Origin of the sequence: Streptomyces sp. NPDC019937 (genome assembly GCF_040631655.1) — a bacterium.
Taxonomy (GTDB): Bacteria; Actinomycetota; Actinomycetes; order Streptomycetales; family Streptomycetaceae; genus Streptomyces.
In genome coordinates this window covers 1-56,796 of record NZ_JBEYAL010000032.1, presented here as the reverse complement: position 1 = coordinate 56,796, position 56,796 = coordinate 1, and the positions used below count along the sequence as shown (strand labels likewise).

Annotated in this window: 50 protein-coding genes and 1 tRNA gene (1 of these 51 only partly in view); 36 read left to right on the top strand and 15 right to left on the bottom strand. The window is 71.9% G+C overall.

Going from position 1 to position 56,796, the window contains the following annotated elements:
* The 14 genes in view from ABZ562_RS28800 to nuoN are tightly spaced (at most 32 nt apart) and all read left to right on the top strand, a layout consistent with a single transcriptional unit that may run on beyond the window.
* Positions 1-209, top strand: the 3' portion of a protein-coding gene (locus tag ABZ562_RS28800) for an NADH-quinone oxidoreductase subunit A (protein ID WP_055555973.1). The gene continues 151 nt to the left of window position 1, outside the view; the window shows 209 of its 360 coding nt (coding positions 152-360); its start codon lies off the left edge, out of view; the stop codon is at positions 207-209.
* Between the two features lie 32 nt (positions 210-241).
* Entirely contained in the window at positions 242-796 is a 555-nt protein-coding gene (locus tag ABZ562_RS28795; RefSeq protein WP_361485071.1) for an NADH-quinone oxidoreductase subunit B family protein, read from the top strand.
* On the top strand, positions 793-1,530 hold the full coding sequence (locus tag ABZ562_RS28790; protein WP_361485069.1) for an NADH-quinone oxidoreductase subunit C: 738 nt from the start codon (positions 793-795) through the stop codon (positions 1,528-1,530). Before ABZ562_RS28795 ends, ABZ562_RS28790 begins: the two co-directional genes overlap by 4 nt.
* Positions 1,530-2,864, top strand: a complete 1,335-nt coding sequence (locus ABZ562_RS28785; protein WP_361485067.1) for an NADH-quinone oxidoreductase subunit D — start codon at positions 1,530-1,532, stop codon at positions 2,862-2,864. Before ABZ562_RS28790 ends, ABZ562_RS28785 begins: the two co-directional genes overlap by 1 nt.
* Before the next feature lie 17 nt (positions 2,865-2,881).
* Complete coding sequence (gene nuoE, locus ABZ562_RS28780) at positions 2,882-3,691, top strand: NADH-quinone oxidoreductase subunit NuoE (protein WP_055556166.1); 810 nt, start codon at positions 2,882-2,884, stop codon at positions 3,689-3,691.
* The gene (gene nuoF, locus ABZ562_RS28775; RefSeq protein ID WP_361485065.1) at positions 3,691-5,070 is read left to right on the top strand and encodes an NADH-quinone oxidoreductase subunit NuoF; all 1,380 of its coding nucleotides are present in this window, start codon (positions 3,691-3,693) and stop codon (positions 5,068-5,070) included. Before nuoE ends, nuoF begins: the two co-directional genes overlap by 1 nt.
* A complete protein-coding gene (locus ABZ562_RS28770; protein ID WP_361485063.1) occupies positions 5,067-7,562 on the top strand; it encodes an NADH-quinone oxidoreductase subunit G in 2,496 nt (831 codons plus the stop codon). The genes nuoF and ABZ562_RS28770 overlap by 4 nt, the downstream gene beginning before the upstream one ends.
* Positions 7,559-8,923, top strand: a complete 1,365-nt coding sequence (gene nuoH, locus ABZ562_RS28765; RefSeq protein WP_361485061.1) for an NADH-quinone oxidoreductase subunit NuoH — start codon at positions 7,559-7,561, stop codon at positions 8,921-8,923. Before ABZ562_RS28770 ends, nuoH begins: the two co-directional genes overlap by 4 nt.
* Entirely contained in the window at positions 8,913-9,545 is a 633-nt protein-coding gene (gene nuoI / locus ABZ562_RS28760; protein ID WP_361485059.1) for an NADH-quinone oxidoreductase subunit NuoI, read from the top strand. Before nuoH ends, nuoI begins: the two co-directional genes overlap by 11 nt.
* The gene (locus tag ABZ562_RS28755; RefSeq protein WP_361485057.1) at positions 9,542-10,420 is read left to right on the top strand and encodes an NADH-quinone oxidoreductase subunit J; all 879 of its coding nucleotides are present in this window, start codon (positions 9,542-9,544) and stop codon (positions 10,418-10,420) included. The genes nuoI and ABZ562_RS28755 overlap by 4 nt, the downstream gene beginning before the upstream one ends.
* A complete protein-coding gene (gene nuoK, locus ABZ562_RS28750) occupies positions 10,417-10,716 on the top strand; it encodes an NADH-quinone oxidoreductase subunit NuoK (protein WP_009715954.1) in 300 nt (99 codons plus the stop codon). Before ABZ562_RS28755 ends, nuoK (ABZ562_RS28750) begins: the two co-directional genes overlap by 4 nt.
* A gap of 16 nt (positions 10,717-10,732) precedes the next feature.
* On the top strand, positions 10,733-12,673 hold the full coding sequence (gene nuoL, locus ABZ562_RS28745) for an NADH-quinone oxidoreductase subunit L (protein WP_361485055.1): 1,941 nt from the start codon (positions 10,733-10,735) through the stop codon (positions 12,671-12,673).
* 3 nt (positions 12,674-12,676) lie between these two features.
* A complete protein-coding gene (locus ABZ562_RS28740; RefSeq protein WP_361485053.1) occupies positions 12,677-14,341 on the top strand; it encodes an NADH-quinone oxidoreductase subunit M in 1,665 nt (554 codons plus the stop codon).
* On the top strand, positions 14,338-15,990 hold the full coding sequence (gene nuoN, locus ABZ562_RS28735) for an NADH-quinone oxidoreductase subunit NuoN (protein ID WP_361485051.1): 1,653 nt from the start codon (positions 14,338-14,340) through the stop codon (positions 15,988-15,990). Before ABZ562_RS28740 ends, nuoN begins: the two co-directional genes overlap by 4 nt.
* Positions 15,991-16,065: 75 nt before the next feature.
* Here nuoN and ABZ562_RS28730 read toward each other — a convergent pair whose 3' ends face one another.
* Both ABZ562_RS28730 and fahA read right to left on the bottom strand, forming a co-directional pair.
* Positions 16,066-16,569, bottom strand: a complete 504-nt coding sequence (locus ABZ562_RS28730; protein ID WP_361485049.1) for a hypothetical protein — start codon at positions 16,567-16,569, stop codon at positions 16,066-16,068.
* 76 nt (positions 16,570-16,645) lie between these two features.
* Entirely contained in the window at positions 16,646-17,911 is a 1,266-nt protein-coding gene (fahA, locus tag ABZ562_RS28725) for a fumarylacetoacetase (protein WP_361485047.1), read from the bottom strand.
* A 393-nt stretch (positions 17,912-18,304) separates the two neighbouring features.
* Between fahA and ABZ562_RS28720 the strand changes: the two genes are divergently transcribed.
* The 4 genes from ABZ562_RS28720 to ABZ562_RS28705 all read left to right on the top strand — a co-directional run bounded on the left by ABZ562_RS28720 (position 18,305) and on the right by ABZ562_RS28705 (position 22,757).
* A complete protein-coding gene (locus tag ABZ562_RS28720) occupies positions 18,305-19,312 on the top strand; it encodes a polyprenyl synthetase family protein (RefSeq protein WP_361485045.1) in 1,008 nt (335 codons plus the stop codon).
* Positions 19,313-19,550: 238 nt separating this feature from the next.
* A complete protein-coding gene (locus tag ABZ562_RS28715; protein ID WP_361485043.1) occupies positions 19,551-20,828 on the top strand; it encodes a DUF2092 domain-containing protein in 1,278 nt (425 codons plus the stop codon).
* Positions 20,829-20,869: 41 nt separating this feature from the next.
* The gene (locus ABZ562_RS28710; RefSeq protein WP_361485041.1) at positions 20,870-21,823 is read left to right on the top strand and encodes an ABC transporter ATP-binding protein; all 954 of its coding nucleotides are present in this window, start codon (positions 20,870-20,872) and stop codon (positions 21,821-21,823) included.
* The gene (locus ABZ562_RS28705; RefSeq protein ID WP_361485039.1) at positions 21,810-22,757 is read left to right on the top strand and encodes an ABC transporter permease; all 948 of its coding nucleotides are present in this window, start codon (positions 21,810-21,812) and stop codon (positions 22,755-22,757) included. The genes ABZ562_RS28710 and ABZ562_RS28705 overlap by 14 nt, the downstream gene beginning before the upstream one ends.
* Positions 22,758-22,806: 49 nt before the next feature.
* Here ABZ562_RS28705 and ABZ562_RS28700 read toward each other — a convergent pair whose 3' ends face one another.
* From ABZ562_RS28700 to ABZ562_RS28690, 3 genes are all read right to left on the bottom strand, one after another.
* Positions 22,807-23,820 (bottom strand): M28 family metallopeptidase, encoded by a 1,014-nt coding sequence (locus ABZ562_RS28700; RefSeq protein WP_361485037.1) that lies wholly within the window; start codon positions 23,818-23,820, stop codon positions 22,807-22,809.
* Positions 23,821-23,989: 169 nt separating this feature from the next.
* Positions 23,990-24,982 carry an EamA family transporter RarD gene (gene rarD, locus ABZ562_RS28695; RefSeq protein WP_361485035.1) on the bottom strand — a complete coding sequence of 331 codons (993 nt, stop codon included), beginning with the start codon at positions 24,980-24,982 and terminating at the stop codon, positions 23,990-23,992.
* A gap of 124 nt (positions 24,983-25,106) precedes the next feature.
* Positions 25,107-25,964 carry an SDR family oxidoreductase gene (locus tag ABZ562_RS28690; protein WP_361485033.1) on the bottom strand — a complete coding sequence of 286 codons (858 nt, stop codon included), beginning with the start codon at positions 25,962-25,964 and terminating at the stop codon, positions 25,107-25,109.
* 202 nt (positions 25,965-26,166) lie between these two features.
* Between ABZ562_RS28690 and ABZ562_RS28685 the strand changes: the two genes are divergently transcribed.
* Positions 26,167-26,478 (top strand): helix-turn-helix domain-containing protein, encoded by a 312-nt coding sequence (locus ABZ562_RS28685; protein WP_361485176.1) that lies wholly within the window; start codon positions 26,167-26,169, stop codon positions 26,476-26,478.
* A 42-nt stretch (positions 26,479-26,520) separates the two neighbouring features.
* Here the strand turns inward: ABZ562_RS28685 and ABZ562_RS28680 are convergent, their stop codons facing one another.
* From ABZ562_RS28680 to ABZ562_RS28660, 5 genes are all read right to left on the bottom strand, one after another.
* Complete coding sequence (locus tag ABZ562_RS28680) at positions 26,521-27,570, bottom strand: 2-oxoacid:ferredoxin oxidoreductase subunit beta (protein ID WP_361485174.1); 1,050 nt, start codon at positions 27,568-27,570, stop codon at positions 26,521-26,523.
* Positions 27,571-27,595: 25 nt separating this feature from the next.
* A complete protein-coding gene (locus tag ABZ562_RS28675) occupies positions 27,596-29,548 on the bottom strand; it encodes a 2-oxoacid:acceptor oxidoreductase subunit alpha (protein ID WP_361485031.1) in 1,953 nt (650 codons plus the stop codon).
* A gap of 234 nt (positions 29,549-29,782) precedes the next feature.
* Positions 29,783-30,454, bottom strand: a complete 672-nt coding sequence (locus tag ABZ562_RS28670) for a response regulator transcription factor (RefSeq protein ID WP_361485172.1) — start codon at positions 30,452-30,454, stop codon at positions 29,783-29,785.
* Positions 30,455-30,557: 103 nt separating this feature from the next.
* Complete coding sequence (locus ABZ562_RS28665; RefSeq protein ID WP_361485029.1) at positions 30,558-31,895, bottom strand: sensor domain-containing protein; 1,338 nt, start codon at positions 31,893-31,895, stop codon at positions 30,558-30,560.
* A 143-nt stretch (positions 31,896-32,038) separates the two neighbouring features.
* Complete coding sequence (locus ABZ562_RS28660) at positions 32,039-33,289, bottom strand: sensor histidine kinase (protein ID WP_361485027.1); 1,251 nt, start codon at positions 33,287-33,289, stop codon at positions 32,039-32,041.
* Positions 33,290-33,494: 205 nt separating this feature from the next.
* On the opposite strand from ABZ562_RS28660, the gene ABZ562_RS28655 reads away from it, so the two are divergent.
* The 12 genes from ABZ562_RS28655 to ABZ562_RS28600 all read left to right on the top strand — a co-directional run bounded on the left by ABZ562_RS28655 (position 33,495) and on the right by ABZ562_RS28600 (position 44,930).
* Positions 33,495-33,911 (top strand): NADH-quinone oxidoreductase subunit A, encoded by a 417-nt coding sequence (locus ABZ562_RS28655; RefSeq protein ID WP_361485025.1) that lies wholly within the window; start codon positions 33,495-33,497, stop codon positions 33,909-33,911.
* Entirely contained in the window at positions 33,902-34,507 is a 606-nt protein-coding gene (locus ABZ562_RS28650; protein WP_361485023.1) for an NADH-quinone oxidoreductase subunit B family protein, read from the top strand. The genes ABZ562_RS28655 and ABZ562_RS28650 overlap by 10 nt, the downstream gene beginning before the upstream one ends.
* Complete coding sequence (locus ABZ562_RS28645; protein WP_361485021.1) at positions 34,504-35,865, top strand: NADH-quinone oxidoreductase subunit C; 1,362 nt, start codon at positions 34,504-34,506, stop codon at positions 35,863-35,865. Before ABZ562_RS28650 ends, ABZ562_RS28645 begins: the two co-directional genes overlap by 4 nt.
* Positions 35,862-36,824, top strand: coding sequence for a complex I subunit 1 family protein (locus ABZ562_RS28640; RefSeq protein ID WP_055556015.1), 963 nt, complete (start codon positions 35,862-35,864; stop codon positions 36,822-36,824). The genes ABZ562_RS28645 and ABZ562_RS28640 overlap by 4 nt, the downstream gene beginning before the upstream one ends.
* Positions 36,824-37,411 carry an NADH-quinone oxidoreductase subunit I gene (locus tag ABZ562_RS28635; RefSeq protein ID WP_361485019.1) on the top strand — a complete coding sequence of 196 codons (588 nt, stop codon included), beginning with the start codon at positions 36,824-36,826 and terminating at the stop codon, positions 37,409-37,411. The genes ABZ562_RS28640 and ABZ562_RS28635 overlap by 1 nt, the downstream gene beginning before the upstream one ends.
* Complete coding sequence (locus ABZ562_RS28630) at positions 37,408-37,968, top strand: NADH-quinone oxidoreductase subunit J (RefSeq protein WP_361485017.1); 561 nt, start codon at positions 37,408-37,410, stop codon at positions 37,966-37,968. The genes ABZ562_RS28635 and ABZ562_RS28630 overlap by 4 nt, the downstream gene beginning before the upstream one ends.
* On the top strand, positions 37,968-38,396 hold the full coding sequence (gene nuoK / locus ABZ562_RS28625; protein ID WP_361485015.1) for an NADH-quinone oxidoreductase subunit NuoK: 429 nt from the start codon (positions 37,968-37,970) through the stop codon (positions 38,394-38,396). Before ABZ562_RS28630 ends, nuoK (ABZ562_RS28625) begins: the two co-directional genes overlap by 1 nt.
* The gene (locus tag ABZ562_RS28620; RefSeq protein WP_361485013.1) at positions 38,393-40,411 is read left to right on the top strand and encodes an NADH-quinone oxidoreductase subunit L; all 2,019 of its coding nucleotides are present in this window, start codon (positions 38,393-38,395) and stop codon (positions 40,409-40,411) included. The genes nuoK (ABZ562_RS28625) and ABZ562_RS28620 overlap by 4 nt, the downstream gene beginning before the upstream one ends.
* A 3-nt stretch (positions 40,412-40,414) precedes the next feature.
* Positions 40,415-42,001, top strand: coding sequence for an NADH-quinone oxidoreductase subunit M (locus tag ABZ562_RS28615; RefSeq protein ID WP_361485012.1), 1,587 nt, complete (start codon positions 40,415-40,417; stop codon positions 41,999-42,001).
* On the top strand, positions 42,001-43,542 hold the full coding sequence (locus tag ABZ562_RS28610) for an NADH-quinone oxidoreductase subunit N (protein ID WP_361485010.1): 1,542 nt from the start codon (positions 42,001-42,003) through the stop codon (positions 43,540-43,542). Before ABZ562_RS28615 ends, ABZ562_RS28610 begins: the two co-directional genes overlap by 1 nt.
* 135 nt (positions 43,543-43,677) lie before the next feature.
* Complete coding sequence (htpX, locus tag ABZ562_RS28605; protein WP_361485008.1) at positions 43,678-44,541, top strand: zinc metalloprotease HtpX; 864 nt, start codon at positions 43,678-43,680, stop codon at positions 44,539-44,541.
* Positions 44,538-44,930, top strand: a complete 393-nt coding sequence (locus ABZ562_RS28600; protein ID WP_361485006.1) for a YccF domain-containing protein — start codon at positions 44,538-44,540, stop codon at positions 44,928-44,930. The genes htpX and ABZ562_RS28600 overlap by 4 nt, the downstream gene beginning before the upstream one ends.
* A gap of 12 nt (positions 44,931-44,942) precedes the next feature.
* Here the strand turns inward: ABZ562_RS28600 and ABZ562_RS28595 are convergent, their stop codons facing one another.
* On the bottom strand, positions 44,943-46,079 hold the full coding sequence (locus ABZ562_RS28595) for a helix-turn-helix transcriptional regulator (protein ID WP_361485004.1): 1,137 nt from the start codon (positions 46,077-46,079) through the stop codon (positions 44,943-44,945).
* A gap of 118 nt (positions 46,080-46,197) precedes the next feature.
* Between ABZ562_RS28595 and ABZ562_RS28590 the strand changes: the two genes are divergently transcribed.
* Positions 46,198-46,539, top strand: coding sequence for a hypothetical protein (locus ABZ562_RS28590; RefSeq protein WP_361485002.1), 342 nt, complete (start codon positions 46,198-46,200; stop codon positions 46,537-46,539).
* A gap of 13 nt (positions 46,540-46,552) precedes the next feature.
* On the opposite strand, the gene ABZ562_RS28585 is transcribed toward ABZ562_RS28590, so the two are convergent.
* A complete protein-coding gene (locus ABZ562_RS28585; RefSeq protein ID WP_055556037.1) occupies positions 46,553-47,041 on the bottom strand; it encodes a YajQ family cyclic di-GMP-binding protein in 489 nt (162 codons plus the stop codon).
* Between the two features lie 196 nt (positions 47,042-47,237).
* On the opposite strand from ABZ562_RS28585, the gene ABZ562_RS28580 reads away from it, so the two are divergent.
* The 3 genes from ABZ562_RS28580 to ABZ562_RS28570 all read left to right on the top strand — a co-directional run bounded on the left by ABZ562_RS28580 (position 47,238) and on the right by ABZ562_RS28570 (position 48,757).
* Positions 47,238-47,319: transfer RNA gene (locus ABZ562_RS28580), tRNA-Tyr, on the top strand.
* Positions 47,320-47,384: 65 nt separating this feature from the next.
* Positions 47,385-47,996 (top strand): UTRA domain-containing protein, encoded by a 612-nt coding sequence (locus tag ABZ562_RS28575; protein WP_361485000.1) that lies wholly within the window; start codon positions 47,385-47,387, stop codon positions 47,994-47,996.
* 2 nt (positions 47,997-47,998) lie between these two features.
* Complete coding sequence (locus tag ABZ562_RS28570; protein ID WP_361484998.1) at positions 47,999-48,757, top strand: glycosyltransferase family A protein; 759 nt, start codon at positions 47,999-48,001, stop codon at positions 48,755-48,757.
* Between the two features lie 12 nt (positions 48,758-48,769).
* On the opposite strand, the gene ABZ562_RS28565 is transcribed toward ABZ562_RS28570, so the two are convergent.
* The 3 genes from ABZ562_RS28565 to ABZ562_RS28555 form a co-directional block, all read right to left on the bottom strand.
* Positions 48,770-49,690, bottom strand: a complete 921-nt coding sequence (locus ABZ562_RS28565) for an FkbM family methyltransferase (RefSeq protein ID WP_361484996.1) — start codon at positions 49,688-49,690, stop codon at positions 48,770-48,772.
* Positions 49,691-49,884: 194 nt separating this feature from the next.
* Positions 49,885-53,874, bottom strand: a complete 3,990-nt coding sequence (locus ABZ562_RS28560) for a hypothetical protein (RefSeq protein WP_361484994.1) — start codon at positions 53,872-53,874, stop codon at positions 49,885-49,887.
* 533 nt (positions 53,875-54,407) lie between these two features.
* On the bottom strand, positions 54,408-55,634 hold the full coding sequence (locus ABZ562_RS28555) for an amidohydrolase family protein (protein WP_361484992.1): 1,227 nt from the start codon (positions 55,632-55,634) through the stop codon (positions 54,408-54,410).
* A gap of 175 nt (positions 55,635-55,809) precedes the next feature.
* Between ABZ562_RS28555 and ABZ562_RS28550 the strand changes: the two genes are divergently transcribed.
* The gene (locus ABZ562_RS28550; RefSeq protein ID WP_361485170.1) at positions 55,810-56,616 is read left to right on the top strand and encodes a DUF1206 domain-containing protein; all 807 of its coding nucleotides are present in this window, start codon (positions 55,810-55,812) and stop codon (positions 56,614-56,616) included.
* Positions 56,617-56,796 lie beyond the last annotated feature (180 nt).

The following is a 56,796-nucleotide window of genomic DNA, read 5'->3' as shown; positions in this document are numbered from 1 at the left end:
CGGCCGGCGGTGGGCGCTTCCCCATCAAGTACTACCTGACGGCGATGCTCTTCATCGTCTTCGACATCGAGATCGTCTTCCTCTACCCCTGGGCCGTCACCTTCGACGCCCTCGGGTTGTTCGGGCTCGTGGAGATGCTCCTCTTCGTGCTCACCGTCTTCGTCGCCTACGCCTACGTGTGGCGGCGCGGCGGCCTGGAGTGGGACTAAAGGGGCTCAAGAGGAGATAGGGGAAACAGCGCATGGGTATCGAAGAGAAACTTCCGAGCGGGTTCCTGCTGACCACCGTCGAACAGGCCGCCGGGCTGGCCCGTAAGTCCTCCGTCTTCCCGGCCACCTTCGGCCTGGCCTGCTGCGCCATCGAAATGATGACGACGGGCGCCGGACGCTACGACCTCGCCCGCTTCGGCATGGAGGTCTTCCGCGGCTCGCCCCGGCAGGCCGATCTGATGATCGTCGCGGGGCGGGTCAGCCAGAAGATGGCCCCGGTGCTGCGCCAGGTCTACGACCAGATGCCGAACCCGAAATGGGTCATCTCGATGGGCGTGTGCGCCTCCAGCGGCGGCATGTTCAACAACTACGCGATCGTGCAGGGCGTCGATCACATCGTCCCCGTGGACATCTACCTGCCCGGCTGCCCGCCGCGGCCCGAGATGCTCTTGGACGCGATCCTCAAACTGCACCAGAAGATCCGCGAGGAGAAGCTCGGTGTGAACCGCGAGCGTGCGGCCCGTGAGGCGGAGGAAGCGGCGATGAAGGCGCTCCCGACGATCGAGATGAAGGGGCTGCTGAGGTGACAGCGAACGGTAACGGGGTCAATCCCGACAAGGACCTCAACGCCGAGAACCTTCCCGGCCGCCGCGGTGACCAGGGCGAGGCCATCCGCGTCCAGCGCGGCATGTTCGGCGCCAACAACGGCGGCGACACCACCGGCTACGGCGGTCTGGTGCGCCCCGTGCGGCTGCCGGGCCAGGCCACCCGCCCGTACGGGGGCTGGTTCGACGAGGTCGCCGACGAACTCGAGGGCGCGCTGGAGGAGCAGTCGCTGCTCCCGGACAACGCGATCGAGAAGACCGTCGTGGACCGCGACGAGCTGACCTTCCACATCGCCCGCGAGCACCTGCCGCGGGTCGCCCGGACCCTGCGCGACGACCCGGCGCTCCGCTTCGAGCTGTGCACGGGCGTCAGCGGGGTTCACTTCCCCGGCGACAAGGGCCGTGAGCTGCACGCCGTCTACCACCTGCGGTCGATCACCCATAACCGGGTGCTCCGGCTGGAGGTGAGCGCCCCGGACAGCGATCCGCACATCCCGTCGATCGTCGACGTCTATCCGACCAACGACTGGCACGAGCGGGAGACCTACGACTTCTTCGGCATCGTCTTCGACGGTCACCCCGCGCTCACGCGGATCATGATGCCGGACGACTGGCAGGGCTTCCCGCAGCGCAAGGACTACCCCCTCGGCGGCATCCCCGTCGAGTACAAGGGCGCCCAGATCCCGGCTCCGGACCAGCGGAGGTCGTACAGCTGATGTCTGCCACCCACGCAACCCCCTCCGCCTCCGCGCGCGAGACCACCGAGGGCACCGTCTACACCGTCACCGGCGGCGACTGGGACGAGGTCGTGGCCTCCGCGGCGAAGGCCGACGACGAGCGGATCATCGTCAACATGGGTCCGCAGCACCCCTCGACCCACGGGGTGCTCCGGCTGATCCTGGAGATCGACGGCGAGACGGTCACCGAGGCCCGCTGCGGAATCGGCTATCTGCACACCGGGATCGAGAAGAACCTCGAATTCCGGAACTGGACGCAGGGCACCACGTTCGTGACGCGCATGGACTATCTGACGCCCTTCTCCAACGAGGCGGCGTACTGCCTGGGCGTCGAGAAGCTGCTCGGCATCGAGGACCAGATCCCGGACCGCGCCACCGTCATCCGGGTGCTGATGATGGAGCTGAACCGGCTCTCCTCCCATCTGGTGTGCATCGCCACCGGCGGCATGGAGCTGGGCGCGACCACCGTCATGATCTACGGATTCCGGGACCGCGAGCTGATCCTGGACCTCTACGAGCTGATCACCGGCCTGCGGATGAACCACGCGTACATCCGGCCCGGCGGCCTCGCCCAGGATCTGCCGCCCGGCGCGGTCGACCAGATCCGCGCGTTCCTGAAGACGATGCGCAAGAACATGGTCGAGTACGACAAGCTCGCGACCGGGAACCCCATCTTCAAGGCCCGCCTCCAGGACGTCGGGTACCTCGACCTCGCGGGCTGCATGGCGCTCGGCGTGACCGGCCCGATACTGCGCTCGACCGGCCTGCCGCACGATCTGCGCAAGGCCCAGCCGTACTGCGGCTACGACACGTACGACTTCGAGGTGCCGACCGCCGACACCTGCGACGCGTACGGGCGCTTCCTGATCCGGCTGGAGGAGATGCGCCAGTCGCTGCGGATCGTCGAACAGTGCCTGGACCGGCTGGAGCCCGGACCGGTGATGGTCGCGGACAAGAAGATCGCCTGGCCCGCGCAGCTCGCGCTCGGGGCGGACGGGCTCGGCAACTCCCTCGACCACATCAAGAACATCATGGGCACCTCGATGGAGGCCCTGATCCACCACTTCAAGCTGGTGACCGAGGGATTCCGGGTCCCGCCCGGACAGACGTACGTGGCCGTCGAGTCGCCCAAGGGCGAACTGGGCGTGCACATGGCCAGCGACGGCGGCACCCGCCCGTACCGCGTCCACTTCCGCGATCCGTCGTTCACCAATCTCCAGGCCGTGGCGGCCATGTGCGAGGGCGGCCAGGTCGCCGACGTCATCGTCGCCGTCGCGTCCATCGACCCCGTGATGGGAGGCGTCGACCGGTGAGTGATGTGACGCTGGGGATGCCGCAGCTGCCGGCTCCCGACTACCCGGCCGAGGTGCGGTCCCGGCTCGAAGCGGACGCTGCGGAGGTGATCGCCCGCTACCCGGACAGCCGCAGCGCCCTGCTGCCGCTGCTGCACCTGGTGCAGTCCGAGGAGGGCCATGTCACCCGCACCGGCATGCGGTTCTGCGCCGAGATGCTGGACCTGACCACCGCCGAGGTCACCGCGGTCGCCACCTTCTACACCATGTACCGGCGCAAGGCCTCGGGCGACTACCAGGTCGGGGTGTGCACCAACACCCTGTGCGCGGTGATGGGCGGGGACGCGATCTTCGAGGAGCTGCAGCGCCATCTGGAGCTGGGCAACGGGGAGACCACCGAGGACGGCAAGGTCACCCTGGAGCACATCGAGTGCAACGCGGCCTGCGACTTCGCCCCTGTGGTGATGGTCAACTGGGAGTTCTTCGACAACCAGACCGTCGACTCCGCCAAGCGGCTGGTCGACGACCTCCGGGCGGGCCGCACCGTCACCCCGACCCGGGGCGCGCCGCTGTGCACGTTCAAGGAGACCGCGCGCATCCTCGCCGGTTTCCCCGACCCGCGCCCCGGAGCCGTCGAGGCCGGTGGCTCCGCCGGTCCCGCCTCGCTCACCGGGCTGCGGCTGGCCAAGGGGGAGGAGGCGCCCGGCCGGGTCGTCTCGCCGCGGCACGGGGGAGCCCCGCAGGACGAGACGCCGCCGGCGCATCCCAGTTCGCACGACGCGCCGCAGCGGACCTCGGCCTCCGATCCGCACCACCCGTCAGGTCCGGTCGCCGAGGAGGGGGAGTGATGACCGTGACGACCGAGCGATCCGAGCACAGCCCCGAGAAGCTGCTGGCTCCCGTGCTCTCCGCGCACTGGGACGAGGCGAAGTCCTGGACGCTGCGCGCCTATCTGCGGCACGAGGGCTACCAGGGCAGCGCCAAGGCGCTCGCCATGGACCCCGATGCCGTGATCGCGCTGGTGAAGGACGCCGGACTGCGCGGCCGCGGCGGCGCGGGCTTCCCCACCGGGATGAAGTGGCAGTTCATCCCGCAGGGCGACGGCAAGCCGCACTATCTCGTCGTCAACGCCGACGAGTCGGAACCCGGCACCTGCAAGGACATCCCCCTTCTCTACGCCAATCCGCACGCCCTCATCGAGGGCATGGTCATCGCCTGCCACGCCATCCGCTCCGAGCACGCCTTCATCTACCTGCGCGGCGAGACCGTGCCGGTGCTGCGGCGGCTGCACGAGGCCGTGCGCGAGGCATACGAGGCGGGCTACCTGGGCACGGCCGAGCGGCGCCGGCAGAAGCTCGGGGTGGACGGGCTCCCCGGCCTCGACATCACGGTGCACGCGGGCGCGGGCGCGTACATCTGCGGTGAGGAGACCGCACTGCTGGACTCGCTGGAGGGACGCCGCGGCCAGCCCCGGCTGCGGCCTCCCTTCCCCGCGGTGGCCGGTCTGTACGCGTGCCCCACTGTCGTCAACAACGTCGAATCCATCGCCTCGGTTCCCTCGATCCTGAACAAGGGCAAGGAATGGTTCCGTTCGATGGGCAGCGAGAAGTCCCCGGGCTTCACGCTCTACTCGCTGTCGGGCCATGTGGCCAACCCCGGCCAGTTCGAGGGCCCGCTCGGCATCACCCTGCGCCAGCTGCTCGACATGAGCGGCGGCATGCGCCCCGGCCACCGGCTGAAGTTCTGGACGCCCGGCGGCTCGTCCACCCCGCTGCTCACCGAGGAGCACCTCGACGTGCCGCTGGACTACGAGGGCGTGGGCGCTGCCGGGTCGATGCTGGGCACCAAGGCGCTCCAGTGCTTCGACGAGACCACCTGCGTGGTGCGGGCGGTGACCCGCTGGACCGAGTTCTACGCGCATGAATCCTGCGGCAAGTGCACACCCTGCCGCGAGGGCACGTACTGGCTGGTGCAGCTGCTGCGCGACCTGGAGGCCGGCAAGGGGCGCATGGCCGACCTCGACAAGCTGGCCGACATCGCCGACAACATCAACGGCAAGTCCTTCTGCGCGCTGGGCGACGGCGCCGCCAGCCCCATCTTCTCCTCGCTGAAGTACTTCCGGGCGGAGTACGAGCAGCACATCACCGGCGGAGGCTGTCCCTTCGACCCGGCCAAGTCCACCGTCTGGGCCGACGAGCCGCGCACCACTGTGGGGGTGACCGCATGACCGTGACCACCAACGCACCCTCGGGAGGCGGGGAGGCGGCGGTGCCGCGAGAGGATCTGGTCTCCGTCACCATCGACGGGATCGAGATCTCCGTCCCGAAGGGGACGCTGGTCATCCGCGCCGCCGAGCTCCTCGGGATCGAGATCCCGCGCTTCTGCGACCATCCGCTGCTCGACCCCGCGGGCGCCTGCCGCCAGTGCATCGTCGAGGTGGAGGGCCAGCGCAAGCCGATGGCCTCGTGCACCATCACCTGCACCGACGGCATGGTCGTGAAGACCCAGCTCACCTCGCCGGTCGCCGAGAAGGCGCAGCGCGGGGTGATGGAGCTGCTGCTGATCAACCATCCGCTGGACTGCCCGGTCTGCGACAAGGGCGGTGAATGCCCGCTGCAGAACCAGGCGATGAGCGCCGGACAGGCCGACAGCCGGTTCGAGGGCCAGAAGCGCACGTTCGCCAAGCCGGTCCCGATCTCGGCCCAGGTGCTGCTGGACCGCGAGCGCTGTGTGCTGTGCGCGCGCTGCACCCGCTTCTCCAACCAGATCGCGGGCGACCCGATGATCGAGCTGCTGGAGCGCGGCGCGCTGCAGCAGGTGGGCACCGGCGAGGGCGACCCGTTCGAGTCGTACTTCTCCGGCAACACCATCCAGATCTGCCCGGTGGGCGCGCTCACCTCGGCCGCGTACCGCTTCCGCTCCCGCCCCTTCGACCTGGTGTCCTCGCCCAGCGTGTGCGAGCACTGCGCGGGCGGCTGCGCGACCCGCACCGACCACCGGCGCGGCAAGGTCATGCGGCGCCTCGCGGCGGACGACCCCGAGGTCAACGAGGAGTGGATCTGCGACAAGGGCCGCTTCGGCTTCCGGTACGCCCAACTCCCGGACCGGCTCTCCACCCCGCTGGTGCGGAACGGCGAGTCGGGGAAGCTGGAGCCCGCGGGCTGGCCCGAGGCCCTGGCGGCGGCGGCCGAGGGGCTGGCCGCGGCGCGCGGCCGCACCGGGGTGCTGACCGGCGGCCGGCTGACGGTGGAGGACGCGTACGCGTACGCCAAGTTCGCGCGGACCGTCCTGGAGACCAACGACATCGACTTCCGGGCCCGGGCGCACAGCGACGAGGAGGCCGACTTCCTGGCCGCCCACATCGCGGGCCGCGGCCGTGACCTGGACGGCGGCGGACTGACGTACGCCGCGCTGGAGAAGGCGCCCGCGGTGCTGCTGGCCGGGCTCGAGGCCGAGGAGGAGGCGCCCGGGGTCTTCCTGCGGCTGCGCAAGGCCTACCGCAAGCACGGCCAGCGGACCTTCTCGCTCGCCACCCACGCCACCCGGGGCCTGACGAAGGCGGGCGGCACCCTGCTGCCCGCCGCGCCCGGCACCGAGACCGAGTGGCTGGACGCGATCGCGGGCCGTACGGGCCTGGACGAGGACGGTGAGCGGGCCGCCGAGGCGCTGCGCGAGGAGGGCGCGGTCATCGTCGTCGGCGAGCGGCTGGCGTCGGTGGTGGGCGGACTGACCGCCGCCGTACGGGCCGCGGCCGCCACCGGCGCCACGCTCGCGTGGATCCCGCGCCGGGCGGGCGAGCGGGGCGCGATCGAGGCGGGCGCGCTGCCCGGGCTGCTGCCCGGCGGCCGCCCGGCGCACGATCCGCGGGCCCGTGAGGAGACCGCCGCGGTGTGGGGGATCTCCGATCTGCCGCACCAGGTGGGCCGCGACACCGGCCAGATCGTGGAGGCCGCCGCGAGCGGCGGGCTCGGCGCGCTGCTGGTCGGCGGGGTCGAGCCGGCGGATCTGCCCGACCCGGAGCGGGCCCTGGCGGCCCTGGACGCGGCCGGGTTCGTGGTCAGCCTGGAGCAGCGGCCCTCGGAGGTCACCGAGCGGGCGGACGTGGTGCTCCCGGTCGCGGCGGTCGTCGAGAAGTCCGGCACGTTCCTCAACTGGGAGGGCCGGGCCCGGCCGTTCGAGGCCGCGCTCAAGCCGGACCAGATGACCCGCCGTCACACCCTCCCGGACGCCCGGGTGCTGCACATGCTGGCCGACGCCCTCGATACGGACCTGGGCCTGCCGGACGTGGCGGCCGCCCGCGCCGAGCTGACCCGGCTCGGCACCTGGCAGGGGCTGCGCGCCACCGCCCCGCTGGAGACCGGGGGCCCGCTGCCCCGGCCCGCCGAGGGCGAGGCGGTGCTCGCCGGTCACCGGCTGCTGCTCGACCAGGGGCGGCTCCAGGAGGGCGATCCGGCGCTGACGGCGACCCGGCACGCCGCGGTGGCCCGGCTCTCGGCGGCGACCGCCGAGGAGGCGGGGGTGCGCGACGGCCAGCCGCTGCGGGTCACCGGCCCGGCCGGTTCCGTCCAGCTGCCCCTGTGCGTGACGCCGATGCCCGACCGGGTCGTCTGGCTGCCGCTGAACTCCACCGGCGGCGGCGTGCGGCGCGATCTGGGCGCCCGCCCCGGTGACGTCGTCACGATCACCGCTCCTGTGACCGAGCCGGAGGTGACCTCATGAGGTATCTCGCCGCGGAGGACCTGTCGATGTTCGGCCACGACCCGTGGTGGCTGATCCTGATCAAGGTCGTGTTCTGCTTCGCGTTCCTGATGCTGACGGTGCTGATCTCCATCGTCATGGAGCGCAAGGTGATGGGCTGGATGCAGCTGCGCATCGGCCCGAACCGGCACGGGCCCTGGGGCATGCTGCAGTCCCTCGCGGACGGCGTGAAGCTGATGCTCAAGGAGGACGTGGTCGTCAAGGGCGCCGACAAGGTGGTCTACGTCCTGGCGCCGATCGTCGCGGCCATCCCCGCCTTCATGGCGGTCGCGGTGATCCCGTTCGGCCCGGCCGGCGGGGAGGTGTCGGTGTTCGGGCACCGCACCGCGATGCAGCTGACCGACCTGCCGATCGCCGTCCTCTACATCCTCGCCACCGCCTCGGTCGGCATCTACGGCATCGTGCTGGCGGGCTGGTCCTCCGGGTCGACGTATCCGCTCCTCGGCGGCCTGCGCTCCTGCGCCCAGATGATCAGCTACGAGATCGCGATGGGCCTGTCCTTCGCGGCGGTGTTCCTCTACTCCGGGTCGATGTCGACCTCGCAGATCGTCGCCTCCCAGCAGGACCGCTGGTACGTGGTGCTGCTGCCGGTCTCGTTCCTCATCTACATCGTGGCGATGGTCGGGGAGACCAACCGGGCGCCGTTCGACATGCCGGAGTCCGAGGGCGACCTGGTGGGCGGCTTCAACACCGAGTACTCGTCGATCAAGTTCGCGCTGTTCATGCTCGCCGAGTACATCAACATGGTCACCGTCTCGATGGTCGCCGTGACCCTCTTCCTCGGCGGCTGGCGGGCGCCCTGGCCGATCAGCACCTTCTGGGAGGGCGCCAACCACGGCTGGTGGCCGCTGCTGTGGTTCCTCGGCAAGGTCGTCTCGTCGCTGTTCGTCTTCATCTGGATCCGCGCCTCGGTGCCCCGGGTGCGCTACGACCAGTTCATGAAGCTGGGCTGGAAGGTCCTCATCCCGATCTCGATGGTCTGGCTGATGCTGGTCGCCACCGTGCGGGCGCTGCGCAACGAGAACTACGACAACCAGTCGATCGTGCTGTACGTCGGCAGCGCGGTGATCGCGCTGCTGCTGCTGTCCTTCGTCGTCGACGTCTTCCGCGACCGCGGGGCGGCGGCGAAGGGCGAGGCCGAACCGGCGGAGGAGGGCCCCGAGCCCGCCTTCGACCCGATGGCGGGCGGATTCCCGGTGCCGCCGCTGCCCGGCCAGTCCCTGCCGCCCGTACCGCGACGGCGCTCCCGACAGGACCGGGAGCTGATTGTCAGTGGTGGCCCCGACACTGTCAGTGACGGAAAGGAGGCCGATGGTGTCTGACTTCCAGAACCCGGTGGCCGGCTTCGGCGTGACCTTCAAGGCCATGTTCAAGAAGCGGCTGACCGAGCAGTACCCCGAGGAGAAGAAGCCCACCGCGCCCCGCTTCCACGGACGTCACCAGCTCAACCGGCATCCGGACGGGCTGGAGAAGTGCATCGGATGCGAGCTGTGCGCCTGGGCCTGCCCGGCGGACGCGATCTACGTGGAGGGCGCCGACAACACCGACGAGGAGCGCTACTCCCCGGGCGAGCGCTACGGCCGCGTCTACCAGATCAACTATCTGCGCTGCATCCTGTGCGGCCTGTGCGTCGAGGCGTGCCCCACCCGGGCGCTGACCATGACCAATGAGTACGAGCTGGCCGACCGCACCCGCGAATCGCTCATCTACACCAAGGAGGAGCTGCTCGCGGGGCTCACCGAGGGCATGGTCGACAGCCCGCACGCCATCTACCCCGGGATGGACGAGCAGGACTACTACCGGGGGCTGGTGACCGAGGCCGCGCCCGGGACCACCCGTCAGACCGCGGTCAGCAAGGGCGAGACCCTGTCCGACCAGGCCGCGGGCAACGAGGAGACCCAAGCGGAGACGCAGGCGGAGAACCAGCGGGGGGTGGAGGCATGAGCGGCGCACTGGCCGCGGCGGCCTCCACCACCTCCACCGGGGAGGCCGTCCAGTTCTGGGTGCTCGGCACGGTCGCCGTGATCGGCGCGCTGTGCACGATCCTGATGCGCAAGGCCGTGCACAGCGCCCTGAGCCTGGCCGGCACCATGATCGTCCTGGCGATCTTCTACCTCGCCAACGGGGCGTATTTCCTGGGCGTCGTCCAGATCGTGGTCTACACCGGCGCGATCATGATGCTCTTCCTCTTCGTCGTGATGCTGGTCGGCGTCACCGCGGCGGATTCGCTGAAGGAGACCCTGAAGGGGCAGCGCTGGCTCGCCGCCCTGTGCGGGCTGGGCTTCGGCATCCTGCTGTGCGCCGGCATCGGGAACGCCTCGCTGAAGACGTTCGACGGGCTGGCGCAGGCCAACTCCGGCGGCAATGTGGAGGGTCTGGCGGCCCTGGTCTTCACCAAGTACGTCTTCGCCTTCGAGATCACCGGCGCGCTGCTGATCACGGCGGCGGTCGGCGCGATGGTGCTGACCCACCGCGAGCGCACCGAGCGGGCGCGCACCCAGCGCGAGCAGTCCGAGGCGCGGGTGCGCACCGGCAAGCACGTCCCGCCGCTGCCCGCCCCCGGTGTCTACGCCCGGCACAACGCGGTGGACATCCCCGGTCTGCTGCCCGACGGCACGACCTCCGAGCTGTCGGTCAACGCGACGCTGCGCGCCCGCGGCCAGGTCCGGGACGTCTCCGGTGAGGCGCTGGCGGAGTTGGCGGCGCTGGAGCGGCGCTCGGAGCGCTGGCTGGGGCGGCGGGCCCCCGAAGACGCTGCCGGCGAGGGCGCCGACAGCGCCTCCGAGGACGCCGAGCACCACAAGGGAGTCGCCAAGTGAATCCGGTCAACTACCTCTACCTGGCCGCCCTGTTGTTCACCATCGGTGCGGCCGGGGTCGTGATCCGGCGGAACGCGATCGTCCTCTTCATGTGCGTCGAGCTGATGCTGAACGCGTGCAACCTCGCGTTCGTCACCTTCTCCCGGCTGCACGGCAACCTCGACGGCCAGATCATCGCGTTCTTCACGATGGTCGTCGCGGCGGCGGAGGTCGTGGTCGGCCTCGCGATCATCGTGACCGTCTTCCGCTCCCGCCATTCGGCCTCGGTCGACGACGCCAGCCTGATGAAGCTCTAGAAGGGGTCGCGTTCAAGTGGAGAACCTCATCGGATTGCTCGTCGCGGCCCCGCTGCTCGGCGCTGCCCTGCTGCTGTGCGGGGGCCGGCGGCTGGACCGCACGGGCCACTACCTCGGCACGGCGCTCGCGGGCGCCTCCTTCGTGATCGGCGCCGTGCTCTTCGCCGACATGCTCGGCCGGGGCGAGCACGACCGCGCCCTGCACAGCCAGGTCTTCAGCTGGATTCCGGTGGGCGGCTTCCGCGCGGACGTCGCCTTCCAGCTCGACCAGCTGTCGATGACCTTCGTCCTGCTGATCTCGGGTGTGGGCACGCTGATCCACATCTACTCGATCGGCTACATGGCGCACGACGAGCGGCGCCGCCGCTTCTTCGGCTATCTCAATCTCTTCCTCGCGGCCATGCTGTTGCTCGTCCTCGCCGACAACTACCTGCTGCTGTACGTCGGCTGGGAGGGCGTCGGCCTCGCCTCGTACCTGCTCATCGGCTTCTGGCAGCACAAGCCGAGCGCGGCGACGGCGGCGAAGAAGGCGTTCATCGTCAACCGCGTCGGTGACATGGGCCTGTCCATCGCGATCATGCTGATGTTCACGACCTTCGGCTCCTTCGCCTTCGCCCCGGTGCTGTCGAACGCGACCGACGCGAGCGAGGGCAAGCTCACCGCCATCGGGCTGATGCTGCTGCTCGCCGCGTGCGGCAAGTCGGCCCAGGTGCCGCTGCAGTCCTGGCTCGGCGACGCGATGGAGGGCCCGACCCCGGTCTCGGCCCTGATCCACGCGGCGACCATGGTGACCGCGGGCGTCTACCTGATCACCCGCTCCGGCGCGATCTTCAACGCGGCGCCCGACGCCCAGGCCGCGGTGGTCGCGGTCGGCGCGGTCACGCTGCTCTTCGGTGCGATCGTCGGTTGCGCGAAGGACGACATCAAGAAGGCCCTGGCCGGGTCCACCATGTCGCAGATCGGCTACATGATCCTGGCCGCCGGGCTCGGCCCGATCGGCTATGTCTTCGCGATCATGCACCTGGTCACCCACGGCTTCTTCAAAGCGGGCCTGTTCCTCGGCGCCGGGTCGGTCATGCACGCCATGAACGACGAGGTCGACATGCGCAAGTACGGGGGCCTGCGAAAGTACATGCCGGTCACCTTCGTCACCTTCGGGCTCGGCTACCTCGCCATCATCGGCTTCCCGGGGCTCTCCGGCTTCTGGTCCAAGGACAAGATCATCGAGGCGGCCTTCGCCAAGGGCGGCACCGAGGGCTGGATCCTCGGCGGCGCGGCCCTGCTGGGCGCGGCCATCACCGCGTACTACATGACGCGCGTGATGCTGATGACGTTCTTCGGCGAGAAGCGATGGGAGCCCGCGCCCGACCCGGACCAGGCGCCCAGCGTCGAACCCGGTCTCGACGTGCGCCCCGGCGAGCTGCCGCATCCGCACGAGTCGCCGAAGTCCATGACCATCCCCATGATCGTCCTGGCCTTCGGATCGGTCTTCGCGGGCGGTCTCTTCAGCCTGAACGACGCGTTCCTGAAGTGGCTGGAGCCGGTCACCGGCCACAGCCACGGCGACTCCCCGCTCAGCGCCGCCGCCGTCACCGCCGGGACGATGGTCGTCCTGGCCATCGGCGTCGCCCTCGCCTGGGCGCAGTACGGGCGCCGGCCCGTGCCGCGCACCGCGCCGCGCGGCTCCCTGCTCACCCGGGCCGCCCGCCGCGACCTGCTTCAGGACGACTTCAACCACGTCGCGCTCGTCCAGCCCGGCCGCTACCTCACCCGCGGTCTGGTCTACCTCGACCACAAGCTGGTCGACGGGGTGGTCAACGGCACGGCGGCCGGGGTCGGCGGGCTCTCCGGCCGATTGCGCAAGCTCCAGAACGGCTACGCCCGTACGTACGCGGTCTCGATGTTCGGCGGTGCGGCGCTTCTCATCGCCGCGACCCTGCTGATGAGGGCGGTCTGAGTCATGTCATTTCCCCTGCTGACGGTCACGGCCGCGGTGCCCGCCCTGGGCGCGGTCGCCACCGCCGCCGTGCCCGCCGCCCAGCGCGCCGCCGCCAAGTGGGTGGCGCTGGCCTTCTCCCTGGTCACCCTCGCCCTCGCGGTGGTCGTCGCGGTCCGCTTCGACCCGGGCGGCGCCCGCTTCCAGCTCACCGAGTCCCACGCCTGGATCAAGGACTTCGGGGTCCGCTACGAACTGGGTGTGGACGGCATCGCGGTCGCTCTGATCGCGCTCACCGCCGTGCTCATCCCCTTCATCATCCTGGCGGGCTGGCATGACGCCGACCCGCTGGAAGGCGCCCGGCCCAACCGCCGCTGGCGGCCCACCCAGGGCTTCTTCGCGCTGATCCTGCTGGTCGAGGCGATGGTGGTGATCTCCTTCGAGGCCACCGACGTCTTCCTCTTCTACATCTTCTTCGAAGCCATGCTCATCCCGATGTACTTCCTCATCGGCGGCTTCGGGGACCGGGCCGGGGAGCGGTCCGAGGAGGAGACGGCCACCCAGCGCAGTTACGCCGCCGTGAAGTTCCTGCTGTACAACCTGGCGGGCGGGCTGATCATGCTGGCCGCGGTGGTCGGGCTCTACGCGGTCACCGCCGACGACCTGGGCACCGGCACCTTCTCGCTCCAGCAGATCGTGGACGCCCGGGCGAGCGGCCAACTCGACATGGGCACCGGCATCGAGCGGCTGCTGTTCCTCGGCTTCTTCTTCGCCTTCGCCGTGAAGGCGCCGCTGTGGCCGCTGCACACCTGGCTGCCCAACGCGATGGGCGAGTCCACCTCGCCCGTCGCCGTGCTGATCACCGCGGTCGTCGACAAGGTCGGCACCTTCGCGATGCTCCGCTTCTGCCTCCAGCTCTTCCCCGAGGCCAGCAAGTGGGCCACCCCGGTGATCCTGGTCCTCGCGCTCATCAGCATCATCTACGGCGCGCTGCTGGCGATCGGCCAGCGGGACATCAAGCGGCTGATCGCCTACGCGTCGATCTCCCACTTCGGCTTCATCATCCTCGGCATCTTCGCCATGACCACCCAGGGCCAGAGCGGCGCCACCCTCTACATGGTCAACCACGGCATCTCGACCGCCGCGCTGATGCTGGTCGCCGGGTTCCTCATCACCCGGCGCGGCTCGCGGCTCATCGCCGACTACGGCGGTGTGCAGAAGGTTGCCCCGGTGCTCGCCGGCACCTTCCTGATCGGCGGTCTCGCCACCCTCTCGCTGCCCGGGCTCGCGCCCTTCATCAGCGAATTCCTGGTGCTCGTCGGCGCGTTCAGCCGCTATCCGGCGGCCGGTGTCATCGCCACCGTCGGCATCGTGCTCGCCGCGCTCTACGTCCTCATCCTCTACCAGCGCACCATGACCGGTCCGGTGAAGGAGGAGGTGCGGTCCATGCCCGATCTGCGGCCGCGCGAACTGCTCGTCGTCGCGCCGCTGATCGCCCTGCTGCTCTTCCTCGGCGTCTACCCCAAGCCGCTGACCGCGATCGTCAACCCGGCCGTGGACCACACGCTGTCCGTGGTGGACGAGAAGGATCCCAAGCCCGCTCACCCCGTCACTGACGCGGGCTGGTTCCACTACAGCCCCAAGCCCGAGGGTGCGTCCCACGACGGTGCTTCCGGAGGTGCCAAGTGACCCACGCGGCCACTGTCCACAGCCTGTGGACGACAGCGGCGGCGGCGCCCGACAAGATCCCCGCGCCGCACATCGAGTACGGGCAGCTGGCGCCCACCCTGATCGTGCTCGGCGCCGCGATCGTCGGCGTACTGATCGAGGCGTTCCTGCCGCGCGCCCAGCGGTACGCGGCGCAGCTGTTCGTCTCCGTCGTCTCCCTCGCCGCGGCCTTCGCGGCCGTCATCGGCCTCGCCGCGAGCGACTACGGCACCGGAAAGGCCCATGTCGCGGCCATGGGCGCCGTCGCCGTCGACGGGCCCGCGCTCTTCCTCCAGGGCACCATTCTCCTGGTCGCGCTGGTCTCGGTGTTCACCTTCGCCGAGCGGCGGCTCGACCCGGTCGTCCACGGCAACCGCGTCGACAACTTCGCGGCCCAGGCCGCCGCCATCCCCGGCGGCGACGCCGAGAAGGCCGCCGTCAAGGCCGGGTTCACCACCACCGAGGTCTTCCCGCTGGTCCTCTTCGCGGTGGGCGGCATGCTCGTCTTCCCCGCCGCGAACGATCTGCTGACCCTCTTCGTGGCGCTGGAGGTCTTCTCCCTCCCGCTGTACGTCCTGTGCGCGCTCGCCCGGCGCCACCGGATGCTCTCCCAGGAGTCCGCCGTCAAGTACTTCCTGCTCGGCGCCTTCTCCTCGGCGTTCCTGCTCTTCGGGATCGCCCTGCTGTACGGCTACGCGGGCACCGTGACGTACGCCGGTCTCGCGGACGTCGTCGACGGCCAGGTCCGCAACGTCACCCCGGCGCTCGCCGGGACCATGGGCAACGACGCGCTGCTGCTCATCGGCGGGGCGATGGTGCTGATGGGCCTGCTGTTCAAGATCGGCGCGGTTCCGTTCCACATGTGGACCCCGGACGTCTACCAGGGCGCCCCCACCCCGGTCACCGGCTTCATGGCCGCGGCCACCAAGGTGGCGGCGTTCGGCGCGCTGCTGCGGCTGCTGTACGTCGTCCTGCCGGGGCTGCGCTGGGACTGGCGGCCGGTGATGTGGGGCGTCGCCATCGTCACCATGCTGGGCGGCGCGATCGTCGCCGTCACCCAGACCGATGTGAAGCGGCTGCTGGCCTACTCCTCCATCGCGCACGCCGGGTTCATCCTCGCCGGTGTCATCGCCACCACCCCCGAGGGCATCTCCTCCGTCCTCTTCTACCTCGCCGCGTACTCCTTCGTGACCCTCGGAGCCTTCGCGGTGGTCACCCTGGTCCGCGACGCGGGCGGCGAGGCCACCCACCTGTCGAAGTGGGCCGGGCTCGGCCGCCGTTCGCCGCTGGTGGCCGCGGTCTTCGCGGTCTTCCTGCTGGCCTTCGCCGGTATCCCGCTGACCAGTGGGTTCGCGGGGAAGTTCGCGGTCTTCAAGGCGGCGGCGGACGGGGGTGCGGGTGCGCTGGTCGTGATCGGTGTGATCTCGTCGGCGATCGCGGCCTTCTTCTACATCCGCGTCATCGTGCTGATGTTCTTCAGCGAACCCCGCACCGACGGCCCCTCGGTGGCCGTCCCGAGCCCCCTGACCTCCTCGGCGATCGCGATCGGCGTCGCGGTCACGGTGGTGCTCGGCGTGGCCCCGCAGTACTTCCTGGACCTGGCGGGTCAAGCGGGCGTCTTCGTGCGGTAGCCGCACCAGCCGCTTCCGGTTGTGCGCGGCGAGCCCCCGGCGGATCGCCGGGGGCTCGCGGGGCAGCTGGAGTGGTCAGCTCGACGGGAGGTTCGTCGGCAGGTCGGTGGGGATGCCGGAGGGCAGCGAGGTCGGGATGTCGGAGGGGAAGTCGCTGGGGGAGGTGGTCCGGGTGAACGTGTCGTTCTCGGAGAGCGCGTCCCAGTCGACGGTGAGCGTCTTGCCGTCCCCGCTCGGGGCGACCTTGCCCATGGTGCGGTCGGTGTTGCCGTCGGCGCACTTGAGCATCAGCATCTTCTCGCCGGTGTCGGTGTACTCACCGTTGCACAGGTGCTTGCCCGAGATCAGGGAGGCCTTCTCGCCGCCGATGGACAGGATGATCGTCTGCCCGCCGGTCTTGGCCAGATAGGCGCCGGTGATCTTGGAGTTCGCGCCCCCCTCCGCCGGGGCGCTGGACTCCTGTGCCGACGGGGTGTCCTTGGACGTGTCCTTCGTCCCCTCGTCGCTGTCGCTGCCGCATGCCGTGAGCAGGAGGGCGGCCGCGGCCACCGTTCCGGCGATGCTCGCTGCCTTCTTCACGCGCTTCTCCTTGGCTGTCAGGGCTGTCCGGGCTGTCCGGGCTCCCAGGGCAGGAGCACGACAAATTAGCAGTCGCTCATGACGCCGCCGGGACAACGTGGCCGCTCACCTCACCCATGCCGATGCGGGCCCCGTCCGGGCCGGGAGCCCAGGCGGTGAGGGTCACCTCGTCGCCGTCCTCCAGGAAGGTCCGGGTGCCGTCGGGGAGGCGCAGCGGATCGCGGCCGCCCCAGGTGAGTTCGAGCAGGCAGCCCAGCTCGTCCGGGCGCGGGCCGCTGACCGTGCCGGAGGCGAAGACGTCGCCGGTGCGCAGCGAGGCGCCGTTCACGGTCAGATGGGCGAGCTGCTGGGCCGCCGTCCAGTACATGGCGGAGAACGGGGGCCGGGAGACGGTGTGGCCGTTGATGGCGACCTCGATGCGCAGGTCGAATCCGCCGGGCTCGGCGGCCGAGTCGTCGAGGTAGGGGAGCGGTGGGACGTCGCGGGCGGGCGGGGCGGTACGGGCCGCGGCGAGGGCGTCCAGCGGGGTGACCCAGGCGGCGAGGGAGGTGGCGAAGCACTTGCCGAGGAAGGGGCCGAGGGGGCGGGACTCCCAGGCCTGGATGTCGCGGGCGGACCAGTCGTTGAGGAGGCAGACGCCGAAGACGTGGTCGTGGAACCCGGCGAGCGGCAGCGGTGTATTCAGAGGTGAGGGCGCGCCGACGACGAAGGCGACCTCGGCTTCGAAGTCGAGGCGCAGCGAGGGGCCGAAGACCGGCCGGGGAGGAGCGGGCGATGCTGGGCCGGACGATGCGGGAGCGGGCGGAGCCGGGGGCAGGTGCTGGCCGTGGGGGCGGACGACGGGCGAGCCCGAGACGAGCACGGTGCCGGCCCGGCCGTGGTAGCCGACCGGCATGTGCTTCCAGTTGGGGGTGAGGGCCTCGCCGTCCGGGCGGAAGATCTTCCCGGCGTTGGAGGCGTGATGCTCGCTGGCGAAGAAGTCGACATAGTCCGCCACCTCGATCGGGAGGTGGAGCGCGAGGGCGGCGAGGGGGTGCATCAGGGGCTCGATGGCGTGCCGGTGCGCCGGGTTGGTCAGCCAGTCGCGCAGCTCCGCGCGGACGGCCTGCCAGACCGGACGGCCCGCGGCCATCAGCGGGTTGAGGGAGGAGGCGCCGAGCAGTTCGGCGTGCGGGGAGGCCGCGACCGCCGCGGCGGCGCCCGCGTCCAGCACATGGCTGCCGTAGCGCACGCCGATCTTCCGCAGATGGGGGGCATCGGAGGTGGTGAACACGCCATAGGGGAGGTTGTCCGGGCCGAAGGGATCGCCTTCGGGCAGGTCGAGCGGGCTTCGCTGCGCCATGGGTGGTGCCTCGCCTTCTCCTCGTCGCCACGGTTGGCCAGCCACACCCTATGGCCCGGGAGGTTTCCGCCCCGGTGGTGCGCCTGCCGCGCCCGCGGTACGGCGTACGCGTCGCCCCGGCCGGCCAACGCGGTGGCCTCGGCACACGCATGAGCGGCCCTCCGGGGCGGCTCCGGCCGCCGATCGGTGAACGCTCGGGGGCCGCCTGATGAATGATCTGCTGGTGATCGCGGTATCGCGTGGGTGAGCCGGTCGATTCGGGAGAGGGCGTTGTGCTGCGCACAAGGCGGGAAGGCGCCCACAGTGATCGATACCCGACCGGATACGCTGCCTTTTGGTGGAGGCGGCGACACATCGACATTCCGCGTGAACGTAGGCAGACAGGAGTACCCCGTGAGCGTCATCGGGCCCTTCGGGCTGAGCGTGCGGGACCGGACTCTGGAAGCCGACACCCAGGCCGGGCTGGCGGCTGTCGAAGAGGGCCTGCTGGAGGCCACCAAGAGTGACGTGCCGTTCATCACCGAGGCGGCCCAGCATCTGGTGCGCGCGGGCGGCAAGCGTTTCCGGCCGCTGCTGGTGCTGCTGGCCGCGCAGTTCGGCGATCCGTACGCCCCCGGTGTGGTCCCCTCGGCGGTCGTCGTCGAGCTGACGCACCTGGCCACGCTCTACCACGACGACGTGATGGACGAGGCCGAGGTGCGGCGCGGGGTGCCCAGCGCCAACGCCCGCTGGGGCAACTCGGTCGCGGTGCTCACCGGTGACTTCCTCTTCGCCCGCGCCTCCCACGTCCTGGCCGATCTCGGCCCGGAGGCGGTGCGGGTCCAGGCCGAGGCGTTCGAGCGGCTGGTGACGGGCCAGATCCTGGAGACCGCGGGACCGCGCGGCCGCGACCCCATCGAGCACTATCTGGATGTCCTCGCGGGCAAGACGGGCTCGCTGATCGCCGTCTCCGGGCGGTTCGGCGCGATGATGTCCGGCGCCGACGAGTCCATCGTCAACATCCTGACCCAGTACGGGGAGCGGCTCGGGATGGCCTTCCAGCTGGCCGACGACGTGCTGGACATCGCCAGCGACAGCCACGAGTCCGGCAAGACCCCCGGCACCGATCTGCGCGAGGGCATCGCCACCCTCCCCGTCCTGCACCTGAGGCAACAGGCGGAGGCGACCGGCGCGCCGGAGGACCGGGAGCTGTGCGAGCTGCTCGCGGGCGACCTCACCGATGACGCCCGCCACGCGGAGGTCCTGCGGCGGCTGCGCGCCCACCCCGCCCTGGAGCAGGCCCGCCAGGACACGCTGCGCTACGCGGCGGAGGCCCGTTCGATGCTGGCCCCCCTGCCGGCGGGCCCGGCCAAGGCGGCCCTGGAGGGCCTGTGCGACGCGGTGGCCCACCGGGCCGGCTGACCCCTCCCCCCTTTTGGGGGAGCGGATCCCCCTACGGGATACCCCGAGGGGGATCAGACCCGCGGCGCGGGCCGTCATACCCGAGCAGTACACGGACTTGATCCTGCGGGCTGACGTAACCGGTCGTGCGATTTGGTGGGATGAGAACACCACCACATGGCGGGATCGGGAGACAATGGCCCGAGAGGTGGACGAGTGCAGGCTGACGACCGCCGCCGACGACGGAGGTAGAGCACACATGGCACGGATCCGACCGATACAGGTCGCCGACGACGGCTTCTGGGACGAGGAACGACCGACACGCCGCACCAAGGCGCTCCGCTACGGGGCCCCGGTCGCCGTGGCGGGCATCGCGGCCGCCACGATCGGGCTCGTCCCGGCGCTGGCCAGCAGCGGCGCCCCCGACCTGCCGAAGATCACGGCACAGCAGCTGATCAGCAAGATGGCCGCCTCGGACCAGCAGCAGGTCTCCGGCTCGCTGAAGATCACCACGGATCTGGGGCTCCCGACGCTGCCGGGCGGCGGCTCCCTCGCCGGTCTCGCGGGCGACCTCGGCGGCGAGAAGGGCGGCGCGACCGCCTCGCCGGAGGCCAAGCTCACCGAGCTGGTGTCCGGTACGCACACCCTGCGGGTGGCCGCCGACGGCCCCGACAAGCAGCGGGTGTCGATCGTGGAGAACGCGGCCGAGTACAGCATGATCCACAACGGTGATCAGCTGTGGGCGTACGACAGCGGCAGCAACTCCGTCTACCACTCCACCGGCCCGAAGGGCGCCGAGGGCAAGCGCGACCACCGCGGCGCGCCGCCCCGCGACCTGGGGGACGCCACCCCGCAGCAGTTCGCCAAGCAGATGCTCTCCGCCGTGGACGACACCACCTCGGTGACGGTCGACGGCACCACCCGGGTCGCCGGGCGGGACGCCTACCAGCTGCTGATCAAGCCCAAGCAGAGCGCGTCCACGGTCGGCGAGGTCCGTATCGCGGTCGACGCGGACAACGGGGTGCCGCTGAAGTTCACCCTCACCCCCAAGAGCGGCGGCAAGGCGGCCGTCGACGTGGGCTTCACCAAGGTGGACTTCGGCAAGCCCGCCGCGGGCACCTTCGACTTCACGCCGCCCAAGGGCGCCAAGGTCACCGAGGGCAGCGCCCGCGACCACCGGGAGAAGGGCTTCCCGCAGGGGAAGGGCTTCAAGGACCGGTCGGCCGGGAAGGACGCCCTGTCCGGTCCGGGCGCCCTGTCCGGGCTGAACGTCACCGGCAAGGGCTGGGACACCATCGCCCGCCTCGACGGTCAGGGCGCCGGCGGGTCCGGCGGCGCCTCCTCCGCCCCGGGCGGCGACAGCGGAGCGGCCTCCGGCCTCCTCGGCAGCTTCGGCAAGAAGGTCAAGGGCGACTTCGGCTCCGGCACGGTGTTCAGCACCCGCCTGGTGAACGCGCTGATGACCGACGACGGCAAGGTCTTCGTCGGCGCGGTCGACAAGGACGCCCTGGTCGCGGCCGCCAACAAGGCCAAGTAGGGCCGCGCAGCGCCGCGTCACCGCGGAGGAAAGGGGAGCCCGTGGACGAGCCGTCCGCCGATCCCGTGGTGGAGACCCGCGGGCTCACCAAGCGCTACCGGGGCGGTCAGCTCGCCGTCGACGGGCTCGACCTGACCGTCCCGCGCGGCAGCGTCTTCGGCTTCCTCGGGCCCAACGGCTCGGGGAAGACGACGACCATCCGCATGCTCATGGGGCTGATCGAGCCCACCTCGGGCGGCGCCCGGCTGCTCGGGCGGCCGATGCCGCGTGCCGCCCGCAGCGTGCTGCCGAGGGTGGGCGCCCTCATCGAGGGGCCCGCCCTCTACCCGTATCTGAGCGGCCGGGACAACCTGCTGCGCTACGACGCCGCCGACCCGACCGCCGACCCCCGCACCCGTGCCGCCCGGGCCGCCGCGGCCCTGGACCGGGTCGGGCTCGGGGCCGCGGCGGGAAAGAAGGCCCGGGCGTACTCGCTGGGGATGAAACAGCGCCTCGGCCTGGCCGCCGCCCTGCTCCAGCCGCGTGAGCTGCTGGTGCTCGACGAACCGACCAACGGGCTCGACCCGCAGGGCATGCGCGAGATCCGCACCCTGGTGCGCGAGCTGGCCCGTGAGGGCACCACGGTCTTCCTCTCCTCGCATCTCCTCGACGAGATCGAACAGGTCTGCACCCATGCGGCGGTCATGGCCCAGGGGCGGCTGATCGCCCAGGGCACGGTCGCCGAGCTGGCGGCGGGCAGCCGCGGCAGGCTGTCCGTCACCACCCCCGATCCCGCCGAGGCCGTCCGCGTCCTCAAGGAGCACGGGGTGACGGACCTGGTGGTCCTGGAGGAGCGGGTCTCCGGCGAGCTGCCCTCGCCCGCGCCCGAGCCCGCCGATCTGAACGCCGCCCTGGTGCGCGCCGGGGTGCGGGTGCGGGCCTTCGGCGCCGAGGGCGCCTCACTGGAGGACGCCTTCGTCGCGCTGACCGGGGAGGGATTCGATGTCGCGGGCTGAAACGACCGAAGCCGCTGGTCCGGCCGGACCGGCTGAACCGGCAGGGGCGGCAGGGACGGCCCGGCCGCGTCCGCTGTGGACCCTGGCCCTCTTCCGCAGCGAGCTGTCCACTACCTTCCGCCGCTGGCGGACGCTGGCGCTGCTCGGGGTGCTCGCGGCCGTCCCGGTCCTCATCGGCGTCGCCGTGAAGATCGAGACCAGCGACGGCGGCGGCTTCGGCCGCGGTGGCGGGGGAGGTGGAGGAGGCGGAGCGAGCGGCGACGGGCCCGCCTTCTTCTCCCAGATCACCAACAACGGGATCTTCCTCGTCTTCGCCGCGCTGGCGGCGACGCTGCCCGTCTTCCTGCCGATGGCCATCGGGGTGATCGCCGGGGACTCCATCGCCGGTGAGGCGGGCCCGGGGACGCTGCGCCATCTGCTGGTCGCCCCCGCCGGGCGCACCCGGCTGCTGCTCGCCAAGTTCGTCACCATCCTGGCGTTCTGCCTGGCCGCGACCCTGGCGGTGGCCGCCGCCGGACTGGCGACCGGGGCGATGCTGTTCCCGCTCGGCGATGTCACGCTGATCTCCGGCACCTCGGTGTCGTTCGGCGACGGGCTGGTGCGGGCGCTGGGCGTGGCGGGCGTCGTGGCGCTGTCGCTGGTGGGGATCGCGGCGGTGGGCCTGTTCGTCTCCACCCTCACCAACAGCGGCATCGCGGCCATGGCGACCACGGTCGGACTCGTGGTCACGGTGCAGATCCTGGACACGATCCCGCAGCTGCACGCGATCCAGCCGTATCTCTTCCCGCACTACTGGCTCAGCTTCGCGGATCTGCTCCGCCAGCCGGTCTACTGGGACCAGCTGATCAAGAACGCGGAGCTGCAGGGGCTGTATCTGGCCGTGTTCGGCTCGGCGGCCTGGGCCCGGTTCACCGCGAAGGACATCACGGTCTGAGCGGTCGGCGTACCGCCGTACGGACCGCTCAGACCCTGCTGTCGGCGCGTCAGGAGGACAGCGTCCAGACGGCGTACGCGATGGCGTCGCTGTTGCGGTCCAGCGCGGTGTCGTTGGTGTTGGACGTGGTGTCGCACGAGCGGTGGTAGCAGCGGTCGAAGGCCTGACCGGAGGTGCCGCCCCACTTCTGGGCCTGGGCGGCGGTCTTGATGTAGTCGGCGCCGCTGAACAGGCCGCCCACCGGGACGCCCGCGTTCTTGAACGGGGCGTGGTCGGAGCGCCCGTCGCCCTCGGTCTCTATCTCCGTCGGCACGCCCTTGGCGGCGAAGAAGTCCTTGAAGACCCCTTCGATCCGGGCGTCGTCGTCATAGACGAAGTAGCCCGGGTTGGGCGAGCCGATCATGTCGAAGTTGAGATAGCTGTCGATCTTCGCCCGGTTGGCGGACGACAGGCCGTTGACGTAGTTCCGGGACCCGACCATGCCCAGCTCCTCGGCGCCCCACCAGGCGAACCGCAGATGCTTGGTGGGCTTCAGCCCCGAGCGGGCGACGGTGAGCGCGGTCTCCAGGACGCCCGCGGACCCCGAGCCGTTGTCGTTGATGCCCGGACCCGCGGTGACGGAGTCCAGGTGGGCGCCGGAGAACACCACCTTGTCGGTGTCGCCGCCGGGCCAGTCGGCGATGAGGTTGTAGCCGGTGGAGCCGCTGGAGGTGAACTGCTGGACCGTGGTGGTGAACCCGGCCGCGTCCAGCGCGCCCTTGATGTAGTCGAGCGACGCCTTGTAGCCCGGACGGCCGTGGGCGCGGTTGCCGCCGTTGGCGGTGGCGATGGACTGGAACTTGGTCAAATGGGCCTTGACGTTCGCGAGCGAGACGTCCGGTACGGCCAGGGCGGCCCCGGACGAGCCGGCCGCCGGGGGCGGTGGGGGAGCCGCGGCGGCCGCCGAGGTGGCGGGGGCGGCCGAGACCAGCGCGGCGATCGCCGCTCCGGTGGCGACGGCGGCGGCCGCCCGGCGGGACGCGGATCTTCGGGGGGTGTGGCGCGGGTCAGCACATGACGACATGGGGGGCTCCGATTCCGAACGGGGACTGCACGGAATGACGTGACGCTGTGTGATGCACGGACGTACGTACCCATGGGGGTGGTGGAGCGGTACGACAAGATGATTCTGAGTGGCGCGAGGCTGATGTTCCGGGTGTGACTGACCCTGCGTCAAGAGCGGGAACCGGACATCACCCGCCGGATATCGGGCCCGGCCGCGCCTCCGTCGCCGTGACCGGCGCCGCGTTCGCCGGCGCCGCGGCCTCCGCCAGCGCCCGCCTTGCCCGGTGCCCGGTCCGCAGCGCGTCCCAGGTGAGCAGCGCGAGCGCGAACCAGACGAGGGTGAAGCCCGCCCACCGCTCGGGCGGCATGGACTCGTGGAAGACCACCAGCCCGAGGATGAACTGGGAGGTCGGCGTGAGGTACTGGAGCATCCCGATCGTCGACAGCGGCAGCCGTACCGCCGAGGCCCCGAAGAGGATCAGCGGCGCCGCGGTGACCAGCCCGCAGCTGGCCAGCAGCGCCGAGTGCGCCACGCCGCCGCCGCTGCCGAACGTGCTGTCGCCGCGCGCCGTGAGGTAGCAGAGGAAGCCGAGCGCGGGCAGGAACTGCACGGCCGTCTCGGCGGCCAGCGACTCCAGCCCGTCCAGCCCGATCCGCTTCTTGACCAGGCCGTAGGTGGCGAAGGAGAAGGCCAGGGTGAGGGCGATCCAGGGCGGCTTGCCGTAGCCGACGGACAGGACGACCACCGCCACCGCGCCCACGCCGACCGCCGCCCACTGCGCCGGGCGCAGCCGCTCGCGCAGCAGCAGCACGCCGAAGGCGATGCTGACCAGGGGGTTGATGAAGTAGCCGAGCGCGGTCTCGACGACGTGTCCGCTGTTGACGCCCCAGATGTACAGGCCCCAGTTGACGGAGATGGCGCTCGCGGCGAGCGCGACGAGACCGAGCCGCCGGGGCTGCCGCAGCAGCGGCCCGATCCAGGACCAGCGGCGCAGCGCCAGCAGGATGAGCCCGACGACCACCAGCGACCAGACCATGCGGTGGGCGAGGATCTCGACCGCGCCCGCGGGCTGCAGCAGTGGCCAGTAGAGCGGGGCGAGTCCCCACAGGCCGTACGCGGCGAAGCCGTAGACGAGCCCGGCGCGGTCCTGGTGGGCTTGAGTCTGCGGCTGCGTCTGCACAAGGCCCTCCCGGCGGCGTGTAGGCCCTGCTGAGGGGGCGCCCGTCCGACGGTAGCGCCGGGCGGCCCGCCTGTCATGCCCGTATCCGCGATACGGGACTGACGGGCGGGCCGCACCCGGGTGCTCAGCCCTTGAGCGCCACCGCGACGGAGTCCGCGATCGGCGTGGTCGGGCGGCCGATCAGCCGGGACAGGTCGCCGGGGGTGGCGGCCAGGCGCCCGCGCCCGATCGCCGTGTCGACGTCGGCCAGGATGGCGGCCAGCGGCTCGGGCAGGCCCGCGCCGGTGAGGATCCCCCGGACCTCCTCCTCGGAGACGGCGCGGTAGACGATCTCCTTGCCGGTCTGCCGGGCGATCTCGGCGGCGTACTCGGCGAAGCTCCAGGCGGTGTCGCCGGACAGCTCGTACGCGGTGTTCTCGTGGCCCTCGCCGGTCAGGACGGCGACGGCGGCCGCCGCGTAGTCGGCGCGCGCGGCGGAGGCGACCCGGCCCTCGCCGGCGGCGGCGACGACGGCGCCGTGCTCCAGCACGGGGGCCAGCCGCTCGGTGTAGTTCTCGTTGTACCAGCCGTTGCGCAGCAGGACGTACGGCAGACCGGACTCGGTGAGGGCCCGCTCGGTGGCGTGGTGCTCGTCGGCGAGCGTGAAGTCGGCGGCCGGGCCGCCCAGCACGCTGGTGTACGCGAGCAGGGCGACGCCGGCCTCCTTGGCGGCGGCGATGACGGCCTGGTGCTGCGGGACGCGCTGCCCGACCTCGCTGCCCGAGATCAGCAGCACCTTGTCGCCCGCGGCGAAGGCGCCGCGCAGCGTCTCGGGGCGGCTGTAGTCGGCCACCTTCAGGGTGACGCCGCGGGCCGCGAGCGGGGCGGCCTTGTCGGCGTCGCGCACGACCGCGGTGATCCGGTCGGCCGGAACCTTCTCCAGCAGACCCTCGATGACGAGGCGGCCGAGCTGCCCGGTGGCTCCGGTGACGACGATGCTCATGGGGGAATCTCTCTTCTGATCGCGTGGGGTCTCGTGCGTCCGATGTGCTCTTCACCCTAGGCACAGCGCTAACCATTTGAAAGTACCCACTTTGACGTAAGGTACTGGCATGGGAGTAAGTGAGAGCGCCGAGCGGGTGCGCCTGTGGACCGGGGCCGAAGGCGGCCCCACGGCCTGCCCCTCGCGGCTGATCCTGGAGCACATGACCAGCCGGTGGGGTGTGCTGGTCCTGGCCGTCCTGCTGGACGGCACCCACCGCTTCAGCGAGCTGCGGCGCACGATCGGCGGGGTGAGCGAGAAGATGCTCGCCCAGACGCTCCAGACCCTGGAGCGCGACGGCTTCGTCCACCGTGAGGCGCACCCCGTCATCCCGCCGCGGGTGGACTACTCGCTGACCGATCTGGGCCGGGAGGCGGCGAGCCGGGTGTGGGCGCTGTCGGTCTGGGCGGAGGAGCACACTCCGCGGGTGCTGGCGGCCCGGGAGGCATACGACGCGGCCAGGCCGGGTGCCTAGACCCGGCCTGGCCGCGTTCGTGGTGGGAGGGGGCCGTACGGCTCAGCCGACGACCGTCCAGGTGTCGTTCCCCGCGAGCAGCGCGCCGAGGTCGCCCTTGCCCTTGCGCTCGACGGCGGCGTCGATCTGGGTCGACATCTGGTCGTCGTAGACCGGCCGCTGGACGTCCCGCAGCACCCCGATGGGGGTGTGGTGCAGGGTGTCCGGGTGGGCCAGCCGGGACAGCGCGAACGCGGTGGTGGGGGAGGCCGCGTGGGCGTCGTGGACCAGGATCCGGTCCTCGTTCTCGGCGGTGACCGCGACGACCTCCAGATCGCCGGTGGCCTGGTTCCGTACGACGCCCTTGGCACCGTCGGCGCCGAAGCGGATCGGCCGGCCGTGCTCCAGCCGGATCACGGCCTCCTCGGCCTGCTCCTTGTCCTTGAGCGCGTCGAAGGCGCCGTCGTTGAAGATGTTGCAGTTCTGGTAGATCTCCACCAGCGCGGTGCCCGGATGGGCGGCGGCCTCGCGCAGCACCTGGGTGAGGTGCTTGCGGTCGGAGTCCACGGTGCGGGCGACGAAGCCCGCCTCGGCGCCGAGCGCCAGCGAGATGGGGTTGAACGGGGCGTCCAGGGAGCCCATCGGGGTCGACTTGGTGATCTTGCCGACCTCGGAGGTCGGGCTGTACTGGCCCTTGGTGAGGCCGTAGATGCGGTTGTTGAACAGCAGGATCTTCAGGTTCACATTGCGGCGCAGCGCGTGGATCAGGTGGTTGCCGCCGATGGACAGCGCGTCGCCGTCACCGGTGACCACCCACACCGACAGATCTCTGCGGGCGGCGGCGAGGCCGGTGGCGATGGCGGGGGCGCGGCCGTGGATCGAGTGCATCCCGTAGGTGTTCATGTAGTACGGGAAGCGGGAGGAGCAGCCGATGCCGGAGACGAAGACGATGTTCTCCTTCGCCAGCCCCAGTTCGGGCATGAAGCCCTGGACGGCGGCGAGGATCGCGTAGTCACCGCAGCCCGGGCACCAGCGCACCTCCTGGTCGGACTTGAAGTCCTTCATGGACTGCTTGCCCTCGGCCTTGGGCACCAGGGACAGCGCCTCGGCCATCGCGACGGGCCGCTGCGAGATGGTCTCAGTCATCGATGGCCTCCTTGAGGGCCGTCGCCAGCTGCTCGGCCTTGAACGGCAGCCCCCGCACCTGGGTGAAGGAGCGGGTGTCGACGAGGTACTTGGCACGGATGAGGGTGGCGAGCTGGCCGAGGTTCATCTCGGGCACGACCACCTTGTCGTAGCGGGCCAGCACCTCGCCGAGGTTGGCCGGGAAGGGGTTGAGGTGGCGCAGATGGGCCTGGGCGATCCGGTCGCCGGCCCGGCGCACCCGGCGCACCGCGGCGGTGATCGGCCCGTACGTCGAGCCCCAGCCCAGCACCAGGGTGCGGGCGTCGCCGGTGGGGTCGTCGACCGTCAGGTCCTCGACCTCGATGCCGTCCACCTTGGCCTGCCGCACGCGGACCATGTGGTCGTGGTTGGCCGGGTCGTAGGAGATGTTGCCGGAGCCGTCCTGCTTCTCGATGCCGCCGATGCGGTGTTCGAGCCCCGGGGTGCCGGGCACGGCCCAGGGGCGGGCCAGGGTCAGCGGGTCGCGCTTGTACGGCCAGAAGACCTCGGTGCCGTCGGCCAGCTCGTGGTTGGGGCCGGTCGCGAACTGGACCCGCAGATCCGGCAGGCCGTCGACCTCCGGCACCCGCCACGGCTCCGACCCGTTGGCCAGGTAGCCGTCGGACAGCACGAAGACCGGGGTGCGGTAGGTGAGGGCGATCCGCGCCGCGTCCAGCGTGGCGTCGAAGCAGTCGGCCGGGGTCTTCGGCGCCACGATCGGCACCGGCGCCTCACCGTTGCGCCCGTACATCGCCTGCAGCAGATCCGCCTGCTCGGTCTTGGTCGGCAGCCCCGTGGACGGGCCGCCGCGCTGGATGTCGATCACCAGCAGCGGCAGCTCCAGACTGACCGCGAGCCCGATGGTCTCCGACTTCAGCGCCACCCCGGGACCGGAGGTGGTCGTCACCGCGAGCGCCCCGCCGAACGCGGCGCCCAGCGCCGCGCCGATGCCCGCGATCTCGTCCTCCGCCTGGAAGGTGCGCACGCCGAAGTTCTTGTGCTTGCTCAGCTCGTGCAGGATGTCGGAGGCCGGGGTGATCGGGTACGAGCCCAGGAACAGCGGCAGGTCCGCCTGCTGGGACGCGGCGATCAGCCCGTACGACAGCGCCAGGTTGCCGGAGATGTTCCGGTACGTACCCGAAGGGAAGGCGCTGGCGGCGGGCGCCACCTCATACGAGACCGCGAAGTCCTCGGTCGTCTCGCCGAAGTTCCACCCGGCCCGGAAGGCCGCCACGTTCGCCTCGGCGATCTGCGGCTTCTTGGCGAACTTCTGGCGCAGGAACGTCTCGGTGTTCTCCGTCGGCCGGTGGTACATCCACGACAGCAGGCCGAGCGCGAACATGTTCTTGCTGCGCTCCGCCTCCTTCCTCGACAGCCCGAACTCCTTCAGGGCCTCGATGGTCAGCGTCGTCAGCGGCACCGGGTGGACCTGGTACGCGTCCAGCGAGCCGTCCTCGAGCGGGCTGCGCTCGTAGCCGACCTTCGCCATCGGGCGCTTGGTGAACTCGTCGGTGTTGACGATGATGTCGGCACCGCGCGGCACGTCGCCCAGATTGGCCTTGAGCGCGGCCGGGTTCATCGCCACCAGGACGTCCGGCGCGTCGCCGGGGGTGAGGATGTCGTGATCGGCGAAGTGGAGCTGGAAGCTCGACACGCCGGGCAGGGTTCCGGCGGGGGCGCGGATCTCGGCCGGGAAGTTCGGCAGGGTCGACAGGTCGTTCCCGAACGACGCCGTCTCCGAGGTGAACCGGTCTCCGGTGAGCTGCATACCGTCACCCGAGTCACCCGCGAATCGGATGATCACGCGATCCAGACGGCGGACCTCCTTGCCGCCGTCCGGTGTACCCCGTTCCCCGGCGAGCCCTCGCTCGCCCTGCTGATCGGCTGGTTCGGCCTGCTCGGCCGGGCTGCTGACCTGGCTGGTCACTGCTTCGGACCTCCCTCGAGGCGGCGCGCACCTGGACCGTCGGTGCCGACCGGTTGTCCCATGACCATCGTACGTCGGTAAGGCTCGCCTTCCTTGGGCGGACCACCTGATGGATTCCGCGCCACGTGCCCGTGATGTGGTGATGTGATACGACTTTCCCGCCCTCCGTGGGGTCATATCGGGTGATCCCCTCACTGGGCCTTTGGTCCCGCTTTGGCCTCGTGACCACGGGCGTCAGGAGTTGAGGTAGGTGAGCACCGCGAGCACCCGGCGGTGATCCCCGTCACTCGGCGACAGGCCCAGCTTCAGGAAGATGTTGCTGACGTGCTTCTCCACCGCCCCGTCGCTCACCACCAGCTGCCGGGCGATCGCCCCGTTCGTCCGGCCCTCCGCCATCAGGCCCAGGACCTCCCGCTCCCTCGGGGTGAGCCCGGCCAGCACATCCTGCTTACGGCTGCGGCCCAGCAGCTGCGCGACGACCTCCGGGTCCAGCGCCGTACCCCCGCGGGCCACCCGCACCACCGCGTCCACGAACTCGCGCACCTCGGCCACCCGGTCCTTGAGCAGATAGCCGATGCCGCGGCTGCTCCCGGCCAGCAGCTCGGTCGCGTACTGCTCCTCCACGTACTGCGAGAGCACCAGCACCCCGATCCCCGCATGGTCACGGCGCAGCTGGATCGCGGCCCGCACCCCCTCGTCGGTGTGGGTGGGCGGCATCCGTACGTCCGCGACCACCACATCCGGCAGCGCGTCCTCGTCGGCCAGCTCGCGGATCGCCTTGATCAGCGCCTCCGCGTCGCCCACCCCCGCGACGACCTCATGGCCGCGGTCGGTCAGCAGCCGGGTCAGGCCCTCCCGCAGCAGCACCGAATCCTCGGCGATGACCACCCGCACTCTGTCCTCCACCACGATGCCCGGCCCCCCAGTCGCTTTGTCGCACAGTCGGGGCCAGCATTCCAGGGTTCGTACCGATCCGCCGCGCATATCGCGCCCGCCGTGCGGGCCGCCGTCAGCGCCAGGGCAGCTCCACGGTCACCGAGGTCGGCCCGCCGGGCGGGGAGTGGACGATCAGCACCCCGTCGACCGCCTCGACGCGCTCCGCGAGCCCCGCCAGACCGCTGCCCCCGGCCGAGAGGGCGGCCCCGCCCCGCCCGTCGTCGCCGACCCGCAGCATCACCCGGCCGTCGGCGCGCCACACGTCGACGTCGGCCCTGCTCGCGGCGCTGTGTTTGCTGATGTTCTGGAGGAGTTCGGAGACGGTGAAGTAGGCGATGCCTTCGATGGCGGGTGCGGGGCGCTGGGGGAGGTCGGTGGTGACGGTGACGGGGACGGTGCAGCGGGCGGCGAGTGCGGAGAGGGCGGGGCCGAGTCCGCGGTCGGTGAGGATGGCGGGGTGGATGCCGCGGGCGAGGTCGCGGAGTTCCTGGAGGGCGAGTTTCACTTCGCCGTGGGCTTCGTCGACCATGCGGGCGGCTGCTCGGGGGTCTTCGTCGAGTTTTTCCTTGGCGAGGCCGAGGTCCATGGCGAGGGCGACCAGGCGGGCCTGTGCTCCGTCGTGGAGGTCGCGTTCGATGCGGCGCAGGTCGGCGGCGGCGGTGTCGACCACCGTGCCCCGGTCCGACTCCAGCTCCCACACCCGGGTCGCCAGCCGGGACGGGCCCAGCAGCCCGGTGACCAGGATCCGGTCGACGGACGTCAGCGCCCGCATCACCCACGGCGTCGCCAGCAGGACCAGCACCCCGAGGACACAGGACGCGGCGACCTCGAACGGGGTGTCCAGGTAGAAGTGGCGGTCCCGGTTGTCGTCCCCGAACAGCTCCAGACCCGGCTGATCGATGTACGCGGGGAAGACCCACCGCCACAGCGGATACGTCGCGAAGCCCCAGCCGTAGCAGGCGAACACCGTCGCGAAGGTGAACGCGAAGATCGCCCACGGCAGGTGCAGCAGCGCGTACAGCACGTGCCGCCACGAGGTGCCGCTCTTGAGCAGCGCGCCCACCCACGACACCGGCCCCCGCTTGCCGCTGGCCGCGCGGACCGGCTCCGGCTCGGCCACCTCAAGACCCAGCAGCGCACGGGCGCGGGCCCGCTCCACGACCCCGATCCCCCGGCAGCCCGCCAGGGCGGCGCCGAGCACCGGAACGCCGAGGAAGGTGATCAGGAGCCCCGCGCCGAGGGCGAGCATGACGGCCGCGTACGTGAAGGTCAGGATCGACACCGGCAAGCTGATCACCAGGTACAGGAACTCGCGCCAGACGCGGGCCTCGAACGGCGCGCGCAGTGCCGGGGGCACCGGGCGGTGCCGGGGTTCGCTCCCCGGCCCGTACGGTCCGTATGCGGTGGCCATCTCGTCGTCCGTCCTCCCGAAGCCGGGGCCGGGCCCGGCTTGCCCGCTGTCGTCGCCCTTCAGCCTCCCCGGCACCGGCCGCCCGGGCCATGAAGCGGGTCGGCGTCTTCGTCCGGGGGCTAACCCCACCCTTTCGGTACGGCCTACGGCGTCCGGCGGGCCGCCGCCGTGCGGCGGGGGACCCCGCCCGTACGGCTCGTACCGTCGCGGTCGCGCCACGGCAGCTCGGCGTCCACCGAGGTCGGACCGCCGGGCGGGGAGTCCACCCGGAACCGGCCGTCCACCGAGCCGAGCCGTTCCGCGAGCCCCGCCAGCCCGCTGCCGCCGTCCGGCGACGCGCCGCCGCGCCCGTCGTCCCGCACCCGGATCAGCAGCCTGCCGCCGGACCGGGACAGCGCGACCGACGCGGTCCTGGCGGCGCTGTGTTTGCTGATGTTCTGGAGGAGTTCGGAGACGGTGAAGTAGGCGATGCCTTCGATGGCGGGTGCGGGGCGCTGGGGGAGGTCGGTGGTGACGGTGACGGGGACGGTGCAGCGGGCGGCGAGTGCGGAGAGGGCGGGGCCGAGTCCGCGGTCGGTGAGGATGGCGGGGTGGATGCCGCGGGCGAGGTCGCGGAGTTCCTGGAGGGCGAGTTTCACTTCGCCGTGGGCTTCGTCGACCATGCGGGCGGCCGCTCGGGGGTCTTCGTCGAGTTTTTCCTTGGCGAGGCCGAGGTCCATGGCGAGGGCGACCAGGCGGGCCTGTGCTCCGTCGTGGAGGTCGCGTTCGATGCGGCGCAGGTCGGCGGCGGCGGTGTCGACCACCGTGCCCCGGTCCGACTCCAGCTCCGCTATGCGCCGCTCCAGCTCGTCCGACGGCGACAGCAGCCCGCGCACCATCACCCGGTCCACGCTGGTCAGCGCCCGGGCGATCCAGGGCAGCACCGGCCAGGCGATGAACAGCGAGGTCAGCGTCAGCGCGAAGGTCAGGACGCCCCACGGCAGCCGGATGGCGGCGTAGAGCGTGGCCCGCCAGCCCACCGGATCCCGCAGGCTCCGCCACAGCCAGCTGAAGAAGCCGTCGTCGATCCCGCCCGGCATCCGGCTGGGCTCGTCCACGTGGAGCGCCAGCAGCCCACGGGCGCGGCGCCGCTCGAACCGGGCGAACGCCCGGCTGCCCAGCAGCCCCATGGCCAGCACCGGCAGCCCCCCGATCGTGACCGCCATGCCCACGCCCACGGTCAGCCACAGCAGGGCGTAGACGAAGCCGAAGATGCCCATCGGCAGATTGATCAGGAGATGGGCGATCTCCTTCCACGTCTGCGCGGGATACGCGAAGGCGGGCGGGCGCGGCAGCCGCTCGCGGCCCTCTCGGGGGGAGCCGCCGGGGGAGCCGTCGGGGGAACTGGTGGTCATGGCACCACAGACTGCCGCCCCCCGGCAGGCGGCGCCATGGGGTGCGTCGCCGGGCCCGAGTAGGGCTAACCCCACCCGTCCCGGGCTCCGCATGCCGGACGGGCGGATCGCCCCACGGCCGGTAGGGCCTAGACTCCCGTGCGTACGGATCGTCGAACACACGAGGTCGACGAGCAGCAGGCAGGACAGGGAGCGAGGGGCGGACGTGCCGGAGGCGACGACCGTGCGCGCGGCCAGTGGCGTCCCGCTCGCGGCCGACTACTTCCACGCCTATACGGTGGTGGGCCTGGTCGCGGCGGTCGGGGTGATCTTCGTGGCCGTGGCCTTCGGGGCAGGGCGGCTGCTGCGGCCGGTGGTGCCGACGCCCGAGAAGCTGCTGACATACGAGTGCGGTGTGGACCCCGTGGGCGAGAGCTGGGCACACACCCAGGTCCGCTACTACGTCTACGCTTTCTTGTACGTGATTTTCGCGGTGGATTCGATCTTCCTGTTCCCGTGGGCGACGGTCTTCGCCGCGCCCGGTTTCGGCGCCGCCACCCTGGTGGAGATGTTCATCTTCCTCGGGTTCCTCGCCGTAGGTCTGCTGTACGCATGGAAGAAGGGCGTCCTGGAATGGACGTGACACCGACCCCCGCGCAGGCTCCCGTGGATCTCCCGGAGCCGCGCCGCCTCGGCCCGCTCGCCCGGCTGGCGCCCGAACCGATGAAGGTGGTCCTGAACTGGGGCCGCCGCTACAGCCTGTGGGTCTTCAACTTCGGGCTCGCCTGCTGCGCCATCGAGTTCATCGCCGCCTCGATGGCCCGCCACGACTTCATCCGGCTCGGCGTGATCCCCTTCGCGCCCGGACCGCGCCAGGCCGACCTGATGGTCGTCTCCGGCACCGTCACCGACAAGATGGCGCCCGCGGTCAAGCGGCTCTACGAGCAGATGCCGGAACCGAAGTACGTGATCTCCTTCGGCGCCTGCTCGAACTGCGGCGGCCCCTACTGGGACTCGTACGCCGTGACCAAGGGCGTCGACCAGATCATCCCGGTCGATGTGTACGTCCCCGGCTGCCCGCCCCGGCCCGAGGCGCTGCTCCAGGGCATCCTCAAGCTCCAGGAGAAGATCGCCCGCGAGTCGCTGGGGGAGCGGTACGCGACGGGCGCCCGCCCGTCCACGGCCGCGCTGCGCAGCGGCCTGGTCACGCCCCCGGCGGCCGGGGAGGACACGCCATGACCGAGCCGAACGAGCCGACCGAGGCCGCCGAGCCGGACGTGGTGGGCTGGCTGCCGCGTCCCGCCGCCGAACTGTTCGGCGCGGGCGCCACGGCCGAGGAGGCGTACGGCCTCCTCACCGTCGACGTGCCCGCCGAGTCCTGGACCACGGCGCTGGAGACCGCCCGCGACACCCTCGGCTGCACCTACTTCGACTGGCTGAGCGCGGTGGACGAGCCCGGCGAGGGCTTCCGGGTGGCCGCGCACGTCGTCGCCCTCGCCCCGGGCGCCGCCATACGCCGGCTGCTGGTCCGCACCACCGTCCCGCACGACGCGGCCACCCTGCCCACCGCCGTGGGCGTCTACGCGGGCGCGGCCTGGCACGAGCGCGAGACCCACGAGATGTTCGGGATCGGCTTCGACGGCCACCCCGGCCTCACGCCGCTGCTGCTGCCCGACAACTTCGAGGGCCACCCGCTGCGCAAGGACTTCGTGCTGGCGGCCCGGGTCGCCAAGGCCTGGCCGGGCGCGAAGGAGCCGGGGGAGTCCGACCACGGCGGCCCCAAGCGGCGCCAGATGCTCCCCCCGGGCGTGCCCGACCCCAACGAATGGGGCCCGCTCAAGGGCCAGCTGCCGCCCGCCCCCGCCCGCCCGGCCCGCGGTGCCCGCGCGGCGGGCGACCGCCCGGTCCGCCGTGCGCGCAGCGCGTCGGCCGGTTCGGCGTCCCAGTCCGGCGAGGCCGCCGAGCCGAAGGCCGCGGGCGCGGCCCCGGCCGAGCGCCCGGCGCGGCGGACGCGCAGCGCGTCGGCGGGCTCGGCGAGCCAGCAGGCCGCGGCGGCCGCCGACGCGGCACCGACGCCGGACGCCCCCGCGGAGACCGCGCCCCCGGCGGCCGGTCGCCCGGCGAGGCGCACCCGCAGCGCGAGCGAGGGCTCGGCGAGCCAGCAGGAGTCGTCCGCCGACGCGCGGTCCGGCGCGACGACGCCCGACGCGGCGGCCCCCGCCACGGAGGCCGAGCGCCCGGCGCGGCGGCCCCGCGCGTCCGACGCCCCGTGGCACCACGCGCGCCCGGCGTATGACGACGCGGCGCAGTCCGGCCCCGCGCCGGAGGCCCCCGCGAAGGACGCCGCCGAGTCCGGCGGCGAACGGGGAGCGGACGACGGCCGGTCCGGCACGCCGAACCAGGACGCCGCGCAGCAGGACGCGCCGGAACAACCGGACAGCGCGAAACGCCGCGCCGCCGAACCCGAACCCGAAAGCGCGCAACCGGAAACCGGCGAACCCGCCACCGCCGAGCCCGGCACCGCGCAACCCGGTACCGCCGAACCCGGCAACGACGAGACGACCCACCCCGACGGCCCCCCAGGAGGCACCGCGTGAACGACGTCCTCGACGTCGCGCTGCGACTGCTCGTCCTCCTCGTCGCGTTCCTGGTCCTCCCGCTGCTGGTCGGTCAGACCGAGCACAAGGTCATGGCCCATATGCAGGGCCGCCTCGGGCCGATGTACGCGGGTGGCTTCCACGGGTGGGCCCAGCTGGTCGCGGACGGCGTGAAGTTCGCGCAGAAGGAAGACGTGGTTCCGGCCGGGGCCGACCGGCGGATCTTCCAGCTCGCGCCCGCCGTCGCGCTGCTGCCGTACCTGCTGGTCCTGGTCGCGATCCCGATCGGCCCGGACGGCGCGGTCGGGCAGGCCATCGACGCGGGCATCTTCTTCGTGCTCGCGGTGATGGGCGTCGGCGTGCTGGGCTCGCTGATGGCGGGCTGGGCGTCGGCCAATAAGTTCTCCCTGCTCGGCGGCTTGCGGACGGCCGCCCAGCTCATGGCGTACGAGCTGCCGATGCTGCTCACCGCCGCGTCCGTGGCGATGGCCGCGGGCACGGTGTCGCTGCCCGGCATCCTCGACGCGTTCCAGTGGTGGTGGGTGCCGTGGCAGATCGTCGGCGGGCTGGTGTTCTTCACCGCCGGGCTGGCCGAGCTGCAGCGCCCGCCGTTCGACGCCCCGGTGGCCGACTCCGAGATCATCTTCGGCGCGTACACCGAGTACACCGGGCTGCGCTTCGCGCTCTTCCTGCTGGCCGAGTACGCGGGCATCGTGATCCTCTGCGGGCTGACCACCGTCCTGTTCCTCGGCGGCTGGCACGGTCCGCTCGAAGGCGACATCGGCTGGGTGTGGACGCTGCTCAAGACGGCCGTCCTCGCCTTCGTCGTGATCTGGCTGCGGGTGAGCTATCCGCGGCTGCGCGAGGACCAGTTGCAGAAGCTCGCCTGGACCTGCCTCATTCCGCTTTCCCTCGCCCAGATCGCCCTCACCGGCGTCGTCAAGGTGGTGATCTCCTGATGGGTATTCCCGGTTCCGGCCTGGCCAAGGGCCTCGCCGTCACCCTGCGCACGATGACCCGCAGGTCGCACACCGCGCAGTATCCGGAGGCCCAGCCCGAACTGCCGCCCCGTACCCGTGGGGTGATCGGGCTGTTCGAGGAGAACTGCACGGTCTGCATGCTGTGCGCGCGCGAGTGCCCGGACTGGTGCATCTACATCGACTCGCACAAGGAGACGGTGCCCCCGGCGGCGCCGGGCGGGCGCGAGCGCAGCCGCAATGTGCTGGATCGGTTCGCCATCGACTTCGCCCTGTGCATGTACTGCGGTATCTGCATCGAGGTGTGTCCTTTCGACGCGCTGTTCTGGTCGCCGGAGTTCGAGTACGCGGAGGAGGACATCCGCGACCTCACCCATGAGCGGGACAAGCTCCGCGAATGGATGTGGACGGTGCCCGCGCCGCCCGCGCTCGACCCGGCCGCCGAGGAGCCGAAGGAGATCGCCGCCGCCCGCAAGGCCGCCGAGAAGGCCGCCGCGGCCGAAGCCGCGAAGGCGGCCGAAGCGGCCAAGGCAGCCGAGCCCGACGGGCAGAACGGGGCCGCCTCGTGAGCGCCGCGGTCCACCTGGCCGCCACCGGCCACGGGTTCCTGTCGCCCACCGGCGTCGAGATCGCCTTCCTCCTGGTGGGCATCGCGACGTTCGCCGCGGCCGTCGTCACCGTCACCACCCAGCAGCTGGTGCACGCCGCGCTGTGGCTGGTGGTGGCGCTCGGCGGGCTCGCCGTGGAATACCTGCTGCTCACCGCGGAGTTCATCGCCTGGGTGCAGGTGCTGATCTACGTCGGCTCCGTCGTCGTCCTCCTCCTCTTCGGGCTGATGCTGACCAAGGCGCCCATCGGCCGCTCCCCGGACGCCGATTCGGGCAACCGCCCCGCCGCCCTCGCCGTGGCCGTCGCCTCGGCCGCCGCGCTGGTGTGGGTGGTCGTGGACGCCTTCCGGGCCACCTGGATCGACCTGGACAAGGGAGTGCAGGGCTCCACCGCGGTCTCCGGGGCAAGCCTGTTCCGTTACTGGGTGCTGCCGTTCGAGGCGCTGTCGGTGCTGCTGCTCGCCGCGCTCGTCGGCGCGATCGTGCTGTCCCGCAAGAAGGTTGAGGAGAAGCGCTGATGCACCTCGCCTACCCCGCCGTGCTCGCGGTCCTCCTCTTCTGCACCGGCCTGTACGGCGTGCTGGCCCGCCGCAACGCGATCCTGGTGCTGATGTCCGTCGAGCTGATGCTCAACGCCGTCAACCTCAACCTCGTCGCCTTCGACGTCTGGCTCCGCGACACCCTGCACGCGGGCCAGGCGCTCACCCTGTTCACCATCGCCATCGCCGCCGCCGAGATCGGCATCGGTCTCGCCATCGTCCTCCTCGTCTACCGCAACCGGGGCACCTCCGACGTCGACCGGCTCCGGGACCTGGCCGACCCCCCGCCGACAGGCCAGGTGCTGCCCATGGACGACAGCGACGACAGCATGGCAGCCGCCACTGACAACGGCCCCGACAACAGCCCCGACGCCGAGGCATCTCCCGCCCGGAGGCAGACCGCGTGACGACCACGACCGCCGCCGTTCTCGTCCCGCTCCTGCCCTTCCTCGGTGCCGCCGCGGGACTCCTTCTCGGCCGCCGCGCCCCCGGCTTCGTACGGCCCCTCGCCATCCTGCCCACCCTCGCCGCGACCGTGCTCGCCGTCCTCGTCGCCGTACGGCAGGGCGGCGGCGAAGGCGCCGGGAAGGCGCCGCTGACCCTCGCCACCCGGCTCGCCGACACCGGCTCGGTCCCGATCGACCTGGCGCTGCACATCGACGGGTTCGCCGCCCTGGTCGCGGTCCTCGTCGGCGTCGTCGCGTGCTGCGTGCAGATCTACTCGACCGGCTATCTGCGGGACGACCCCCGCTACCCGTCCTACGCCGCCCTCGTCTCCCTCTTCACCGCCGCGATGCTCCTCGTCGTCTATTCCGACGACCTGATCGTGCTGCTCGTCGGCTGGGAGATCATGGGCATCTGCTCGTACTTCCTGGTCGGCCACTACTGGGAGACCGCGGCCGCCCGGTCCGCCTCGCTCAAGGCGTTCCTCGTCACCAAGCTCGGCGACGTCCCGTTCCTGATCGGCATCTTCGCGCTCGCCGGGGACACCGGCACGTTCCGCATCAGCGAGATCTACGCCCGGCTCACCGCCACCACCTCCGGCATCCCGCTGGACCACCCGACCCTGATCGCGCTGCTGCTGCTGGCCGGGGTCGCGGGCAAGTCGGCCCAGTTCCCGCTGCACACCTGGCTGCCGGACGCGATGGCGGGCCCCACCCCGGTGTCCGCGCTGATCCACGCCGCCACCATGGTCGCCGCCGGTGTCTACTTCATCGCCCGGCTGCTGCCCGTCTTCGCGTCCTCCGCCGCCGCGCTCGCCGTCCTCGCCGCCATGGCGGCGATCACCATGGTCGGCTCGGCGCTCGCCGCGCTCGCCCAGGACGACATCAAACGCGTCCTCGCCTACTCGACCGTCGGCCAGCTCGGCTACATGACCGGCGCCCTGGCCGTGAACGACCGCGGCGCGGCCGTCTTCCACCTCATCGCGCACGGCGCGTTCAAGGCGCTGCTCTTCCTCGGCGCCGGCGTGATCATCCACGCGGCCGGGACGAACTCGCTGGCCGCCATGTCCCGCATGAGCGGTCTCGCCAAGCGCATCCCCGACGCCTACTGGACCACCACGGTCGCGCTGCTCGCGCTCGCCGCCATCCCGCCGTTCGCGGGCTTCTTCTCCAAGGAAGCCGTCCTCGGCGCCGCCGAGCACGCCGCCACCGGCCACACCTCCGCCGTACCGGCGGGCGTCGGCTGGACCGTGCTCACCGCCGGGCTGCTCACCGCGCTGCTCACCGCCGCGTACGCGGGCCGCCTGTGGCTGCTGGCCTTCCGCGGCACGGGCGAACAGGCCCCCGACCACGGCAAGCAGCCGATCACGCTGAACGTCGTCCTGTGGGTGCTCTTCGTGCCCACCCTCGCCCTCGGGCTGTCCTACCGCACCCTCCCCGACTGGTTCGACGGCGAGACCCTCACCCCCACCCTCACCACCTCCGTCCTCGGCACCGGAGCCGCCCTCATCGGCGTGCTCGTCATGTACGCCGCGTGGCGGCACACCTCGGCGCGGGCCGCCCGCGTACCGCTCGGAGCCGTGGCCGCCCACCCGGACGCCGCCGACGCCGTCTCCGAGGTCGAGGCGATCGCCACCCACGAGGCCGCCTACGGCTCCATCGCCGGGGCCGCCGACCCCGCCGACCCCGGCCGCCTCCTCCTCGGTCCCCTCCACCGCCACGCGGCAGCCGGTTTCCACCTCGACGCCGTCTACGGCGCCCTGTTCGTCCGCCCCGTGCGCGCCGCGGCCGGCCTCGTCCGCTTCCTCGACCGCGAGGTCGTCGAGACGTACGTACGCGGCGCGGCCGGTGCCCCCCGCCTGCTCGGCGCGGCCGTCCGGCGCGCCCAGAACGGCAATGTGCAGACCTACCTCGGCGCGCTGCTCGCGGGCTCCCTCGTCCTGGCCGTGGCCGCCGTCCTCGTCGCAGCGGGAGCCTGACCCGTGAACCACACCGCCCTGCAATACCTCCTCGCGGCCGTCGTCGTGCTCCCCCTGCTCGGCTCCGTCGCCGCCCTGCTCCCGGCCCCGCCCGGCCTGAAGGGCCGCGACCCGGACCAGGCCGTGCTGCGCCACGGCGTCACCGTCACCGGCGCCGTGCTCGCCGCCGCCGTCGCGCTCGCCGTCGGCTTCGACCACGGCCGCCCGGGCACGATGCAGGCCCAGACCGACATCAGCTGGATCCCGGCGCTGGACATCCGGATCCACCTCGGCGTGGACGGCGTCTCGCTGCCCCTGCTCGTGCTGACCGCGCTGCTGACGTTCCTCTGCGCCATCTACTCGTACAAGAACATGCCCTCCGGAGGCTCTGCCAAGGGCTTCGTCTCGCTGCTCCTCCTCCTGGAGGGCGGCACCCTGGCCAGCTTCGCGGTCCTGGACCTGATGCTGTTCTTCCTGGCGTTCGAGATGACGCTCATCCCGATGTACTTCCTCATCAACCGGTGGGGAGGCGCCGAACGGGAGCGCGCCGCCTGGCGGTTCATCCTCTACACGCTGCTCGGCTCCGTCGTCATGCTGCTCGGCCTCCTCCTCGTCGGGGTCAAGGGCGGCACCTTCGACATGGTGGCACTCGCCACGGACAACGGCTCCGGGCTCAGTCACACCACCCAGCTCATCGCGGCCCTCGCCATCATCGCCGGACTCGCCGTCAAGGCCCCGATGTGGCCGCTGCACAGCTGGCTGCCGGACGCCCACACCGCCGCGCCCACCGTCGGCTCGGTCCTCCTCGCGGGCGTCCTGCTGAAGATGGGCACGTACGGACTGGTCCGCATCGTGCTGCCGATGGTCCCCGAGGGCGCCCACACCTTCGCGCCCTACCTGGCCGCGTTCGCCGTCGTCGGCATCATCTACGGATCCCTCGCCTGCCTGGCCCTGGCCCGCTCCGGCGCGGGCGGCGACCTCAAGCGGCTCATCGCCTACTCCTCCGTCGGCCACATGGGCTTCGTGCTGCTGGGCATCGCCACCCTCACCCCCACCGGGGTGAACGGCGCGCTGTTCGCCAACATCGCCCACGGCCTCATCACCGGCCTGCTCTTCTTCCTGGTCGGCGCCCTCAAGGACCGCTCCGGCACCACCGACCTGGACCAGCTCTCGGGCGCCGGCGGCGCCGCCCTCTACGGCAGGGCGCCCCGCCTCGGCGGACTGCTCGCCTTCGGCGCCGTCGCCTCCCTGGGACTGCCCGGACTCGCCGGGTTCTGGGGCGAGATGCTCGCCATGTTCGGCGCCTTCGAACCCGCCGACGGGCTCAGCCGCCCGGCGTACCTCACCTATATGGCGCTCGCCGCCTTCGGCACCCTGCTGACCGCCGCCTACATGCTCATCGTCGTACGGCGCGTCTGCATGGGCGACCACCCCGTGGAACCCGGGGCCGAACACGGCGCCGCCCGGCCCGCCCTGGCCGACGTCCACGGCTACGAAATCGCCGCCTGGAGCCCCCTGGTGGCCCTCACCGTCCTCGCCGGACTGTGGCCCGCGGCCCTCCTCGGCCTCACCGACCCGGCCGTGCAGCAGCTCCTCGCGGGAGGCAACTGATGACACCGATCGCCTCTGGTCTCGCCGCGGGCCTCGTCCAGTCCGTCGACTGGCCCGCCGTCGCCCCGCCCACCATCGCCGCCGTGGCCGGACTCGTCGTCCTCGTCGCCGACCTCTTCCTGCCCGAGCGCAGGAAGCCCCTCCTGGGATGGCTGGCGATCACGGGCCTGCTCCTCGCCGGGCTCAGCCTGCTGCCCCTGCTCCACGGTGACCGCTCCACCTTCTGCGTCGGCTCCGGCGGCGCCGAGGCGTGCAGCTACACGGCCGATGCGTTCACCCTCGTCATCCAGCTCCTGGTGCTCGGCGGGGCGCTGCTCACCGCGCTGCTGTCCGTCAGCGGCATCAAGGACCTGCGGCTCCCCGCGGGCGAGTTCTGGTTCCTGCTGCTGTCGTCCGCCTCCGGCGCGGCCCTGCTGCCCGCCTCCCGGGACCTCGCGACCCTCGTCGTCGCCCTGGAGGTGGCCTCCCTCCCCGCCTTCGCGCTCGTCGGGCTGCGCCGGGAGAGCCGGCTCTCCTCCGAGGCCGCGCTGAAGTTCTTCCTCTCCTCGGTCACCGCGACCGCCGTCATGCTGCTCGGCGTCAGCTTCGTCTACGCCACCACCGGCAGCCTGCACCTGTCCCGGATCGCCGACGGCCTCACCCACGTCGACCCCCGGTTCGACACGCTCGCCCAGACGGGCGTCGTCCTCACCCTGGTCGGCTTCGCCTTCAAGACCGCCGCCGTGCCCTTCCACTTCTGGGTCCCGGACACCTACGTCGGCGCGCCGATCCCGGTGGCCGCCTACCTCTCCGTGGTCGGCAAGGCGGTCGGCTTCTCCGGCCTCATCCTGGTGACCCTCCTCGCCTTCCCGTCCTACGACGACGTGTGGGGCCCGGCCATCGCCGTCCTCGCCGCCCTCACCATGACCGCGGGCAACGTCGCCGCGCTGCGCCAGCGCCCCGAGCGCGCGCACAGCGCCGTCCGCCTGCTGGCCTGGTCCTCCGTCGGACAGGCGGGCTATCTGCTGGTCCCGATCGCCGCCGCCGGATACGCGGGCTCCGCCGGCGACGCGTCCCAGGCCATCGGCTCGACCGTCGCGTACGCGCTGATGTACGCGGCCGTGAACCTCGGCGCCTTCGCGGTCGTCGCCCTCGTCGCCCGTACGCACGCCACCGGCCGCATCACCGACTACCGCGGCCTGTACGCGGCCCGCCCGGCCGCCGCCCTCGCGCTCGGCTTCTTCCTGCTGTGCCTGGCCGGGCTGCCGCCGGGCATCATCGGGCTCTTCGCCAAGGTGACCGTCTTCTCCACGGCCGTCCACGCGGGCCTCGGCTGGCTGGCCGTCGTGATGGCGCTGAACGTGGTGATCGCCCTCTACTACTACCTCCAGTGGACGGCCGTCCTCTTCCGCGCACCGGAACCCGCGGGCGCGGCGACCGTCACCCCGGTGCCGGCCACCGCCCCCCTGACCGCCGCCATCGGCCTCGCCGCCGTCCTCGGCATCGCCCTCTCCGGCGCCCCCCAGCTCGTCCTGCGGTTCGCCTCCGGCGCCCTGCTGTAGCGTCCGCTCACGGCGCACATGGGTGCACAAGGGAACTAGTGACCCTCAGCCGGCGTTGACCAGTTCAGGGACGGTCCACTGAAAGGTGGAGACACCAGTCAAGGGTCCCCCTGGGCATCATTGGGAGGGCGTACCGTGCACCGCCGGCACAACGGGCTGAAGACCGCCGTACTCCTCGGGGGGCTGTCCGCGCTCATCATCGTCATCGGCAGCTTCTTCGGCCGGATGGGGCTGATCATCGCGGTGTTCGTCGCCCTGGGGACGAACGCGTACGCCTACTGGAACAGCGACAAGCTCGCCCTGCGGGCCATGCGGGCGCGTCCCGTCAGCGAGTTCGAGGCGCCGGGGCTCTACCGGATGGTGCGCGAGCTGTCGACCGCCGCCCGGCAGCCCATGCCGCGGCTCTACATCTCCCCGACGGAGGCCCCCAACGCCTTCGCGACCGGCCGCAACCCGCGCAGGGCGGCGGTCTGCTGCACCGACGGCATCCTGCGGCTGCTCGACGAGCGGGAGCTGCGGGGGGTCATCGGCCATGAGCTGAGCCACGTCTACAACCGCGACATCCTCATCTCCTCCATCGCGGGCGCGCTCGCCAGCGTGGTGGTGTTCCTGGTCAACTTCGCCTGGCTGATCCCGGTCGGCCGGTCCGACGACGACGAGGGCCCCGGGTTCATCGGGATGCTGCTGATCATGTTCCTGGGCCCGCTCGCGGCCGCCATCATCCAGCTCGCCGTCAGCCGCTCCCGCGAGTACGAGGCGGACGCGTCCGGCGCGCAGCTCACCGGCGACCCCCTGGCCCTCGCCAGCGCCCTGCGCAAGCTCGAAGCGGGCACGCAGGCGCTGCCGCTGCCCCCGGAACCCCGGCTGGAGACCGCCAGCCATATGATGATCGCCAACCCGTTCCGGGCCGGGGACGGAATGGCAAAGCTCTTCTCCACTCACCCGCCCATGCGGGAGCGGATCGCACGACTCGAAAAAATGGCGGGGGAGCAACCATGAAGACCATTCTGAATATCATCTGGCTCGTGCTCAGCGGCTTCTGGATGGCGTGCGGCTATGTGCTCGCCGGTCTGCTGCTGTGCATCACCATCATCGGCATCCCCTTCGGGATCGCCTCGTTCCGCATCGCCGGGTTCGCCCTGTGGCCCTTCGGCCGCACGGCCGTACCCCGCCGCGACGCGGGCGCCGCCTCCTGCGTGGGCAACGTGCTGTGGCTCGTCCTCGCGGGCTGGTGGCTCGCCCTCGGCCACATCGTCACCGGCGTCCTGCTGTGCGTCACGATCATCGGCATCCCGCTGGGCGTCGCCAACTTCAAGCTGATCCCGATCTCCCTGACCCCGCTCGGCCACGACATCGTCCCGACGGACCGCCCCTTCGCCGCCCGCTGATCACCCGGCGGGTCAGCTCGCCTTCGCGGTATGCCTCGTGAGGTCCAGGAGCGACGGGGGCACATGCGGCCGGCGGGCCATCACCCGTAGCGTGGTGCGCAGTCTGTCGCGGCTGCGCACGGAGGTGACCGTCTCCAGCGCGGTGTTGATCGAGACCAGCGTGGCCTCGCACTCCCGCCACGCGTGGGCGGCCGCGTACGCCGACAGCAGGGCGACGCTGTAGTAGAGCGTCCCCCGGCCCTCCGGGAAGGACGCCGAGGCCAGCTCGAGCGCGCGCCGCATCTTGGGGATCGCGGCCTTGGCCTCACCGGCGGCAAGGAGCGCCTCGCCCTCGTGGCCGGTGATCTCGCTGTCGTTCACCCACCACGCCCACGCCGGGTCCCGGGGGCTGATCGAGTCCTCCAGCCCGGCTCTGGCGCCCTCCAGCTCGGTCAGCGCCCGCCGGTGGTCGCCCACTTGGGCGAGCGCCCTGCCCCGGCGCACGCGTGCGAGCAGCGCGATACGGGGCGGGACGCGAGGCCTGGTCAGCAGCTCGTCGGCGATCCGCAGCGCCTCGCCCGCGCGGCCGGTCTGTACATCGTGCATCGCGAGCATGTCCAGGGCGAACCACTCCATGGTCCTGTCCCCGGCCTGCCGGGCGAGCAGATGGGACTCCAGGAACGCCGTCCGCGAGGCGTCCCACCGCCCGGCGTCGAACAGCAGCCAGCCCGCGATCTCGGCGAGCTCGGCGACGGCCGACAGGTACCCGGCCCGCGCCCGCTCCGGAACGGCTCCCCGGTCCAGCTTCCGCTGCTCCGCCCGCCACACCTGTACGGCCGCTGGTGCCATCACCCCACCGCCGTACCGGTTGTCGTGCGCCAGCAGGTGGGCGACGGAGGCACGCATGTGCGCGATGTCTCCGTCGACGCCGGTGGGCCGCTCGGCGCCCGGCTCCGGCGGGCGCGCCTCCGGCGCCCTGAGCGAGACCAGCGCCCCATCGGCCTCCAGCAGGCCGTCCAGGGCCGCCGCCAGCGCCTCCGACGGCTGCTGTCTGCCGTTGATCACGCGCGAGAGGTAGGCGGGGTCGTAGTTGAGCGCACGGGCCGTGGCGCGCATGGACAAGCCCCGCTCGGCGAGCAGAGCACGAACGCGCGATCCGAAATCGCCCATGGCGGAACCCCCTGCGTGGACCGTTGACTCCTCAGCGTAGTCAACGCTCGGCAACTCCCGCAGCTACGGGCCCGCGCTCAAGGATGGCCGCACCAGTTCCCACGACAGGAAGAACGCGATGACCGGCCTGCGCCTACTGCCCTGGACGACCACGGACGGCAAACCCTGCTACCTCGCCCCCGGCGACGCCGACAGCCGGATGAACCGGCGGGCGGACGAGGTCGAGGCGCTGCACCTGCGCATGGGTACCGAACTGCTGGCCCACGCCCGCGCCCTGCTGGGCGACCGCAGGGCGCATGCCGGGGAACTCCGCTACCTGGCGCACCGGCTGACGGAAGCCCTCCGTGACGCCCTGCGGATCGCCGAGAGCCGGGGCGACCGGCTGACGGCGGCCCCCGCCGGCGGGGACGGTGCCGCCACACACGAACGCCGGGGCCCGCAAGGCCCCGGCGTGCCGTAACCCGGCGAGAGAGCTACCGGTAGTTGACGAACTGGATCGCGAAGTCCAGGTCCTTCCCCTTCAGCAGCGCGATCACGGACTGCAGGTCGTCGCGGCTCTTGGAGGTGACCCGCAGCTCCTCGCCCTGCACCTGCGCCTTGACGCCCTTCGGGCCCTCATCGCGGATGATCTTGGCGACCTTCTTCGCGTTGTCCTGCGAGATGCCTTCCTGCAGGGAGGCGAAGATCTTGTACTCCTTGCCGGACGCCTGCGGCTCGCCCGCGTCCAGCGCCTTCAGCGAGATCCCGCGCTTGACGAGCTTGGACTGGAAGACGTCGAGGATCGCCTTCACCCGCTCCTCGGAGTTCGCGCGCATCTCGATCCGCTCGCCCGACCAGTCGATCGAGGCCCCGACGTTCTTGAAGTCGTAGCGCTGGGAGATCTCGCGGCTCGCCTGGTTGAGCGCGTTGTCGACCTCCTGCCGCTCGACCTTCGAGACGATGTCGAAACTGGAGTCGGCCATCTTGAGTTGGCTCCTCGTACGTAGATCCGTCAGTGGCACGGCCCAGCGGACCGTAAGCGCCAGCCTAGCCATCCCGGCCATGATCCAGAGGCGATCAACCGGGTGGCGGACCACCCCCCGGCATCAGGTATTGTTTACGTCGTTGCCAGGGAGCGGCACCGCGAAAGCGGCGCAGGGCACCTGGTCACACATCCCAGGCGGTGTGCCCGAGTGGCCAATGGGAGCGGACTGTAAATCCGTCGGCTTAGCCTACCCAGGTTCGAATCCTGGCGCCGCCACGCTGGGAAAACGGCCCCCGAGCCGCGGAAACGCGGCTGGGGGCCGTTGTCATTACGCTGAGAACATGCCCAGGTACGAGCAGATCGCCGGCGCGCCGCGCCATCGTGTCCGGCGGGGCAACGACCGGCATCAGTGGGAGAAGGACCGGGCACGGCGGTCCAGGACCGAGCGTCTGAGCACCGGGGCCACGGAGCACGACACCGGGCTGGAGGTGACCGATCTCGCCTTCCACGCCGAGTACCGCGAGGCGACGGCGGACGAGGACCTGGCGGCGGTCTTCGGGGTGCCGGTGGGCACGCGGCTGCTGGAGCGGGTCTACCGCACCACGTGCCGCGCGGAGGGCGCGCCCTTCGCCCTGGTGCACTCCTATCTCGTGCACGGCGTGGTGGCCGCCAATCCGGATCTGCTCGACGCCGCCAACGAGCCCTGGCCCGGGGGCACGCAGCACCAGCTCTCCACGATCGGCGTCGAGCTGGACCGCGTCGAGGAACGGGTCACGGCCCGCCCGCCCACGGCGGAAGAGGCCGGGGCGCTCGGCCTGGAGCGGGGCGACTCGCTGCTGCTCATCCGGAAGATCTGCGTCGACACCGGCGGCCGGGTCGTCGAGGTCTCGGACGTGCGGCTGCCCGGTGACCGTACCGAGCTGGTCTTCACCACGCCCCTGACAAGGTGGTGACCATGCCGAACACCATCACGGTCATCACCGCGGTCCACGCCCCCGCCGCCGGGCATCTGCCGGACGCCTACGGCTCGTTGTGCGAGCAGGAGCTGCCGGACGGCTGGGAGTGGCAGTGGGTCGTCCAGGAGGACGGCGAGACCGACGCCGTACGCCCCCACGTCCCCGCCGACCCACGGATCAGTTTCGGCCAGGGCCGGGCCGGGCGGGCCGCCATGGCCCGCACGATGGGGCTCTCCCGCGCCGAGGGGAGTTACGTCAAGGTGCTGGACGCCGACGACATGCTGACCCCCGGCGCCCTCGCCCGCGACCTGCGCGCACTGGGCGAGAACCCGGAGCTGGGCTGGGCCACCTCGCGCGCCCTGGACCTGCTGCCCGACGGCTCCACCGTCGGCTTCGAGGGCGATCCGCCGCAGGGCCCGATCGCGCGCGGCGCCGTCCTCGACCACTGGAAGACCCACGACTACCGGGCCCAGGTCCACCCGGCGACCCTGTGCGTGCGCCGCGACCTGCTCCTGGCCCTCGGCGGCTGGATGGCCCTGCCCGCGTCCGAGGACACCGGGCTGCTGATGGCGCTCAGCGCGGTCAGCCGCGGCTGGTTCACCGCCGAGACCGGCCTGCTGTACCGCAAATGGCCCGGCCAGGTCACCAGCCACGCCGCCCACGCCGACGCGACCGAGCGCGAGGCACGCTTCGCGGTGGTCGAGGCGCGCGCCCGCGTCCTGGCGGCGATGGACGGCTGGCGGTACGAGGCGGGCTGAACCCGGCCGCGGTCAGGGCAGCGTTTCGGCGTCGGTCCGGGAGAAGACCAGGTCGCTCTCGGCCGTGACGGGGCCCCGCCACCGCACCGGCACCTGAGGAGCGCGCCGCAGGGCGGCCGGGTAGCTGCCCGCCGCGTAGTCGTTGGCCAGGCGGTAGGTGTGGAAGCCGTGGGACGCCAGGGCTTCCAGCAGCTCTTCGACGGATTCCCCCAGGTCGGCCATCCGCTCCGGGGTGACCTCGATGGTCAGCTCCGCGTCCGGCCGGAGCCGGCCGAGCATCGGGACCAGGCCCCGGACGACGCCGCCCTCCGCGCCCTCGACGTCGATCTTGATGACCCTGGCCCGGGCGATCTCCTCCTCGGTGAGGAGATCGGGCAGCGGGCGGGCCGCGATGTCGAAGGTGGACTCGGCCGGGCCGTCGTAGGGGACGATGCTGTTGGCGCCCATGTTGCGCGAGCTGGCGAGGACGAACGTCAGCAGCTCCTCGCGGTCGGACACGGCGGCGTTGAGGGCGCGGATGTTGGTGGAGCCGTTGCGGCGGGCGTGCCGCAGGAGCAGCTGGTGGAACGTCGGCGAGGCCTCGACCGCCACCACCGTGCCGCCGGGCCCGACCAGGCGTGAGGCGAGGGCGCTGTAGTAGCCGATGTTGGCGCCGACGTCCACGAACCCGTCGCCCGGCCTCAGCCTGCGCTGGAGCCAGCGCGTCATATGGGGTTCCCAGACGCCGAAGAGGTACAGGTACCGCTGGATGAGGTCCTGGGTGTCGACGGCGAAGGTCGCGCCGAAGCGGGTGCGGGCCAGGCGGCGCAGGGGGCGGTCCCGCAGGGCGGCGTTCAGGTGCCGCTCGACCAGGGCCCGCTTCCCGGCGCTCCAGGGCGCGTGGCGGACGTAGGCGCGGCCGAGGTCCAGGGCGGCCTGGTCGAACCACGGCATCACGGGTGACCTCCAGCTTCGCGCCGAGCGGCGCCCGCGGTCGTAGCGCACGCAAACGCCCGATCGCTGGCGACGGGGGATGCACCAGCGATCGGGCTGTTCCCAAGCGTAACGCGACTCCGCGCGTCCGGGTGCCGACTGGTCGGAATGAACACGGAGTTGTGATCGTGATCACGCACGGAGGGCCCCTTTCCTCAGCGCCCGCACGGGGGCTCGTAGGACATCCGGGGCAGATAGTCGTGCCAGTTCTCCGCCGTCAGGACGCCCCGGGTCATCGAGCAGACGCGATGGATGGCCTTGTCGACGTCCAGGTCCCACAGCCGGATGGTGTCGGCGCCGGTCGACACCCCGAGCATCCGGCTCTGCGGGCTGAACGACAGGAAATTGCCGGTCTTGGCGTTGGGACTCATCGACTGGCCGATGGGAGCGGCCTTGGACGGGACGCTGATGTCCCAGATCCGGACCGCGTTGTCGTTGCCGCCGCTCGCCAGGGTGCTGCCGTCCCGGCTGAGCGTCAGCGACACGATCGAGTCGGTGTGGCCGGTGAGCGGGCGGCCCAGCCGGGTCGCCTCGCCGGGATGGGCGACGTTCCAGAGCCGGACCGTGTTGTCGTCGCTGCCGCTGGCCAGCGTACGGCCGTCCGGGCTGTAGGCGAGCGCGTTGATGGGGCCGAGGTGGCCGGTGAGCGGTGCGCCCAGCCGCTCGACACGGCGCCGGTCGGCCACGTTCCACAGCCGGATGGTGTTGTCCGCGCTGCCGCTGGCGAGCGTGCGGCCGTCCGGGCTGAAGAGGAGGGCGTTGACGTAGCCCTTGTGGCCGGTGAGCGGCGCGCCGAGCGGACGGACGTGGGACGGGTCGCCGACGTCCCACAGCCGGATGGTGCGGTCGTCGTACACGGTGGCCAGCGTGCGCCCGTCCGGGCTGAAGGCCAGCGCGCCCGCGAACCGGGTCCGCAGGTCGATGGAGGGCCCGAGGGGGACGGGCCGGGCCGGGTCGGCGACGTTCCACAGCCGCACCGCGGCGCCCCCGGTCATCGCCGCGAAGATGCGGCCGTCGGGGGAGAAGGTCGGCTCCCGCACCGAGCCCTTCCCCATGCTGAACGGCTTGCCCATCGGCACCGGCCGCCCCGGCTTCGCGATGTTCCACATCCGGACCTTCTCGTCGCGCGCCGCCGTGGCGAGCACCTTCCCGTCCGGGCGGAACGCCCCGACCCGGCCGATCATGTCCGACGTCGGGATCGACCACAGGCGGACCGTGTTGTCGCCGGTCCCGGTGGCCAGCGTCCGGCCGTCCGGGCTGAAGCCGAGGGCGTACATCTCGCCGCTGCTTCCGGCCAGCGGCTCACCGACCTGCGACGGATACGCCGGATCCTGGACGTTCCACAGGCTCGCCGTGCTGTCCTGGCTGGCGGCGGCGAGCATGTTGCCGTCCGGGCTGAAGGCCACGGACCAGATGGGCCCCGAGTGGCCGGTGAGCGGCGAGCCCAGCTGCTCCACGTGGCGCGGATCGCCGACGTCCCACAGCCGGACGGTGTTGTCCGCGGCGCCGCTGGCGAGGGTGCGGCCGTCCGGGCTGAACGCCACCGAGTGCACCAGGTCCGTATGGCCGGTCAGCGCCTTGCCGATCCGCTTCGGATGGCGCGGATCGGCCATGTTCCACAGCCGGATCCTGCCGTCGTCGCCCCCGCCCGCCAGCGTCCGGCCGTCGGGGCTGAACGCGACGGAGCGCACGGCGGCGGTGGGGCCGGTCAGCGAGCCGAGCGGCTTCGGCCGCCGCCGGTTGCCCACGCCCCACAGGCGGACCCGGCGGTTGTCGGTGGCAGCGGCCAAGGTCTTCCCGTCCGGGCTGAAGGCGAGCAGGTAGATCGTGCCGTCATGGCCGGACAGGGGCTTGCCGAGCGACCGCGGATGGCGGGGATCGGTCACGTCCCACAGGCGGACCGTGCCGTCGTCGCCCGCGCTGGCGAGGGTGCGGCCGTCCGGGCTGAAGACGGCGCTGCTCACCCAGCTGGTGTGGCCCGTCAGCGGCTTGCCGAGCGGTGTGGGGCGGGTCGGGTCGCGGGTGTCCCAGAGGCGGACGGTCCGGTCGTAGCTGGCGGTCGCCAGAAGCCGCCCGTCCGGGCTGAAGGAGGTGAGGTAGACGGCGCCGGTGTGGCCGAGCAGCGGGGTGGCCAGCGGCGCGTTCACGATCGAGACCAGCCGGTTCCGCGTCGCCTCGTCGTCCGGCCGCAGCCGGTGCGCCACCAGGGCGAGCTGGGCGGACAGCGACGGATCGCGGTACTCGAAGCGGTCGGCCTCGGTGACCACCTGCTCGAACACCGCGTCGTCCCGCTGCTGCCACGCGACCACCGCCGAGCCGACGGCCACCATCGCCAGGACGACCAGCGCCGCCACCGCGCCCCGGCTGAGCCAGATGGTGCGCTTGCGCAGCCGCACCGAGGCGGCCAGGAACTCCACCGCGCTGCGGGTCAGCAGCGTGTCGCCGGCGGACTTCGCCCAGGTGTGGGCCTGCTCCAGACGGGAGCCCCGGTACAGCAGCGACGGATCGCGGCCCATGCCCTCCCAGGACCTGCCGTCCTCCTCCAGGCGCTGGCGCAGCAGATGGTCGTTCCGGCCCTCGTCGATCCAGTCGCGCAGCCGTGGCCAGGCGTGCAGCAGCGCCTCGTGGGTGATCTCCACGGTCTCCGCGTCGAGGGTCACCAGGCGGGCGCGGACCAGCGCCTCGAGGGATTCCTGCGTCTTGCCGGGCTCCGTCGACTCCTCCGACAGCTGGCGCCGCGTCCCCCGCCTGCGGGTGGCCTGGGTGTCCTCGCCCAGCCGCACCAGCCGCAGGAGCAGTAGCCGTGCCGCGGTGCGCGCCGCCGGGTCGAGGCCGGACCAGGCCCGCTCGGCCGTCGCGGCCACCGCCCCCTGGATGCCGCCCGCCGCGCGGTAGCCGGCCAGGGTGAGCCGTCCCGCCTTGCGGCGCTGCCAGGTGGCCAGCAGGGCGTGGGAGAGCAGCGGCAGCACCCCCGCGTCATGGGTGCCGCCGGGGCCGTCGGCGCTCACCTCCCGCACGATCAGCTCCGCGAGACCCGGTTCGAGTTCCAGGCCCACGGCCTTGGCCGGGCCGGTGACCGCCTCGCGCAGTTCGGCGACGGTCAGCGGGCCGAGCACCATGTGGCGGTGCTGCAGCGCGTCGGCCAGTTCGGGGTAGGCCAGGCACTGCTCGTAGAAGTCGGCGCGGATGCCGAGGACGACGAGGACGGGGGCCGGGTCGCCGGTGCCGGCGGGCGAGCACGCGGCGTGCAGCAGCTGGATGAACGTGCGCCGGGCCGTCTCGTCGGTGCCGAGGGTGAACGCCTCCTCGAACTGGTCCACGATGACGACCGGCCGGGTCGCGGCGGAGGTCTCCTCCGCCCACGCCGTGACGGCCTCCCGCACCGCGCCGGCGAACCGCGGCGTGCCGGGCGCCTTGGTGCGGACGACGTCCGCGAGCCGGGGTATCCGGCGGGTCAGCTCCGCGAGCGGATCGGTGCCCGGGGCCAGCTGGAGCACCGCGCGCCCCCGCCCGTCCCCGTCGCCCAGGGCGCCCTTCTCCAGGGCGGGCACCAGCCCGGCGTTCAGCAGGGAGGACTTCCCCGCCCCCGAGGCGCCCACGAGCATGACCAGGCCGCCGGTCCTCTCCGTCGCGCGCAGCTGGGTGACGAGCGCTTCGGTGCTCCGCTCCCGGCCGAAGAACCACCGGGCGTCCTGCTGCCGGTACGCGGCCAGCCCCCGGTAGGGGCACACCGCGCCGGGCACGGCCGGGGCGTCGGCCGCGGGCTTCTCCTCCTCGTCCGCGGCCGCCGGGGGGCGCTCGCCGACCGGGTCGGCCACCGCGCGCTCCCACAGGCGCTGCCACTGGGCCATGTCGTACAGGCCGGTGGACACCGGGGCGGGCCGCAGCCGCCGGGCGTCGGGGATCAGGACGTGCAGCACCGCCGCGAGGGCCGCGAACTGGGCGGGTACGTTCTTGGCGCGCCGCCAGTCGCTGATCCGCTGAGCGGACACCCGTACGGGCCGTCCCCGCTCGTCGACCCGCTGAAGCCGGACGACCGCCTCCGCCACGCTCTTCAGGGGAGGGTTGCCCGCCTCCCGGTACAGCAGCGCGAGACGTTCCGCGAAGGCCGTGCGTACCCCTGAGTCGGAACTCAAGGTCTCCACTCCTTACTTCCCCCGCGCCTGGATCTCCGGACCGGAAAACTCACTTTATACGGATGACCTGCGACGAAGGCCGCGGACCGCATCCGGAACCTCCTCGGCGGACGGCTCAACTGGCAGGATCACAGAGCAACAGCGCACACGATCGCGGCGCCCGGCCGGACCATCGGCTCGGACTCCTGGCCGCCGCCGCGTCGTCCACCGAACCGACCCTCCCGCGATCCGCACCCAAACGGGGGGGTGCGGATCGGCACCGCCCCACCGTTCGGCACCGGTCCCCGCGTGGGGAGGGACCGGCGCCGAACGCCGTGGGACGCGGAGGCACTTGTTCCGGCGCGGCCGCGGCACGGCGCTCGACGCCATGTGTGCACGGGCACAGGACGACTCGGCCGAGTGACGCGGCGGGGCGTCACTCGGCGGGTACTTCACGGCTGGCCGACGCTCAGACATGCACTGATCCCATGACCGCCGCCGCCGATAGGCAAGGGGGCGACCGGGATTCGCGCCATGATGGCCGAAATCGGATGCTGCTGCCGTTACACAGCCCGGTCCTTGTCGAAGTCCAGCTCCAGCATCCGGATCGCGTTGCCGCGCAGGATCTTGTACGTGGTCTCCGGCGGCAGCCCCGCGACGTGCTCGGCCGCGACCCGCTCGGTGTGCGGCCAGGTGGAGTCCACGTGCGGGTAGTCGGTCTCGAAGGTGGCGTTGTCCACGCCGACCGTGTCGAGCGAGGCGACGCCGTGCCGGTCGCGGAAGAAGCAGCAGAAGATCTGCCGGTAGTAGTACGTGGACGGCGGCTCGGGGACGAGGTCCCGGACCCCGCCCCACGCCCGGTGCTCCTCCCAGACGTCGTCCGCGCGCTCCAGGGCGTACGGGATCCAGCCCATCTGGCCCTCGGCGTACGCCAGCTTCAGCCGCGGGAACCGCACCAGGACGCCGCTGAAGAGGAAGTCCGTCATCGAGGCCATGGCGTTGTTGAAGCTCAACGCCGCCTGCACGGCGGGCGGGGCGTCGGGGGAGGCGGCGGGCATCTGCGAGGACGAGCCGATGTGCATGCACACGACCGTCCCCGTCGCCTCGCACTCGGCGAAGAACGGGTCCCAGTAGCCGCTGTGGATGCTGGGCAGCCCGAGGTAGGTGGGGATCTCGCTGAAGGTCACCGCGCGCACGCCCCGCGCCGCGTTCCGGCGGATCTCCCGTACGGCCAGCTCCACGTCCCACAGCGGGATCAGGCACAGCGGGATCAGCCGTCCGCCGCTGTCGCCGCACCACTCCTCGACCATCCAGTCGTTGTAGGCCCGCACGCAGGCCAGCCCGACCTCCTTGTCGTCGGCCTCGGCGAAGGTCTGGCCGCAGAAGCGGGGGAAGGTCGGGAAGCACAGCGACGCCTGGACATGGTTCATCTCCATGTCCGCGACCCGGGCCTTGGGGTCCCAGCACCCCCGCCGCATCTGCTCGCGGGTGATGCCCTCCAGGGTCATCTCGTCCCGGGAGAACCCGACGGCCGCGATGATCCGCTTGTACGGAAACAGGCCGCCCTCGTACTCCCACCAGTCCGTGAGCGGACCGTCCGGGTCGGTCGTGATGCGGTATCTGCCCCCGATGTACGCCAGTTCCCCGATCCCGGCCGTGAGCGGCTTCGGCCCGCGGTCGCGGTACTTGGCCGGAAGCCAGGTCTCGAAGAGATGGGCGGGCTCGATCACATGGTCGTCCACGCTGATGACCATGGGCAGCTCGGTGGCGCCGGTCGTCTCGCCCGTCATGGCGTCATCTCCCGTAATCTGACGGTCCGTCAGATGCAGGGTAGAGGTGATCGCCTCAGGCAACAAGAGACGGCCGTCCCCGTTTCCGCCCGGCCGTCCGGGGCAAACGCCGCACCAGCGGCCGGGTACGGACATCGGGAGGAAAACGGTGAACGCATCGTCGATCGCACATGGACTGGGCCCGGCACCCCGCACGCGCGCCCCGCACCGGGCCATCGAGGCCGCGGCCCGCGGCGGCCTCACCGCCCGCGGCGTCCTCTACCTGCTCGTCGGCATCCTCGCCCTGCGCATCGCCTTCGGCGACGGCGGCAAACAGGCAGACCGGAGCGGTGCCCTCCAGATGCTCGCCCACCAGCCGTTCGGCCGGGCCCTGGTCTGGGCCGTCGGCCTCGGACTGGTCTGCATGGCCCTGTGGCGGCTGTCCGAGGCGGTCTTCGGCGCCGCCGGACCGGACGGCCGCAAGGCGACCAAACGCCTCGCCGGCGGGGCCCGCGCCGTCTTCTACGCCTTCGTCGCCTACTCCGTCCTCGCCTTCGCGGCCGGGGAACAGGGCAGCGGCTCCAGCGACCGCCAGTCCCAGGACGTCACGGCCCGCGCCCTCACCCTGCCCGAGGGACGGTGGCTGGTCGGCATCGGCGGCGCGGTGGTCGCCGGCGCCGGGGTCTGGATCGCCGTACGGGCCCTGATGCGCACCTTCCGCAAGCACCTCGTGCTCTCCGCGATACCCCGCCGGGCCGAGCGCGCCGTCGAGGCGCTCGGCGTATGCGGCGGCGTGGCGCGCGGCGCCGTCTTCGCGGCGGCGGGCGGCTTCGCCGTCTCGGCCGCCGTACGGTACGACCCGGACCGGGCCAAGGGCGTCGACGACACCCTCCGCACCTTCGCCGCCACCTCCGTAGGCCCCTGGCTGCTGGTCGTCGTAGCGGCGGGGCTGGCGCTGTTCGGCGTCTTCTCCTTCGCCATGGCCCGCTGGCGCCGGGTCTGACGGGGCGGGGGAGCTTCCCCACCCCGCCCCTACCCGACCCCGGGGCTCCGCCCCGGACCCCGCTCCTCAGACGCCGGAGGGGCTGGGGGGTGTCGTGTGGATCAGGCCGGATCAGCGAGCGGCGTCTGGTGCAGGGGGCACCTCCCAGCGGTAGCTGGGGGAGGCTCGCAACCCGCGTGA

What these genes read in the sequence shown, in the direction of transcription:
- ABZ562_RS28685 (WP_361485176.1), top strand. Translation starts at nt 26,167, where the DNA reads ATGACCAGCCGGTGGGGTGTGCTGGTCCTGGCCGTCCTGCTGGACGGC.
- ABZ562_RS28660 (WP_361485027.1), bottom strand. Translation starts at nt 33,289, where the DNA reads ATGACCACCAGTTCCCCCGACGGCTCCCCCGGCGGCTCCCCCCGAGAG.
- ABZ562_RS28690 (WP_361485033.1), bottom strand. Translation starts at nt 25,964, where the DNA reads ATGAGCATCGTCGTCACCGGAGCCACCGGGCAGCTCGGCCGCCTCGTC.
- ABZ562_RS28715 (WP_361485043.1), top strand. Translation starts at nt 19,551, where the DNA reads ATGGCACGGATCCGACCGATACAGGTCGCCGACGACGGCTTCTGGGAC.
- ABZ562_RS28635 (WP_361485019.1), top strand. Translation starts at nt 36,824, where the DNA reads ATGGGTATTCCCGGTTCCGGCCTGGCCAAGGGCCTCGCCGTCACCCTG.
- ABZ562_RS28565 (WP_361484996.1), bottom strand. Translation starts at nt 49,690, where the DNA reads ATGCCGTGGTTCGACCAGGCCGCCCTGGACCTCGGCCGCGCCTACGTC.
- fahA (WP_361485047.1), bottom strand. Translation starts at nt 17,911, where the DNA reads ATGGCGCAGCGAAGCCCGCTCGACCTGCCCGAAGGCGATCCCTTCGGC.
- ABZ562_RS28665 (WP_361485029.1), bottom strand. Translation starts at nt 31,895, where the DNA reads ATGGCCACCGCATACGGACCGTACGGGCCGGGGAGCGAACCCCGGCAC.
- ABZ562_RS28555 (WP_361484992.1), bottom strand. Translation starts at nt 55,634, where the DNA reads ATGACGGGCGAGACGACCGGCGCCACCGAGCTGCCCATGGTCATCAGC.
- ABZ562_RS28680 (WP_361485174.1), bottom strand. Translation starts at nt 27,570, where the DNA reads ATGGCCGAGGCGCTGTCCCTGGTGCCCAAGGCCGAGGGCAAGCAGTCC.
- nuoF (WP_361485065.1), top strand. Translation starts at nt 3,691, where the DNA reads ATGACCGTGACGACCGAGCGATCCGAGCACAGCCCCGAGAAGCTGCTG.
- ABZ562_RS28705 (WP_361485039.1), top strand. Translation starts at nt 21,810, where the DNA reads ATGTCGCGGGCTGAAACGACCGAAGCCGCTGGTCCGGCCGGACCGGCT.
- ABZ562_RS28590 (WP_361485002.1), top strand. Translation starts at nt 46,198, where the DNA reads ATGACCGGCCTGCGCCTACTGCCCTGGACGACCACGGACGGCAAACCC.
- ABZ562_RS28645 (WP_361485021.1), top strand. Translation starts at nt 34,504, where the DNA reads ATGACCGAGCCGAACGAGCCGACCGAGGCCGCCGAGCCGGACGTGGTG.
- ABZ562_RS28770 (WP_361485063.1), top strand. Translation starts at nt 5,067, where the DNA reads ATGACCGTGACCACCAACGCACCCTCGGGAGGCGGGGAGGCGGCGGTG.
- nuoI (WP_361485059.1), top strand. Translation starts at nt 8,913, where the DNA reads ATGGTGTCTGACTTCCAGAACCCGGTGGCCGGCTTCGGCGTGACCTTC.
- ABZ562_RS28600 (WP_361485006.1), top strand. Translation starts at nt 44,538, where the DNA reads ATGAAGACCATTCTGAATATCATCTGGCTCGTGCTCAGCGGCTTCTGG.
- nuoE (WP_055556166.1), top strand. Translation starts at nt 2,882, where the DNA reads ATGCCGCAGCTGCCGGCTCCCGACTACCCGGCCGAGGTGCGGTCCCGG.
- ABZ562_RS28595 (WP_361485004.1), bottom strand. Translation starts at nt 46,079, where the DNA reads ATGGGCGATTTCGGATCGCGCGTTCGTGCTCTGCTCGCCGAGCGGGGC.
- nuoH (WP_361485061.1), top strand. Translation starts at nt 7,559, where the DNA reads ATGAGGTATCTCGCCGCGGAGGACCTGTCGATGTTCGGCCACGACCCG.
- ABZ562_RS28650 (WP_361485023.1), top strand. Translation starts at nt 33,902, where the DNA reads ATGGACGTGACACCGACCCCCGCGCAGGCTCCCGTGGATCTCCCGGAG.
- nuoK (WP_361485015.1), top strand. Translation starts at nt 37,968, where the DNA reads ATGCACCTCGCCTACCCCGCCGTGCTCGCGGTCCTCCTCTTCTGCACC.
- ABZ562_RS28570 (WP_361484998.1), top strand. Translation starts at nt 47,999, where the DNA reads ATGCCGAACACCATCACGGTCATCACCGCGGTCCACGCCCCCGCCGCC.
- ABZ562_RS28610 (WP_361485010.1), top strand. Translation starts at nt 42,001, where the DNA reads ATGACACCGATCGCCTCTGGTCTCGCCGCGGGCCTCGTCCAGTCCGTC.
- ABZ562_RS28785 (WP_361485067.1), top strand. Translation starts at nt 1,530, where the DNA reads ATGTCTGCCACCCACGCAACCCCCTCCGCCTCCGCGCGCGAGACCACC.
- ABZ562_RS28700 (WP_361485037.1), bottom strand. Translation starts at nt 23,820, where the DNA reads ATGTCGTCATGTGCTGACCCGCGCCACACCCCCCGAAGATCCGCGTCC.
- ABZ562_RS28755 (WP_361485057.1), top strand. Translation starts at nt 9,542, where the DNA reads ATGAGCGGCGCACTGGCCGCGGCGGCCTCCACCACCTCCACCGGGGAG.
- ABZ562_RS28795 (WP_361485071.1), top strand. Translation starts at nt 242, where the DNA reads ATGGGTATCGAAGAGAAACTTCCGAGCGGGTTCCTGCTGACCACCGTC.
- ABZ562_RS28585 (WP_055556037.1), bottom strand. Translation starts at nt 47,041, where the DNA reads ATGGCCGACTCCAGTTTCGACATCGTCTCGAAGGTCGAGCGGCAGGAG.
- ABZ562_RS28740 (WP_361485053.1), top strand. Translation starts at nt 12,677, where the DNA reads ATGTCATTTCCCCTGCTGACGGTCACGGCCGCGGTGCCCGCCCTGGGC.
- ABZ562_RS28575 (WP_361485000.1), top strand. Translation starts at nt 47,385, where the DNA reads ATGCCCAGGTACGAGCAGATCGCCGGCGCGCCGCGCCATCGTGTCCGG.